Source organism: Vescimonas sanitatis (genome assembly GCF_049060325.1).
Classification (GTDB): Bacteria; Bacillota; Clostridia; order Oscillospirales; family Oscillospiraceae; genus Vescimonas; species Vescimonas sanitatis.
Genome location: NZ_JBMGPW010000011.1, coordinates 1 through 55,700 on the forward strand (window position 1 = coordinate 1; position 55,700 = coordinate 55,700).

The following is a 55,700-nucleotide window of genomic DNA, read 5'->3' on the forward strand; positions in this document are numbered from 1 at the left end:
GAACAGTCATTATCTTAGCACATGTCTGCCATCTTGTCAACTACTATTTTACCTTTTTTAGACATTTTTCATTGACTCGCTTTACACGCGCTCTGCCCTCCCGGACAGCTTTGTTAGACTACCATACACTGTGCCTTTTGTCAACGCCTTTTTTCCACTTCTATAATAATCGTTCTCTCATAAGCGGAATTTATCTCTCCGTTACCCACAAGCCACTTGACATCCTCCACCCGTCGTGCTACAATCGTTCCACAATCCAAGGGGCGCTGGCGCAAGCTGGCTGAGATGTGACGTAACGCCGTCCGGTCCCTCGAACCTGATCCGGGTAATGCCGGCGTAGGAATGCGATCATATCGATTTTCAGATTTCCGCATTGCGACGCCTGCATGGCTCGCCATGCGGGAATTTTATTTTCGGAGGTACACATTATTATGAAAAGTCACATGAGAGTCCGCGCCCTGTGCGAAGGCGCTGTACTGGTGGCCGTGGCGCAGATCCTCAGCTACCTGAAGCTGTGGGAGATGCCCTGGGGCGGCAGCGTCGTCCTGTCCATGATCCCCCTGGTGCTGTATGCCGTTCGCTGGGGCCTCGGCGCCGGTCTGCTGGGCGGCTTCGCCTTCGGCGTTCTGCAGTTCATGTTTGACGGCGGCTTCGCCATTGGCTGGCAGTCCATCGTCGGCGACTACCTGGTGGCCTTCACCGTCCTGGGTCTGGCCGGTCTGGTGGCCCGCCGCAAGAGCGGCGTGTTCACCGGCACTCTGATCGCCGGCTTTTCCCGCTTCCTGGTGCACTATGTGGTGGGCGCCACCGTTTGGGCGGAATACATGCCCGAGACCTTCTTCGGCATGACTATGCACAGCCCCTGGTTCTACTCCCTGCTGTACAATCTGGCGTACATGCTCCCCAACATCGCTATCACCCTTTTGGTCTTTGCCGTGGCGTACAAGCCCCTGAAGAAGTACTTCACCGCATCCGACCTGCTTCCTTCTCCCGCTGCGGCCCAGCCGGTCAAGGATCCCACCTCTCCCAAATGGGATCCTGAGCGCTGAGCGCTCCCCTCTCCCACGGCTGACGCAGCAAGCCCCACCCGAATGGGTGGGGCTTTTTCATATTGGACAGCAGTACCGCCTGCAAACGCACCAGGCGGGTGCTCTTTACCGACCTGCAGCGAATACCGTGTTACTCTTTCTTATCCAAATCGTGCAGCCGTATCGTCGAATAACACTTTCGAAGCTGATTGCTGATTTGCGGCGGCGTATTTGCCACCAGCCTTTCATAAGTCTTTTTGCAATACTGCACACGCATAAAACTCCTTGACGGCTTCATCCGATTGATCCGGTGATAATACATTGCAGGAATTGGGGTTTTACTGAAATACATCCAAAACTGCTTCCTGCCGTCCAATAAGCCATAGTCAACGCCAATATGGTGCATATCACTGTAGTAAAAGGTCCTGTGCGTAAACAATGCCCAAAATACTATCCGATCTTCACATATTTCAGCAACAGCGGCCCACTGGTAACGCGTACAAAAAAGCGTCACCAGCAGCGCAAGATAGATAACCGCAACGAGAAGTGTCACTTGCAGCGCACCTGGAACTCGCAGGAATGCTCCGATGGATTCTTGATGGGAAATCAGCATAATCGCGTATGCTGCCGGGATACTGATCATCAACAATACCGATAGCATAAAGGTATGCGGGGCTGCAACAAGCCTTTCTTTCTTCATCACGCACCTCGATCCAACTCTCATTCCTCAGTATAGAAAAAAGCCTTACTTCCGACACCATGCAATGGTTCAAAAGTAAGGCTCCATGGCAGCGGGAGAAGGATTCGAACCCTCACATACGGAGTCAGAGTCCGCTGTGCTACCTTTACACAATCCCGCTGTGTTCCGACGAACAAAAACTATTATACAGGTTTTCCCTTGTTTGTCAACAGTTTTTTCGCGCACTCCTCCCATTTATTTTCACATCTATTTTCCCAACCACTGCCGCAGGCGTTCCCACAGCTCCACAGCGCGGAATTTCAACACATATCCGCTGTCCGCTTCTGTGATAAGCTGCACATCGTCGCCGTCCAGCCCGGCGCGCAGCGCCGTATCCTCCAACTCTGTGCAGGAGGCCATGCACAGCGGTGGGTACACCACACACCACCAGTTCCGGCCGGCACCCTCGCCGATGATGACGCGCAGCGCCATGTACTCTCCCGCCGGCAGGGCGAAGCCGTCGTACTCCTTCCGTGGAAACTCCGCCATCTCCAGCGCCGCATGCACCGGGTACGCTCCGCCGCAGGCATCATAAGCCGTCCTCTCCAGCTCCGGCAGTGCCGCGTTTAGATCCTCCATCGCCTCCTCCCTGTTCGATGCCTGACGCAGGATTGCCTCGGCGCGTGTCAACACCGCATCCCGCGCCAGCAGCTTCATAGTCTGGTCGTCTTCGCTGTCCGAATTGGCAATAACGTGCAGGCGGATCATCTTTTCCTGCAAGCCGTCCTGCCGGTGCAGCGATGCCGCGCCCACCAACAGCGTTACCGCCAACGCTAACAGCACCGCGATTTCGATAGGTCTCCATTTATTTATATATGTATGCATAAAAAGCACCGTCCTTTGTAGATTTGCCTACATTTTGGACGGTGCTTCGTGTTTTTATACCGGTCGAGCCACAAATACCCACGGCCATGTTTTTTTCAGCGCCACCGCTGCCGCAGCAGCCGCGCTCTGATCGTCGAACAGGCCAAACACTGCGCTGCCGCTGCCGCTGAGCAGCGTACCCAGCGCGCCCTGCTCCCGAAGCGCGTCCTTGATGGTCCTCAGGCTGCTGTCCTTCGGCACCACCCGCTCAAAGCTGTTGTGCAGCTCCACCGCCACCGCATGGACATTGTTCGCCGCCACCGCGTCCTGCATATAGCGGCTGTTCCGCACCAGCACCGAACCCGGCTCATCCAGCCGTCGATACATCTCTGCCGTGGAATAGCCCTCATCGGGCTTCACCACCACGAACCAACCCGCGGCTAGCTGCGGCAGCGGCGAAACGACCTCTCCCCTGCCCGTAGCCAACTGCGTACCGCCCCGGATAAAAAACGGCACATCGCTGCCCAGCCTTGCCGCCAGCGTTTCCAGCCTGCCGTCGCTTATATCCGGCGCGTACAGTGTCCGCAGCGCCCGCAGCACCGCCGCCGCGTCGCTGCTGCCGCCGCCCAGTCCCGCCTGCACGGGAATGTGTTTCTCCAACGTGATCGTCACGCCGTCGCTTTTCGTCCCCGTTTCGGCAAAAAACGCTCGCGCTGCCTTCATGCACAGATTGTCGTCGACATTCTCCGTCACCGGCACACTGCAAAGCAGTGTGTCGCGCCCTGTACCGCGCTCCACTGTTACGGTGTCCCACAGACTGATGCGCTGCATAACAGACATTACAGCATGATAGCCATCCGGACGTCGGCTGCCCACCTGAAGCGTCAGGTTCACCTTGGCATATGCTTTTTCCATACACTTCATAGCGGTTCCTCACAAAAAATAGTGCTGCGGCATTGCCGCAGCACTATTATAGCACACTGTACGCGACCGCGCCAGCCTTACTTAACGATCTTGCGGGCCTCGATGTAGTAGCGCTTATCCTGAGCATGACCCATAGAGAAGGTCTTACGGGGCAGCACGCCGTCGGCCATGACGGTCTTGAACAGCTGCTCCTTGCCCATGGCGGGCAGTAGGAATCCCATATTGCCGGGCTTACTGCCCAGCTCACGGGTCACGTCGTCACCGTGGATATAGTCCACCTCGCCGCCGTTGTCCTTCAGGTACTGGTCAATAACGCCCTGTAGCGTACCCACCGCCAACTGCACCTTGGGGTCGGGCACAGTGATGAAGTGGCTCTCGCCGTTCCACACGAACTCGATGGTGTGGCCGTCGCCCTTGCCCTCATAGGCGTTGGGATAGGCGGCGCGGAAGGCGTCCATGAACTTCTGGTGATCCACGCCGAACAGCACCCGGTGGATGGGCTCGAACTGCAGGGCATCGTCGTGGTTATTGACCACCTCCACCAGTGCGTAGCGGGCGGGAAGCGCCAGATACTCCTCGGGGGTCTTGCCCTTCTTCTGCTCCTCATAGCAGGCCTTGGCAGTAGCCAGAGAATGGTTGCCGTCGCCCACGGCGAACAGCAGGGGCGCCACGCCGGAGACGTTGTACTTTTTCTGCATGGCTTCATCGGTGGTCAGGCCCTCCAGAGCATTGGCCACAGCATCGATCTGCTTATCGGACAGCTTAAAGCCGCGGATGTGGCCGCCGTCCTGCATCAGGTCGAAATCATACACCTTCTCCATCCCCTCGGCAGCGGCAGTCAGGGGCTCAATAACGGTCTTGTCAGGATCGTCGATCAGCAGCATGACGTGGGGCAGCTCGATGGGCGCGTTGCGGCGCACCTTGGCGCGGGGCGGGATGCGATCCAGCACGGTGCCCTCGGTGGCGCGGATCAGGGCGCCGGAGCCGGGGGTGAAATCGTAAGCGTCCAGATCCACCATACCGATCAGGCCGTGGCGGATCTTGCCGTCGGACTGCTGGCGCTCAATATAAATCAAGGAGTCAGTCAGCGTCTCAAACACACCGTCCGCCAGATACTTCTTCATGGCGTTATTGATATTCTCAATGTACTCGTCCACGTTGGGTGCCTTCAGATTGGCTTCCGGCAGGATCAGGCGCAGGGTGGAGGGCGCATCGCCCACTTTTTCCTCCACTGCCTGCCAGTACTCCGGCTCAGAGGTGAACTGGTCGCAGGCGACGACCGCCCACTTGTTCATGTCCTGGCCCTTGGGCAGCAGGATATCCGCAGGATAAAAACCCAGCTTGTCAAACTTCTTGTTCATGGTCTCCTCCTTTTGTATATGTACATGGTCGTGTACAGATTGTTCTATACTAATAATACCAAATTAACGCTGCTTTTGCAATCGCTTTTCCAAATTTATTCAGGCAAACTGAAAATTTTTTTGTGTATATACGATGTTGCCAGGGAAATGCTATACAAAGCAGTAGTCTTTTCAGAATGGAGGTCTTTGTTATATGAAGGTTCTGGATCGCGTGGCGCTGGCGCTGGTCATCATCGGCGCGCTGAACTGGGGCGCCGTGGGGCTGTTCCGCTTCGACTGCGTGGCAGCCATTTTCGGCGGCCAGTCCGTGGCCATCAGCCGTGTTATCTACGCACTGGTGGGACTTGCCGGCCTGTGGTGCATCACCATTCTGTTCCGCGATGCACCCGCCGAAGCGTGAGAATAACGAAAAGACCGCCGAAAGGCGGTCTTTTTCAGAGTTTTCGACTCATTTCATTTTCTCTTCCGCGCTTGCGCTCCCTCTTTCTGCGCCGCGCTTCATAGCCATCGCTGGCTGCGGCAAACACCCTCTCATACGGCTCCGGCAGCCACTCACTCATATAGCGGCAAAGCTTCTCACCGGCCGGGAATTTAATAAATCCCTTTTTGTTGCGCAGCAGATAGCTCTTGTTCCGGCACGCCTGCGGATAAGACTTTGTGGAAAAATACGCCATATCTACAGGCGTAACCGCTTTTCGCGCCGAACCCGGCCAGCGGTAGTCGATGCCGGTATATCGAATATCCGTCTTTCTCAGCCGCACTGTCCGCATAAAGGGACACTTCCAAACGATCTCGTCCTCCGTGACCACAAGGCACCCAAAGCATCTGTACCAGAACTGACGAAGCAGTGCGTAGTACAACGACACCTCTACCAGCAGGAGAAAAGGTATCTCCCACCATGCCAGCATCATTCCGGCCATTCTGTCCCGCACAAAGAGATACGGGAGCCACACCATAACAGCCAGTACCGCCAACATGAGAAAACGCCCCTCGGTCAGTAGGATGATGTGCTCGTGAAACACTTTTCGCTTTACAATATCCGCTTTTTCCGCCTGGCGTTTCATGGTGCCGCCTTTCCATCAACCTGATAAAGCCTTTTTGCTGACAGTCAAAGCATACCGCCGTTATAGCGGCGCTGGACGCGCCAAAGAATGGCGAATGACGCCGCAAGACCGACGAACAGCACCACCAGCGAAGCGGTGACCGCGCCGGGAAGTGTCCACAGAAGAGAGACAATCCCACTAAGTACCAGTGTTCCCGCAAGGGCGAAAAGTCCGGTGGAAAAGGCCCGGCCATAGGCTGCCATATCCTCCGATCTGACTCTCTCCCTGTGATATTCATGGATCAACCCCGTTTTTCCGTGGTAGATCAGGAGTCCGAGCAGTAGAAAAAGGGCTGCGATGGCCCACATAAGAACAGCATAGGCTATCATAGACGTATCCTCCACAATTTGTTGCATAACTTCTACATATTTTGTGCTCTATTTTACCAATAAATGTTTTACTAATTCCTCGTTCGGGTCAGCTAAAACGGTCTGATAATTGGTATAAACTACCATTCCGGGCTTGGCGGCGGCGGGCTTCTTTACGAACTTTACCTGGGTGAAGTCAACGGGTACTTTTGTGCTGCTTTGCGCCTGGGAAAAATAGGCGGCCAGAGAGGCGGCCTCCGCGATGCTCTGTGCATCGGGTCGTCCGCCACCGGTGGACAGTATGACATGGGAGCCGTGGATCTTCTGGGTGTGGAACCACAGGTCCCACTTCTCCGCCGTCCTGGTGGTCAGGCGGTCGTTCTGCCGGTTGCTGCGGCCCACAAAAATCGGCAATCCGGCGGAGGAACGGAACTCCCGGGGCTTGCTGGGGCGCTGGAAGGGCTGCTTTTTCCCACCCTTGGCGCGAAGATAGCCGCCGTCGGTCAGTTCGGCGCGGATGTCATTGAAATCCTGCTCGGACTCGGCCTGCGCCAGCTCCTGCAGAACACTCTCCAGGTACTCCAGTTCAGCACCGGCTCTGGTCAGCTGCTCCGTGAGGTATTTTTCCGCGGTCTTGGCTTTTGTATATTTTTTGAAGTATTTAGCGGCATTTTCCTGGGGTGAAAGGCGGACATCCAACGGAATATCTATGTCTTTGCACGCCGGATCATAGTAGTTCTGCGCCGTGAGGCGGCTCATGCCGCGCTCCATCCGATACAGATTTGCCGTGATCAATTCGCCGTAAATGCGCCACTTATCCCGATCTTTGCTGTCCAAAAGCTCCTTTTCCTGCATGGTGATCTTGCGGCGCAGACGAGCGGCGGCGTTATTGGCCGTTTTCAGCAGGTCCTGCCCCTTCTGCTTGACACGGTCCGCCTGCTCGCGCTTGGCGTAGAAGTTATCCAACAGGGCGGAAAAGCTGCCGTACTCCTCTGCCGCTGCCGCGCTGCCGTACTGACAAACAGGCAGATAGGTGAAGTCCATAGGCGCGCCGGAGCGTTTCAGCATAACGGGTGTAAAGTTGTTAGCATTCACAGTGTCGCGCCATACGGAGAACGCGGCCCAAAGTGTCTCGGCTGTCCGCGGCGCAGGGGCATCCACGGCACCGCAGGCACGAAACGCGATCTCACGGGCCACCAGCGGTGAGATACCGTTGAAGGTGTCCACCAGCCACTTGTCCGCAGGCATATCCTCTCCTGCCACGGCGGCAAGACGGGAAAACACCCACCTCTCTACTGTAAAGGGTTCAACCTTGTCTGGTGCTGCGGGCAAACGATAAAACAGGCCCGGAAGCACCTGACGGTCCGGGTTCATCTCGAAGTCGATGCGGCGCAGGCAGTCCAGGATACGGCCGTCCTTATCGGCTAAAATGAGGTTGGCGCGGCGGGGAAACGCCTCTAAAATGAGGGAAAAACGGGTGCGGTCGCCCAACTCGTCGGCGGCGGAAATGTGTATGTTTACCACACGTTCCAGCGGTATTTGTTCAATTTTTTCAATAATTCCGCCTGACAGATACTTTCGCAAAAGCATACAGAACATGGGGGGCTGGGCGGGATTGTCCCGAAGCTGCTCCGTCAGGTGCAGGCGGGGTTGTCCGCCACCGGCGGACAGCAGCAGGCGGCGGCTGCCGCGGAGCAGCAGCACCACCTGGTCGCGAGCAGGCTGCTGTATTTTCTCGATACGGCTGCCGGCGACAAGGGGCGAAAGCTCCGCCACCACAGCTTGCAGGCATACGGCATCCAGGGGCATATCAGGTCTCCTCCATCATGGCGCGGAACAGCTCCTCCGCGCGGTTTTTATCACCTTTTAAGTATAAATAGCCCATTAAACACTCCAAACCGGTGGCGGAATGGTACTGGGCCGGGGTGGCGCTGCGGGACATGGTGTGGACGTTGGCGTTGCGGCCGCGCTTGTAGACCGCCTGCTCCTCGTCCGTGAGCAGCGGGAGCACCTTCTGCATTTTTTCCGCCTGGGCGGGGGCGCAGACCAGGGCGATGGTGGCGCGGTGCAGATCCTTGCCTGTCGCTGTACCGTGGACACAAAGCCAGGTGCGGACCAGCGTTTCATAGACCGCATCACCCATATGGGCCAGGGCGATGGCGCTCATTTTACGCAGCTCATCAGAGGATAGTTTTGGGGCAAAATAGTTCAAAATGTTCCACTTCCTTTACCCCCTCAGTATGACACATTTGGTTTGTTTTGGCAAGAAAAAGTGTCGACAAGCGGGCACGTATATGATACAATTTAGGCAGCGATGCTTTACGTTTATGTTCCCTTTTTTGTACTTTGTTGATACCTTATCACATTTTCTGCGCGAGGCGCACGCCAAGCTGCGTCAACAGGTGCATTTCAGGAGGTTTTTTATGCCGCATACGGAAAAACGCTATAAGAAGGGCGAGATCATCTGCCGGCCCAAGGAGATGGTGATGAGTATGTACAACATCCTCTACGGCAGCGTGGGGGTGTACTTCGACTATGGGACGCCGGAGCAGGTGGAGGTAGTGACCTTGCGGGAGGGCGACTTCTTCAACGTCATCAGCTTTTTGGAGTCGCGGCCCCGGAACACCACGGCGGTGGCGCTGGAGAACACCATCGTCAGCGAGATCACCTATGACAACTTCAGCGCGTACTTCCGGGAGAAGCCGGCGAAGATCATGAGCCTTTTGCAGCACATGAGCGCGCGGATGCGGCAGATGCAGAAGGCCTATGTGGACACCTGCCACGCGCTGGAGGTGTACGGCGACAAGGCAAAGCTGGCGGCGGAGCACGGCGAGTGGACCGACAGCCACAACCGGACGTACAACCTGCTGAAGGCCATGTTCCCGTCCGTATACCACGAAGAAGAGAAATAGATACGCATCCCCCGGCTTTTGGCCGGGGGATATTTTTTACCGTTATCCTATTTGCAGATACGGGTTGTGGAAACTGGAAAATCCGGTATACTGAGAGAGAGAGAGGATACGAGGCGCGCGCTTCGGCGCGCACGGGAGAGAAAGGAGCAAACGGATGAAGAGACGATTTCTGGCGCTGGTACTGGCAGGCTGTCTGGCTGCGGTGCTGAGCACCGCAGCGTGGGCGATGTCGCCCACGGGCTTTTATCTTAATGTGGAACTGCCAAGCGGCAAGACGATCGCGCTTGATGTGGAGTCTGGGGACAGCATCGACAACGTAAAAGAAGAATTGGAGATGAAAACCAAAATCGCTGCTGGGGAGCAGCATCTCTATTACGGCGGAAAATTGTTAGTAGATGGCCGCACATTAGCAAACTACAACATTCAAAAGGGCAGCACGCTGCTGCTGACGACAAAAATCAAGGGTACACCCGCCGGAGAAAAGCTGACAGAAGAAAATATGTCGGGCAGCACAATAGGTGCGCCGGTCACGATCAGCGAAAAGACGCTGAATAGCGGCACGTACTATCTGTGCAACAATGTGAAGCTGACGCAGGCGCTGGTCATTCAGGGGGATGTGACGCTGGACCTGAACGGATTTGTGCTGCAACATGAAAACAGAGACGCAAACGACAGCGTTATCCAGATGGACAGCGGCACGCTGACGCTGGTGGACAGTAACCCCGACGCCATACACAAATTCGTCAAGGAGGCCACCGGCCTTTGGACGCTGAACGAAAACGCGGGCACCGAGATCGTTAAGGGCGGGGTCATCACCGGCGGGATCGGCCGCGAACATTCTTTCAGTAGTGTGTATGGCAGCATTAGTGAGAACGGCGGCGGCGGTGTGTTTATCAATCAGGACGCCAGCTTCGTGATGGAGGGCGGCAACATCGTGGGCTGCTCTGCGGTTGGCGAACACAACACCGCGGGAGGCGTACTCGTGGCACGAAGCGCCAGCTTTGTGATGAAGGCCGGAAAAATCGCAGGCTGCACCGCAGCGCGGGGCGGCGGCGTGTACGTGGCTGACCGTGACGGAGACTATGCGCTTGGCAGCTTTACCATGAACGGCGGCACCATCGAGTGGTGCGTGGCTTACGGCAGCGCTGCATATGATGACGGAGGCGGCGTAAACAACTTGGGCAGCTTTACCATGAACGGCGGCACCATCCGTAACTGCACCGCCGCTTATGGATATGGCGGCGGCATATCCAGCCTTCGCAACATCACCATATGCGGGGACGCGTTCGTGAGAGACTGTACGGCCAGTCAGGATAAATCCTCCGCAATGTACTTAAATCCAAGCAATCCTGCTGACCGTGCTGTGATCGAGGGCGGGACCTTCCGCGGCAACATTTATGCCTCACCCTATTGCACTGGGATGGTCGCCGTCACCGGCGGGACATTTGATCCCGGACAGCCAAACGGCATAACGCTGCACACCGTAACGTTCAACAGTAACGGCGGAAGCGACGTACCGGGACAGATACGGGCCAACGCGGCGGCCACCAAGCCCGCCGATCCGACCCGCAGTGGGTATGTCTTCGCGGGCTGGTACACAAACGAGGCGTGCACCGCGGCCTACGACTTTACCCAGCCCGTGACGAACAGCGTCACCCTGTACGCCAAGTGGGAGGCGGCGCCCCGGTACTACTACAACAGCGGCACCACCGAGACCGGTAAGACCGACGAGAACAAGAAGGGCTCCCCCAAGACCTTCGACCCGGGCGTGGGCATCTACGCCGTGAGCGTGGCACTGTCGCTGACGGGAACGGCATGGATCGGCCGGAAACGGCATTGAGCAAAAAAAGAAAGCCCTTGCGGGCTTTCTTTTTTTGCGTATTCTCAGATGTGCATACAGACGTCCCAGGCACCCCAGATGACGTTGCGGAGGTTGCCCCACTTCTCGCAGGTGCCGACACGGTAGACCTTGTGGTCATCGGCGGCGATGGGCGCGGGCACGAAGCCGATGCCGTTGACCACACTGTCGCACTCGATGCGGATCTCGGTGCCGTCCTGCTGCTTGACCATGACGAAGCCGTCGCCGATCTCGGTGATGGTGGCGTTCAGGTAGACGGGGACCTTCTTGAACGCCAGCATCTCGCGGAGGAAGGAGGCGTTGGCCAAGCAGGTGCCGGGGGTGGCGATCAGGTCGTCGGCGTACTCCACGATGATGGGGTGCTTACCCTGGAGGACCATCTCATAGGCGGCCTCGCAGGAGGACTGGCCGCCGCCGAAGAAGACGATGCGGTCGCCGGCGTCCACCTGGTTCAACAGCAGCTGGGTGAAGTTGATGGTCTTGTTGAAGCCCTTGACCGGCAGGGTCTTGGGGTGGGAGCCGGTGCAGACGATGATCTCGTCGAACTCGCGGCGCAGGGTGGCGGGGGCGTTGATCTCCATGTTGAAGCGAACCTCGATGTCGTTCTTCTTCAGCTCACGCTCGTACCAGCGCAGCAGGGCCTTGTCGGCCTCCTTGAAGCTCATGGCGGAGGCGGTGATGTACAGGCCGCCCAGCTCGCTGGTCTTTTCGAAGATGACGGGGGTGTGGCCGCGCTGCTTGAGCACCAGGGCACACTCCATGCCGCCGATACCGCCGCCGATAATGGCGACCTTCTTGGGCTTGCGGGTGGGAACGATCTTGTACTTGTTGTGCTGCATGGTGCTGGGGGTCAGGGCGCAGCGGGCCAGGTGCAGAGAGTCGTCCATGGGCTGCATATTGGGCGTGCTCTTGGACTTGTTGAAGCTAAAGCAGGCGTTGTGACAGTTGATGCAGGGCTTGATGTCCTCTACGCGGTCCTCCAGGATCTTGTTGACCCACTCGGGGTCCACCAGGTTCTGGCGGGCGATGCCCACGGCGTCCAGACGTCCGGCGGCGATCTCCTCGGCGGCCTTGGCGGGGTCCATCTTACCGGCGCAGACCACGGGCTTGGAGGTGAAGTTCTTGATGTGTTCCACCTCGGAGAGGTTGCAGTTCTCGGGCATATAGACCGGGGGATGGGCCCAGTACCAGGCATCGTAGGTGCCGTTGTCGCAGTCGAACATATCGTAGCCGGCATCCTCCAGGTACTTGATGGCCTTCTCGGACTCGGCCATATCGCGGCCGAACTCCACGAACTCCTCGCCGGGAACGGCGCCCTGGCCGAAGCCCTTGGTCTTGGACACCACGGAGTAACGCAGGGCCACGGGGAAGTCCTTGCCGCAGACGGCCTTGATGGCCTGGACGATCTCCACAGCGAAGCGGTAGCGGTTTTCGAAGGAGCCGCCGTACTCGTCGGTACGGTAGTTCATGTTGGCAATGGTGAACTGGTCCAGCAGATAGCCCTCATGCACCGCGTGGATCTCAACACCGTCAACGCCGGCATCCTGCAGGAGCTTGGCGGTCTTGGCAAAGGCGTCCACCATCTCGTGGATCTCCTCCACGGTCAGAGGGCGGGACTTGCACTCGGGATACCAGCGGTTGGGGGTGGCGGAGGCGGAGGCGGTGATGTAGTCCACGTTCAGGAAGGGCTTGCCCACGGCGCCGAAGGCCTTGTTCTGGAGCATCTTGACCATGATCTCGTTGATAGCCATGGAACGGCCCATACCGGCGGACAGCTGGACAAACAGCTTGGAGCCGGTCTTGTGGAACTCCGGCAGCCACTCGGCCAGATCCTTGAACATCTTTTTGTTCTGGTACAGCCAGCGGCCGCCCATGGTGTCGCGGACACACTGCATACCCGGCAGCACCAGGCCCACGTTGTTCTGGGCGCGGTTCAGGATGTGGTAGGCCGCTTCCTTGTCGAAGTGACAGGGCTCCAGCCAGCCGAACAGGGACGTACCGCCCATAGAGGGCTGCACGATACGGTTCTTGATCTCCACGTTGCCGATCTTCCAGGGGGTAAACAGAGCGCTGTATTTCTCGTTCATTCGGTGTTCCTCCTCATATTTTCAGCATACTGCCGGATTTCGCTTCCTTATTATAGCGGATTTTTGGGCGAAGTACAACAGCGAAATTGGAATAAGTGTCGTTTTTCTGGCAAATCCGGGAAAATAACCGGGAAAAAGCGGCAGGGACCTCCCTGCCGCTTTCGGTTTATTCGGTTTCAGGGGCACCGCCCTGCTCCCGGGCGTATTCCTCCAGGGCCTGGGCCAGGACCTTCTTGTCGTGGCGGCTGTGGACCTGGGTCAGGTCGAACCGCGCCCACATATCCGGGCGGCGGGCCATGGTGCGCTTGTAGCTCTCCTTCGTGCGCCAGTCAGCCACATTGCCGTGATGGCCGCTGAGCAGGACCTCGGGCACCCTGCGGCCGTGCCATTCCTCCGGGCGGGAGTACTGGGGATACTCCAAAAGGCCGTTCCAGTGGCTCTCGTCGGTGTAGCAGCTCTCCTCCGGCAGGACGCCGGGGACCATGCGGCACAGGCAGTCCGCCAGAGCCATGGCGGGTATCTCACCGCCGGTGAGGACAAAGTCGCCTGTGGATATCTCCTCGTCCACGCACTCGTCCAGGAAGCGCTGATCCACGCCCTCGTAGTGGCCGCAGACCAGGATAAGATGGTCATACTGTGCCTTCAGTTCACGGGCCACCTGCTGGGTCAGCACCCGGCCGCAGGGGGACATATAGATGGTGTGGACCCTCTCCCCCGCTTCATCGCAGATATGCTGCCAGCAGCGGTACAGAGGATCTGCCTGCATGACCGCGCCGCGGCCGCCGCCGTAGGGATAGTCATCCACCTGCATCTGCTTGTTGGTGGTGTAGTCCCGTATCTGGTGGGTCTGTATGGTGACAAAGCCCCGTTCCCGGGCACGACCGATGATGGACGAACCCATCATCGCTTCCACCGCGTCGGGGAACAGGGTCATGATGTCAATTCTCATCGGTGGCCAGTCCTTTCATCATGTGTACGCGAATGATTCCGGCATCTGGGTCCGCGGAAGCGATAAAGACCTCCGGCACGGCGGGGATCAGGTACTCGTGGGCACCGCCACGGACCTGGTAGACCTTGTGGGCGGGATAGTGGAGCACCTTGTCCAGCTTGCCCAGTTCTTCGCCGGTGGCATCGTCCAGAACGGTACAGCCCTCCAGCTCGGCATCGAAGTACTGGCCCTTGGGCAGCTTGGCGTCGGTGCGGCGGATGGAGACCGTTTTGCCCTTCAGCGCCAGGGCATCGTCCATAGTGGCGACGCCGGGCAAGGCCAGCAGGACGGTGGATTTATGGACCCGGGCGGAGATGACCTTCACGGGCTGACCGCCGATATAGAGGGTCTTGAACGAGGCGATGAACTCCGGGTCGAAGCCGGCGGGGTTCACCTTGACCTCGCCGCGGATACCGTGGGCGTTGACAACAGCGCCGACGGGAATGAAATCGGGACGCATGGGGGTCCTCCTCCCTGGCAGAACATATCTTTCAGCTGGACAGCGTGAAATGCAGCTGGAAGCGCAGCATATAGTACAGCGCCGCTGCGCCCACGGAGAAGATCAGTCCCAGCAGCGCGCGGGTACGGCCCCGACGCTGGAAGCGCACGGCAGCCACCACGACGCAGACCGCGTCAGACACAAAGGGCAGCCACAGCAGAATGGTCATGGGCCAGAAGGCCAGCCAGGGATTATAGTTGGCCGCAGTGATGGCGCCCACCAACAGCGAGGCCAGGTCGTAGATAAAGAACGGAACGATCAGGTTGATGATGCCGTGGATCAGGGAACGGGTATCGCCACGCATAGCCGGCCCTCCTTTCGACAGAATAACGTATTTGAGTCAGTATACCATATTATGCATATCCGCGCAATGGGATATTTCATACTGTGCCGTGCTTTAACGGCCAGAGATGGTGCTTCTGACAACTTCGCAGCATACCGGCACTATATTTAGTGTGTTTGCGCGGTGTACAAATCACTATATCTTGTGTAACTTTGACAAAGTGCACAAAAATAGGGTGTACTTTTTGGCAGGTTATTTTCCTATATTTTGTTTTTTGCTCTTGAAACAGCACAAGATGTAGTGTATTATATCAACACACGCATCGCTGCGGGTGCAGGCTTAGAGCTGTGTGCCGCCGGGACGGCAGGGAGAGATAGATGAGATAGGAGGACGTACCATGAAGATCATCAAGAGAAACGGCGCCGAGGTGGGCTTTGACATCACCAAGATCATTATCGCCATCACCAAGGCCAACGAGTCCGTGGAGGAAGTAGATCGGATGACGCCGGTGCAGATCCAGCGCATCGCAGAGTCCGTGGACCTGCAGTGTCAGAAGATGAACCGCGCACCTACCGTGGAGGAGATACAGGATATGGTGGAGCACTATATCATGGCCCACGGCGCTTTCGAGGTGGCCAAGCACTATATCACCTACCGCTACACCCGTTCTCTGGTGCGTAAGTCCAATACCACCGACGACAAGATCCTCAGCCTCATCGAGTGCAACAACGAAGAGGCCAAGCAGGAGAACTCCAACAAGAACCCGGTGGTGAACTCCACCCAGCGGGACTATATGGCCGGCGAAGTCAGCCGGGACATCACCAACCGCATTCTGCTGCCCAAGGACATCGTGGAGGCCCACAATGAGGGCATCATCCACTTCCATGACACGGATTATTACGCCCAGCATATGCACAACTGCGACCTGGTCAACCTGGAGGATATGCTGCAGAACGGCACCGTCATCACCGGAACGCTGATCGAGAAGCCCCACAGCTTCGCCACCGCCTGCAACATCGCCACCCAGATCGTGGCGCAGGTAGCCAGCAACCAGTACGGCGGACAGTCCATCTCTCTGACTCATCTGGCACCCTTCGTGCAGATCAGCCGGGAAAAGATCCGCGCCAGCGTGCGGGACGAGTTCGACGCCGTGGGCGTGGCTGTCACCGAGGACAAGATCAACTCCATCGCGGAAAAGCGGCTGCGGGAGGAGATCCGCCGCGGCGTGCAGACCATACAGTATCAGGTGGTCACGCTGCTGACCACCAACGGACAGGCCCCCTTCGTGACGGTGTTCATGTATCTGGGCGAGGCCAAGAACCAGCAGGAAAAGGACGATCTGGCCCTGATCATTGAGGAGACGCTGCTGCAGCGGTACCAGGGCGTGAAGAATGAAAAGGGCGTGTGGGTCACGCCTGCGTTCCCCAAGCTCATCTATGTGCTGGAGGAGGACAACATCCGCGAGGGCAGCAAATACTGGGAGCTGACAAAGCTGGCCGCCAAGTGCACCGCCAAGCGGATGGTCCCGGACTATATCAGCGAGAAGAAGATGCTGGAGCTGAAGGTGGACAAGAACGGCAACGGCCACTGCTATCCCTGTATGGGCTGCCGCAGCTTCCTGACCCCCTATGTGGACGAGAATGGGAACCCCAAGTACTACGGGCGGTTCAATCAGGGCGTCGTGACCGTAAACCTGCCGGACATCGCCCTGAGCTCCGGCGGGAATATCGAGAAATTCTGGCGCATCTTCGACGAGCGCATGGAGCTGTGTCACCGGGCGCTGCTGTGCCGCCACGAGCGCCTGAAGGGTACGCTGTCCGACGCGGCGCCCATCCTGTGGCAGTACGGCGCCTGCGCGCGGCTGAAGAAGGGCGAGCCCATCGACAAGCTGCTGTACGGCGGGTACTCCACCATCTCCCTGGGCTACGCGGGACTGTATGAGTGCGTGAAGTACATGACCGGCAAGAGCCACACCGACCCCAGCGCCACGCCCTTCGCACTGGAGATCATGCACAAGCTGAACGCCGCCTGCAAGACCTGGAAGGCGCAGCACAACATCGATTTCTCCCTGTACGGCACACCGCTGGAGTCCACCACCTATAAGTTCGCCAAGTGTCTGCAGAAGCGCTTTGGCGTCATCGAGGGCATCACGGACAAGGGGTATATCACCAACAGCTATCACGTACACGTCACCGAGCCGATCGACGCGTTCAAGAAGCTGGAGTTTGAGGCACAGTTCCAGCACCTGTCCCCCGGCGGAGCCATCAGCTACGTGGAGGTGCCGGATATGCAGAACAATCTGGACGCGGTGCTGGAGGTGATGAAGTTCATCTACGATCACATCATCTACGCAGAGCTGAACACCAAGAGCGACTACTGCCAGGTGTGCGGCTGGGACGGCGAGATCGAGGTGGTCGAGGAGGACGGCAAGCTGATCTGGAAATGCCCCCAGTGCGGCAACACGGATCAGGACAAGATGAACGTGGCCCGGCGGACCTGCGGCTACATCGGCACACAGTTCTGGAATCAGGGGCGGACCCAGGAGATCAAGGACCGCGTACTGCACCTGTAATTCTCTTCAAACGCGGGGCGGGCTTATGCCCGCCCCTGTTTTTCACCTTGCTTTTTCCCCCTTTATTTTTCAGCTCTATTTTAATATTATTTTAACCTTTGTGGTCTATACTCAGGGTCAGGAGGTCGTTCCATGCATTACGGAGAATTGAAGAAATGTGATATTGCCAACGGTATCGGCGTGCGGGTGACGCTGTTCGTATCCGGCTGCACCAACCGCTGCCCGGACTGCTTTCAGCCCCAGACGTGGGATTTTGACTACGGAAAGGAATTCACGGAGGACACCAAGGCGGAGATATTCGCGGAGCTGGACAAGCCCTTTGTAAACGGACTGACGGTGCTGGGCGGCGAGCCCTTCGAGCCGCGGAACCAGCGGGAGCTGCTGCCGCTGCTGCGGGAGGTCAAGGCGAAGTATCCGGGCAAGACCATATGGTGCTTTACCGGGTTCCGGCTGGACGATGAGCTGCTGGCAGACGGCAGCTATCCCCGGTGCGAGGCAACGGATGAGATGCTCGCGTGCATCGACGTGCTGGTGGACGGACGGTTTATGAAGGAACTGAAGGATATCTCGCTGCAGTTCCGGGGCAGCCGGAACCAGCGGGTCATCGATATGAACCGAACAAGGGAGACGGGCACCGTCACCCTCTGGGATAAGCTAAGACGATAAGAGCGAGACGCAGGAGGTACGGTATGAAAAAGTATTGGGTGCCGGGGCTGGCGGCTCTGCTGTGCGCCATGGCGGTGCTGGCCGGGTGCGGTCAGACCCAGAACAGCGGGCAGGACGGCGCGACGGATGCGGGCTACAACGCCGGGAACGGTGACGTGGTGCAGCTGAACGGTTTTCGCGCCATCGACATTGAATGGGTCAGCGGACAGGTGAATGTGGAGCTGTACGACGGTGAGGGCATACAGCTGTCGGAGACGATGATGGACGGCAGCGATGCGGCACTGAAGATGGAATGGCAGGTAAACGAGGACAAGGGCACGCTGGACATACGCTCCCAGCCCCAGCTGATGAGCGCAACGGAGGAGAAGCGTCTGGTGGTGAGGCTGCCCCGAAGCCTTGTGCTGCACGAGCTGGACATCAAGACGGTCAGTGCCGGGGTATCGGTGGATCTGACGGACGAGGACACGCTGACGCTTCAGGAGCTTGACGTCACCAGCGTCAGCGGTGAGATCAGTGTCTATGCGGCCAACGCCGGGGAGATATCCCTGTCCACCACCAGCGGAAGCATCAGCGGAAGCGTCCGCACCCAAAAGCTGGAGGCGGACAGCGGCAGCGGCAGCATTGACCTGGCGCTGGACATCATGCCGACAGAACTGGAAGCAGAAACCAGCAGCGGGAGCATCGTCATGCAGCTGTGCGATCTCAGCACGCTGCCCTCTCCCCTGCCGGTAGAATTTAAGACCACCAGCGGCAAGCTCAGCAGCGACGTGACCTTCACTACGGTGGAGGACGCCGCGTGGGAATTCCAGACGGTCAGTGGAAACGTGGAGCTGCTGACGGTACGGTAAAAGCGCGCGAAAAATGACCGCCCTTACGGGCGGTCATTTTTTGCACTTGTCAGCGGACCAGCTCGCCCACGGTGGGGCCATTGGCAGCCTGGGACTCGTCGGTGTCGATGTGCATAGTGGTAGCACCGCCCACATTGACGCGGACAACTACATCGTCGAAGATCAGCTTGCGGCCTTCGCCGCCGCAGGCGACCTTGATGATCTCGCCGTTCTTGATGCCCATGGCGGCGGCATCCTCCTCGGTGACGTGCAGATGGCGCTTCGCCACGATGACGCCCTCGGACAGCTCCACCTCACCGGCGGGCCCGATCAGCTTACAGGCGCCGGAGCCCTTCACGTCGCCGCTTTCGCGGATGGGGGCGTCGATGCCCAGGGTGCGGGCGTCCGTGGCGGAAACCTCCACCTGGTCCGCCTTACGGGTGGGGCCCAGGATGGACACATTGGCCATCTCCTTCTTGGGGCCGACGATGGTCAGGCGCTCGTTGCAGGCGTACTGGCCGGGATAGGACAGGGGCTTGCGGATGGTCAGCTGATAGCCTGCGCCGAACAGCTTTTCCACAGTCTCCTGGGTCAGGTGGATGTGACGTGCGGACGTCTCGATCATAAAGCTCATAGTGATACTCTCCTTTGTGTGGTTTTTGCGTTTATTTCTTTTTGAGTGGGTACAGATCTTTTTCGGAGATGCGTTCCAGCGTCTCCACTTCGCCGACGCAGAAGTAGTTTTTGCTCTCAGCCACCAGGGTACCGGTCAGGCGGACACAGTCGCCCCGGCGCATAAGCTTCGCCTCGTCCAGCAGCTCTGCGCTGCCCGAAAGACGGACGGTAAGGCCGAAGCCGGTGTCGATCTCCCCGGCGCTGTTCAGATACCACCAGGGGAAGCGCAGCTCCACCGCGCGGCCGGCATAGCGGCCCTGGGCGCCGCGGAGATACTCGGTCTTCACCTGCTCAAAGGTGCGGGGGACGAGTTCTCCGTCCGGCATGGGGAAATAGAGCGTGCCGTACAAGCGGCCGAAGCGCTTGATGCGCTGACCGTGACGACTGACCATCAGGAACAGGACCACGACGGCCAGCAGGGCACCGTACATACCGTGGCCCTCGATCAGGCTCCAGGCAAAGACGGCGACGGCAATGAGGAGCAGCACACGGTTCATGTCATCCTGTCCGCCCCAGATATCTTTCAGTCGGTTCATAAGCGCCCTCCTTTTCTCAACAGCACTCATCTTACCACACCGCGGCGGCGTATGCAAGGGAAATTGCCATGCGCGGTACAATTTCCTCTTGTATTCGGCAAAAAATCTGCTATAATCAAAACAACGATTTTTTGCGGTGCTATCACCGAAACTAATAGGAGGCGGTTTTTATGTCCGTAAAGCTGGAGCTGTACCGGGTTTTTAAGGAGGTCGCCGAGGTGGGCAACATCACGGCCGCGGCACAGGCACTGTATATCTCCCAGTCGGCGGTGAGCCAGTCCATCAAGCAGCTGGAGCGCGACCTGCAGACCCGTCTGTTCGCGCGGAACAGCCGTGGCGTGACGCTGACCGCCGAGGGGCAGATGCTGTATGAGTACGTCCGCAGCGCCATGGGCCTGCTGGAGACGGGCGAGGAAAAGCTGAGCCAGACCCGGGAATTGCAGATGGGACAGCTGACCATCGGCGCCAGCGACACCGTGACCAGCCAGTTCCTGCTGCCGTATCTGGACACGTTCCACAAGCGGCACCCGGCCATCCACATCCAGATCGTGTCCGGACGAAGCCACAAGGTGCTGGGGCTGCTGCGCTCCGGCAAGGTGGACATCGCCTTCGCCAGCACGCCGGCGGACGATGCCGGACTACGGATATATCCCTGCTTCGATACCCACGCCATCTTTGTGGCGGGGGCGGAGTATCCCTGCGACTTCCGGCACGTATACACGCTGGAGGAGATCGCGGCGTTCCCGCTGATCCTGCTGGAGCGCAAGGCCTCCAGCCGTTTGTATCTGGAACGGTTCTTTTTGCAGAATGGGCTGAAGCTGAACCCGGAGATCGAGCTGGGCGCCCGGAGCCTGCTGGTGGACCTGGCGGCCATCGGCTTCGGTGTGGCCGGCGTGACGGAGGAGTTCGTCCGGAAGGAGCTGGACAGCGGACGGTTGAAAAAGCTGAAGACCTCCTTTGAGATACCGGCCCGCAGCGTGGATATGTGCCTGCTGAGCGATGTGCCCCAGTCCGCTGCCGCGGAGCGGTTCACGGACTTTGTCAAGGACAGCTTATCCAAGCTATGAGCAGGGCTTTTCGCTCCGGTAAAACCCACAAAAAACAGCAAAACACGCCTAAATAGTTCTCCGTTTTTCCCTGTCGCTTTTCCCTGCGAAATCAGGTATAGTAGGTGTACTATATCTCACGAGAGGAAGTGGTGGTCATGCAGCAGCTGAAGGAGCGTATCCTGCGGGAGGGCCGCGTCCTGCCCGGTAACATCATCAAGGTGGACGGTTTTTTGAACCATCGCGTCGACACGGCGCTGATGCGGGATCTGGCGGACGAGTTTGCCAAGTATTTTGACGTAAAAAATATCACGATGGTGCTTACGGCAGAGGCCAGCGGTATTGCGCTGGCGACGATCTGCGCCGAACGGTATGGTGTACCCATGGTCTTTGCCAAGAAGGCCAAGAGCGACAACATCGAGGGCGGTCTGTACCAGAGTGATATTTTTTCTTACACCTACAAGAAAAAGGTCACACTGCTGGTGAGCCAGGACTGGATCACCAAGGACGACAAGGTTCTCATCATTGACGACTTCATGGCCAAGGGCTACGCCATGCGCGGCCTGATCGACATCGTGAACAAGGCCGGCGCGCAGCTGGCGGGCATCGGCGTGGCGGTGGAGAAGGGCTTTCAGGACGGCGGCGACAGCCTGCGCCGGGAGGGCTATCCCATCAAATCCCTGGCCGTTATCGACAGCGCCGAGAACGGCGTGATCCGCTTCCGGGAGGACGACTGACATGAAAAAGGTGCTGGTTCTGGATTTCGGCGGGCAGTATAACCTGCTGGTGGCACGGCGTGTCCGTGAGTGCGGCGTATACTGCGAGATCAAGTCCTATCGGCTGAGCATGGCAGATATCCGCGCCTTTGGGCCAGATGCGCTGATCCTCACCGGCGGCCCCGCCACCGTGTTCGAGCCCAACGCCCCCATGGTGGACAGAGCGCTGTTTGAAATGGGCATCCCCGTGCTGGGCATCTGCTACGGGCAGCAGCTGATGATGCAGCTGCTGGGCGGTCAGTGCCGCAAGGCGGAGACGCGGGAGTATGGCAAGATACAGCTGACCCACACGGCCTCCCCTCTGTTTGCCGGTGTGCCGGAGACGTCCGTGTGCTGGATGAGCCACGGCGTGGAGGTGGAGCGTATCGCCCCGGGCTTTAAGGTCATCGCGACCACCGACGGCTGCGGCTTCGCCGCTGTGGAAAACTCGGATCGGAAGCTGTATGGCGTGCAGTTCCACCCGGAGGTGCAGCACACGGAGTACGGTATGCAGGTGCTGGAAAACTTCCTGTACAAGGTATGCGGCTTCAGCGCCGAGTGGACCATGGCGTCCTATCTGGACGAGGCCGTAGCGGAATGCCGGCGGCAGATCGGCAGCGGTCGGGTACTGCTGGCGCTGTCCGGCGGCGTGGACAGTTCGGTGGCGGCAGCGCTTTTGCAGCGGGCGGTTGGCGATCAGCTGACGTGCATTTTCGTGGACCACGGACTGCTGCGAAAAGACGAGGGCGACCAGGTGGAGCAGGTGATGAAGCATCAGTTCCATGTGGATGTGCGCCGCGTCAACGCGGGACCGCGCTTCCTGAGCAAGCTGGCTGGCGTTACCGAGCCGGAGCACAAGCGGAAGATCATCGGCGAGGAATTCATCCGGGTCTTTGAGGAAGAAGCCAAGAAAATCGGCGCGGTGGACTTCTTGGCTCAGGGTACCATCTATCCCGATGTGGTGGAGTCCGGCCTGGGCGGAGAGAGCGTGGTCATCAAGAGCCACCATAACGTGGGCGGCCTGCCGGACTGCGTGGATTTCAAGGAGATCGTGGAGCCGCTGCGGCGGCTGTTCAAGGATGAGGTGCGGAAGCTGGGCACCGAGCTGGGACTGCCGGACGAGCTGGTGTGGCGACAGCCCTTCCCTGGTCCCGGTCTGGCCATCCGCGTTATCGGCGATATCACCGAGGAAAAGCTGACCATTCTGCGGGAGGCGGACGCCATCTTCCGGGAGGAGATGAAGCTGGCCGGTCTGGACCGCACCACCAGCCAGTTCTTCGCAGTGCTGACCGATCTGCGGAGCGTGGGCGTCATGGGCGACGAGCGCACCTACGACTACACGCTGGCACTGCGGGCCGTGCAGAGCCAGGACTTTATGACAGCCACCTGGTCCCGCCTGCCCTATGAGCTGCTGGACAAGGTCTCCGGCCGGATCGTGGGTGAGGTGAAGCACATCAACAGAATTTGCTATGACATCACCTCCAAGCCGCCGGCAACGGTGGAGTGGGAATGATACGACCCCAAAGGTGGCCAAAAACTACAAATACGCCAAAACCTCCGGCTTCGCCGGAGGTTTTGGTTGTACCACGACAAAAGTTGTGGTATGCTGATGAAAAACAGCGGAGGAACACACCTATGCGTCTGATCTCATGGAATGTGAACGGGCTGCGGGCCTGTCTGAATAAAGGTTTCCTGGCCTTCTGCGCCCTTGCGGACGCGGATGTCATCTGTCTGCAGGAGACGAAGATGCGGCCGGAGCAGGCGCAGTTTGAGCTGGAGGGCTATCACCGATTCTGGAACAGCGCCGACAAGGCCGGATATTCCGGCACGGCTGTTTTCACCCGACGGGAGCCGCTGGCGGTGACATACGACTTTGGCGAGGATATCCACCGGCATGAGGGACGGGTCATCACGGCGGAGTACGAGGATTTCTTTCTGGTGTGCTGCTACACACCCAATTCCAAGGACCAGCTGGCACGGCTGGACTACCGGATGGCGTGGGAGGACGACCTGCGGGAATACCTCTTGGAACTGGACGCCAAAAAGCCGGTGGTGTACTGCGGGGACCTGAACGTGGCCCATCAGGAGATCGACCTGAAAAATCCCCAGTCTAATCGGATGAACCCAGGCTTCTCCGACGAGGAACGGGACAAAATGACGCAGCTGCTGAGCAGCGGGTTCGTGGACACGTTCCGGGCGCTGTATCCAAAGCGGACCGGGGCGTACTCCTGGTGGAGCTACCGCTTTCACGCACGGGAGAACAACGCGGGGTGGCGTATTGACTACTTTATCGTGTCAGCACGGCTGATGCCCCGGGTGAAGAATGCGGATATCTGGCCGGAAATCACCGGCAGCGACCACTGTCCGGTGGTGTTGGAGCTGACGGAGTAGGGCATTATCTGTAGCGAGCAAAAAAGACCGCCTTTCGGCGGTCTTTTTCGTATAACGACATTTTTTAACCCTCGCTGCTGGTGTCGGCAGGATTTTTAACGGGGATCAGTTCGCCCATGAGGACGTAGCGGGCATTATCAAAATCGTAGTCGCAGGTGCTCAGGGTCAGGATGCTGCCCGTGGGCACACCGGAGCCGGACTTGAAGGTGGACTCGTTGATACACTGCTGGAGATAGCTGTCGCTGAGAGAGGTGGCATACACATCGGCGTCATGATCCACAATACAACCGGCAAACAGGTTGACCTTGTAGGTCTGGTTGGGGGTGTACAGATAGAAGTAGGGATGCGCCTCGTAATAGCTCTGGCTCTTGTAGTTCATCAGGGACGCGAACATCATGCCGGTCTTCATATTGTGGCCGTAGATGAGGTTGTTCTGAGAGGTGAAGTCAGAGTTACAGCGGATATCCAGGAAGACGGTGCCGTTCTTGTTGTCCTTGCCGTCGATATCGCGGTACAGATAGTACTCGCCGCCCTCGTCCGCGGACTGCACGATGGGCAGCTGCAGCGTCGTATTGGCGCTATACACATAGCCCACCACGTCGGGGTACTTGGCCTGCATGGCGGTGAAGTCCACCTTGATGCTCTCTTCATCCTTCTTGACAGGCTTCTTCGTCTCCTGGCTGTCACCGTCGGTGCTGTCGCCGTCGGTATCGGTATCGCCGGCGGTATCGTCCGGACTGATGAAGTCCTGATTGATATTGTCGTTGATCCTCTCGGTGTCCTTCTGTTCCTTCAGATACGAAATGATCTTGACGGACGAGAACACCAGCACGCCCACCAGGATCACCAAAACGGCGTAATACAGGGCTTTTCCGTTCTTTCTGCCGCCGCGGCTCCTTCTGCTGCGGTGACGACTGCCGGTACGCTCGGCCGGCTGCTCTTGCTGCACACGGGATCTTCTCTTGGGTGCATCGTTCATGGGTACACGCCTCCTTATCGTTGGGTATTGTAACAGGTTTTTTCGTTCAGTGCAAGGGATATAGACAAGATGTAATGAAATTGTAACAGTTTCTCTTTACTTCTGAGAAACCAGGGATTACAATAGAAATGTTGGCTGCCGTATAGACGGCGGAGCCGCCGGCTCCGTTCCATCAAAAAGATAAAGGAGAACCACAATGATCTATTTCAACAGTGATTATCTGGAGGGCGCGCACCCCTCTATCATGGTCAGGCTGGCCGAGACGAACATGGTACAGACCGTGGGCTACGGCGAGGACGAATACTGTGAGGCGGCGCGTGAGAAGATCAAGACCGCCTGCCAGGCCCCGGAGGCCGACGTGCATTTTCTGGTGGGCGGCACCCAGACCAACACCACCGTCATCGCCGCCATCCTGCGGCCCTGGCAGGGCGTGATTTCCGCCGTCAGCGGTCACATCAACTGCCATGAGGCCGGTGCCATCGAGTCCACGGGCCATAAGGTCATCACCCTGCCCACCACCAACGGCAAGATCACTGCGCAGCAGGTGCAGGACTATGTGGAGTGGCACAGAAACGATGAGTCCACGGAGCACATCGTCCAGCCCGGTATGGTGTACATCTCCCACCCCACTGAGGGCGGCACGCTGTATACCAAGGCGGAGCTGACGGCGCTGTATGACACCTGCCGCCGGTACGGCCTGCCGCTGTTCATTGACGGCGCACGGCTGGGCTATGGCCTGATGGCAGAGGAGAGCGACATGACGCTGCCAGAGATCGCGCGGCTGTGCGATGTGTTCTACATCGGTGGCACCAAGGTGGGCGCCCTGTTCGGCGAAGCCGTTGTCATCATGAACGAAAATCTGAAAAAGGATTTCCGCTTTATTATGAAGCAGCGGGGCGGCCGCATGGCCAAGGGCCGGCTGCTGGGCGTTCAGTTCGACACGCTGTTCACCGACGACCTGTATTTCAAGATCTCCCGCCACGCCATTGAGATGGCTCATCAGATCCGGGACATTTTCGTCTCCGCGGGCTATCCCCTGCTGTTCGACTCCCCCACCAACCAGCAGTATCCCATCATGTCGGATGACGAGCTGGCCATTCTGGGCAAAAGCTTCGGCTATGAGTACTGGGAGCGTGTGGACGAGACGCACTCCGGCGTGCGCTTCTGCGCTAGCTGGGCCACAAAGCAGGAGCACGTGGACGCCCTGCGGGCGGCTGTGAACGCGCTGAAGAAGTAAGCGTTCCTCTGCTGTGAGATAAGCATAGCGCAGGTAGCTGAAATGCACCTTAAAGTTACTTAAAAAAATTCCCCGACGATGTCGGGGAATTTTTTTAGCAAAGCAAAGGCACCCTCGCAGGGTGCCTTTGTCGATAGCGTACTTACGCCTTGGGGCCGGCAGCCACGACCTCGTCGCTCATGTGGGTGTACTTCTTGAAGTTCTCCACAAAGCTGGAGGCCAGCTTCTTGCAGCTCGCCTGATAGGCCGCCTTGTCCTCCCAGGTGTTCTCGGGGATCAGCAGCTCACTGGGCACGCCCTCGATACTGGTAGGCACCTGCACGCCGAAGGTAGGATCGGTGACGAACACACTCTTCTCGATCTCACCGGTGAGGGCGGCGGTGACCATAGCGCGGGTGTAGCTGAGCTTCATGCGCTTGCCGGTACCGTTCCAGCCGGTGTTGACCAGATAAACCTTCGCGCCGGCCTTCTCCACCTTGTCGGCCAGCATGGCGGCATAGACAGAGGGATCCAGGGGCAGGAAGGGCTCGCCGAAGCAGGTGGAGAAGGTAGGCACAGGCTCGGTGACGCCGATCTCCGTGCCGGCTACCTTGGAGGTGAAGCCGGAGACGAAGTAGTACATGGCCTGGTTCTTATCCAGCTTGCTGATGGGGGGCAACACACCGTAGGCATCGGCGGTCAGGAAGATGACCGTCTTGGGAACGCTAGGGCTCATGCCGGACAGCTCGGCGTTGGGGATATACTCCACGGGATAGCCCACGCGGGAGTTGACGGCCAGGGAGTCGTCGTCGAAGTCGAACTCGCGGGTGTCGGGATCCATGACCACGTTCTCTACCAGCGCGCCGAACTTGATGGCATTGTAGATCTCCGGCTCACCCTCGGGGCTCAGGTTGATGCACTTGGCGTAGCAGCCGCCCTCGAAGTTGAAGACGGAGTCGTCCGCCCAACCGTGCTCGTCATCGCCGATGAGCATACGGTTGGGATCGGCGGACAGCGTGGTCTTGCCGGTGCCGGACAGGCCGAAGAACACGGCGCTGTCGCCGTTCTTGCCGATGTTGGCGGAGCAGTGCATGGGGAACACGCCCTGCTTGGGCAGCACATAGTTCATCACGGAGAAGACGGACTTCTTGATCTCGCCGGCGTACTGGGTGCCGCAGATCACCACCTCGTGGGCCTCGTAGTCCACCAGAATGGCGGCCTCGCTGCGGGTGCCGTCGATCTCGGGGATGCACTTGAAGCCGGGGGCGGCGATGATGGTATAGTCCTCCTTAAAATCCTTCAGCTGCTCGGCCGTGGGGCGGCGCAGGAGCTGGTGGATAAAGAGATTCTGGCTGGCCAGCTCGTTGACGATGCGGAAGGCCTTGGTGTACTTGGGATCGGCGCCGGCAAAGCCGTCAAAGATAAAGATCTCCTTGCCCTGCAGATAGGCGATGACCTTGGCGCGGATGGCATCGAACTTGGCCTTCTCGATAGGACGGTTCACCTTGCCCCAGGCGATGTCGTCATGGACGGCAGGGGTGTCCACGATAAACTTGTCATTGGCACTGCGGCCGGTGTATTTCCCGGTCTTGACCACCAGGGCGCCGGTGTTGGACAGCGTACCCTCGCCGCGGCAAAGCGCGTGCTCGGTCAGCTGTGCGGGGGTCAGATTACGATAGACCGCCTTGGCGTTGATGATACCCAGCTTTTCCAGTCCGTAAGTTTCCATTTGCAAAACCTCCTGTTTGAAATGTCACCGCGTCCGCCGCCGGCGGCGCGTTGCTTGCTTGTTCACTTTGGATTATACCATACGTTTAGGACAGTTAACAGTCCTTTTTCGCATTTTTCCTGAAAATCTTTCTTTATCTCTGAAAAATTTTTATCATTTCATTCGGTGAGCGCACAGTGGCAAAAAGTGTTCCGCCGCCGGATCCCGATCGCATACTTTTCTCTTTACGCAAGGATAACACCGTATTATGATAATGTCAATTTGCGAAAACCACGATTTTCTAAGAGGAGCGCCGCACTATGGCACACAAAATACCATATATCAAATACCTCTCGGCTCTGCTGCTGTCCGGCCTGAACGGCGTGGTGATACTCAACGGCGTTAGCGGCGGTACACGGAGCGCCGTGTTTTTCTCCGTGCTGCTGCTGGGCGAAACGCTGACGCCGCCCGCTGGCTGGACGCGGCCATGGTGCTGAGCAGTGCCATGCTGGGGGAATTCGTACATCCGCGAAAGTAACGGAAACGATCTCCCCGCCTCCCCCGTGCAAAGCGCAAAACCTCCGGCTGAGCCGGAGGTTCTGCTTTATTTGGCGCATATCTCGCTGATGGCTGCCAGGAGCTCCGTTTTGCCAGTGCCCTTCTCAGCGGAAAAGGGGATCAGCAGCGCCTCCTCCGGCAGGGTCAGTGTCTGGCGGATCAGGGCCAGATTTGGCTCGATCTCGCTCTTTTTCAGCTTGTCCAGCTTGTTGGCTACAACGATGACCGGGCAGCCGGTGCCCTTGAACCAGTCGCACATGGTCACGTCATCGGCGGTGGGCTTGTGCCGCGCATCCACGATCAGCACGCCCAGGGTAATGAGCCCCTCCTCGGCGAAGTAACGCTCCATCAGGCGGCCCCAGCGGTCGCGCTCCTCCTTGGAGACCTTGGCATAGCCGTAGCCGGGCAGGTCGGTGAAGTATAGCCTGCCGTCGATGTCAAAATAGTTGATCTGGCTGGTCTTGCCGGGGGTAGCGCCCACCCGGGCGAAATTCTTGCGGCCCAGCAGCCGGTTAATGACGGAGGACTTGCCCACATTGCTGCGCCCCGCGAAGGTGACCTGGGGCTTTCCGTCGCGGATAAATGTCTCCGCCCTTACGGCCGAGAGCACGAACTCCGCCTTATTAAAGTTGATCGCCATGACGCACCTCCTGCATAGCCGGACTACCCATCACCGCCAGATGCTCCACCGCCGCCTCTTTTTTCGGCAGGGTCAGTGCATGGGCAAACACGGCGTCCACCGTCTCGGCAGTGATAAAGCGCAACGCCTCCCGTACGGCAGGATCGATGTCCGCCAAATCCTTCTCGTTTTCCCGGGGAATGATGACGGTCCGGATGCCGCTGCGCTTGGCGGCCATGGTCTTCTCCCGCAGACCGCCGATGGGCAGCACGCGGCCCCGCAGCGTCACCTCGCCGGTCATAGCCACATCGTGGCGCACGGCGCGGCCTGTCAGGGCCGACAGCATAGCCGTGGCGATAGCGATTCCGGCGGAGGGGCCGTCCTTGGGCACCGCACCCTCCGGAAAGTGGACATGAATATCCTTGGTCTTATAGAAATCCGGGGCAATGCCCAGCTCGGCGGCACGGCTCCTCAGGCAGGTATAGGCCGCCTTTACGGACTCCTGCATCACCTGGCCCAGATTGCCGGTAAGCTCCAGCTTGCCGGTGCCGTCCATCACACCTGCCTCCACCTCCAGCAGCTCGCCGCCAACCTCGGTCCACGCCAGGCCGTTGACCACACCGATCTGGTCGATCTTGCTGCGGGTATCCTCGGCATAGGGCGGCGTATCCAGGAATTCACGCAGGTTCTTAGCTGTAATGTCTATGCGCTTTACGCCTGTTTCCACCAAACGCATGGCGGCGCGGCGGCACAGCTTGCCCAGCTGGCGCTCCAGCGTGCGGACGCCGGACTCCTTGGTATAGTCGGTAATGATGGCCCGCAGGGCTTCATCGTCCAGGCGCAGCTGGCCGCGGCGGATGCCGTTCTCCTTCAGTTGCTTGGGCAGCAGATGCTCCCGGGCGATGTGCAGCTTTTCTTCGTCGGTGTAGCTGCCCAGCTCGATGACCTCCATGCGGTCGAGCAGCGGACGGGGTATGGTGGATGTGGTGTTGGCGGTGGTGATGAACATCACGCGGCTCAGGTCCACAGGCAGCTCGATGAAGTGGTCGCGGAAAGCCCCGTTCTGCTCACTATCCAGTACCTCCAGCAGGGCCGAGGCCGGGTCGCCCCGCATATCGCTGGCCAGCTTGTCGATCTCATCCAGCACCAGCAGAGGGTTCATGGTACCGGCGCGGGTCAGGGCCTCGATAATGCGGCCGGGCATAGCGCCGATATACGTCTTGCGGTGGCCGCGGATATCCGCCTCGTCCCGCACGCCGCCCAGACTCAGCCGGGCGCACTTGCGGTTCATGGCCTTGGCCACGGACAGAGCCACGGAGGTCTTGCCCACACCGGGAGGCCCCACCAGGCAGAGTATCCTGCCCTTGGCGTCCGGGTTCAGCTGCCGCACGGCGATAAACTCCAAAATGCGCTGCTTCACCTTATCCAGGCCATAGTGGTCCTTGTCCAGTATCTTTCGGGCCTGCGCCACATCCGCCCTCTCCCGGGTGAATTTGTGCCAGGGCAGCTCCAGACACACATCCAGATAGTTGCGTATCACCGAGGCCTCGGCGCTGCCGAAGGGCTGCTTGCCCAGGCGCTCCACCTCTTTTGTCAGCTTGGTATGTATCTCCTCCGGCAGGTCCGCCGCCTGTATCCTGGCGGCGTACTCCTCCAACTCCTCGTCGCCGTCATCCCCCAGCTCGTGCTGCAATACCTTCACCTGCTCCCGCAGGATCATGTCCTTCTGCACCTGGGCCACGCGGCGGCGCACCTTCTGCTCCATCTCGCTCTCCAGCGAGATGACGTCCACCTCATGGGTCAGGATATCGTTGACGATACGCAGACGCTTATCCGGGTGCAGCTCCTCCAGCACCCGCTGACGGTCCTGGTGCCGCAGGGTGATATTCTGGGCGATCAGGTCTGCCAGACGGCCGGTATCACTGCAATCCAGCACCGCGGCGGCGAAGTCTTCGCCGATGCCGTTGGCCAGCTCGCGGTATTCACCGAAGAGCACATAGGTCCGGCGTATCAGCGCCTCGCTGCGGGCCGTATGGCGGGCCGCCGTCTCGGGCAGCAGCTCGGCCTGGGCCTGCAAAAACGGTTTTTTCTGCCACAGCCGGTGCAGCCGCGCCCGGCTCTCACCCTCCGCGATGACACGCACCGTAGTGTCCGAGGTCTTGATGATCTGCAAAATATGACACACCGTGCCGATGGTGTACAGATCCTCCTCTCCCGGCTCCGCCGTGGACAGGTCCTTCTGCGTCACCGCCAGCAGCCGGCGGTCATTCTCCATGGCGTTGTCCAGAGCGAAGATGGAGATATCGCGCTCCGCGTCAAAGGACACCGTCTGCCCGGGGAAAGCCGTCAAGCCGCGCAGTGCCAGCACCGGAATGTTCCGGGTGATCGTTTCCATAGTTGCCTCCTTTCTCCCGCCGGACGGCGGGCGTTGGGAAAAGGGTAGTATCCGAACTGCCGGAAAAGCCTTGGCTTTTCCGGCAGTCTGAGTCTCTGTTAAGACGCCGGGGCGGTGGAGGTCTTCTCCGCCGTGCCGGTCTTGAATTTAGCGCGCTGCGCCACCTTTTCCGGGTCGTGCAGCACCGTGGGCTCGGCATTCCCATCCACACACGCCTTTGTGATGGTCACATCGGTGATGGTGGGGTCGGAGGGCACATCGTACATGACCTTGGTCAGCAGTCCCTCCATCACCGCCCGCAGACCACGTGCGCCGATGTTCCGTGCCAGCGCGGTGTCCGCCACCGCCTCCAGCGCGTCCTGATCGAAATGCAGCTCCACACCATCGTAGCTGAGCAGCTTCTGGTACTGCTTCACCAGCGCGTTCTTCGGCTCGGTGAGGATACGCACCAGATCCTCCCGGGTCAGGCCCTGCAGGGCGGTGATGACCGGCATACGGCCTACCAACTCGGGGATGATACCGAACTTCAGCAGATCATGGGGCTGGACCTGCTGGAACAGTTCGCCGGTATGGCGCTCTTTCTTGCTCTGCACCGCATTCTCAAACCCCATGCTGCGCTTGCCCACCCGATCCTCAATGATCTTCTCCAGACCGTCGAAGGCGCCGCCGCAGATAAACAGGATGTTGCTGGTATCCAGCTGGATAAACTCCTGATGGGGGTGCTTGCGCCCGCCCTGGGGCGGCACATTGGCAACAGTGCCCTCCAATATCTTCAGCAGCGCCTGCTGCACGCCCTCGCCGGACACATCGCGGGTGATGGACGTATTCTCGCTCTTGCGAGCGATCTTGTCGATCTCATCCACGTAGATGATGCCCCGCTCGGCCAGCTCTACGTCGAAATCCGCCGCCTGCAAAAGGCGCAGCAGTATATTCTCCACGTCGTCACCCACATAGCCGGCCTCGGTCAGTGTGGTGGCATCGGCAATGGCAAAGGGGACCTTCAGCACCCGCGCCAGCGTCTGGGCAAACAGCGTCTTGCCGGAGCCGGTAGGACCGATCATCAGGATATTGCTTTTCTGCAGCTCCACATCCTCGTCGCCGCCGAAATAAATGCGCTTGTAGTGGTTGTACACCGACACGGACAGCGCCACCTTGGCTGCCTCCTGCCCGATAACATACTGGTCCAGCACGTCGTGTATCTCCTTGGGCGTAGGCAACTCGTCCATGCTGTCTATACCGTCAGCGCCCGCGGTGTAGCCGTCGTTCAGGATATCCATACACAGCTGGACGCACTCGTCGCAAATTCGGACACCGGGACCCTGAATCATGCGATGGACCTGACTCTCCGGCTTGCCGCAGAACGAGCAGCGCAGGGCCTTCTTATCTTCTGCCATTCGTTTTTACCTCTTATATATGACCTTATCCACCAGACCGTATTCCCGGGCCTCCTCCGCGATCATCCAGTTGTCGCGCTCGGAATCCGTCTTGATCTGCTCCGGCGTCTTGCCGGTATTCTCCGCCATGATCTTGTTCAGGCGCTGCTTGATCTTCAGGAAATGCTCCACATCGATCTCCATATCCGTGACCTTGCCCTGGGTACCGGCGGAGGGCTGGTGGATCATGATCTCCGCGTTGGGCAGCGCGATGCGCTTTCCCTTGGCACCGCTGGACAGCAGGAACGCACCCATGCTGGCGGCCATGCCGATGCAGATGGTGGACACGTCGCACTTAATGTACTGCATGGTGTCATAAATGGCCATACCGGCGGTCACGCTGCCGCCGGGGCTGTTGATATACATCTGAATATCCTTGTCGGGGTCCTGCGCCTCGAGATAGAGAAGCTGCGCCACGACGAGGCTGGCGGTGGTATCATTCACCTCTTCGCCCAGGAATACGATACGGTCGTTGAGCAAGCGGGAGAAAATGTCATAGGAACGCTCACCGCGGTTGGTCTGCTCCACAACGTAAGGGACTAAGCTCATAAAAAATACCTCCTGTATGATAGATGCCTGATTATACCCACCCGACTGTGTTTTTCATAAGAGCCCGCGGCGGCGGGGGAAATGTTTTCACCCCGCCGCGCCGGCTTTTCTCTCTTGTATACAGCGAATTACTCCGCGTCCTTCTTGGCGGTCTTCTTAGCCGCAGGCTTCTTGGCGGGGGCCTTCTCGGCCTTCTCCTCACCCTCGGCCTTCTTCGTCGTCTTCTTGGCGGCAGGCTTCTTGGCAGGCTTCTCCACGATCTCGCCCTCGGCCTCCAGCTCGGCCTTCTCCTCAGCGGGGGCCACAGCCTTGGCGCTGTCCGCCACGACCTTGATGACCTTCTCACGGATGACCTGCTCCTTCACTTCCTCGGGGCGCAGATACTTCTTCACGGTATCCAGATCCATACCGTATTTGTCGGCCACGTTCTTCATCTCAGCCTCCACCTCGTCGTCGGTGGCATCCAACTTCTCGGCATCGATGATCGCCTTGACGGCCAGATCCATCTTCACCTGCTGCTCGGCAGGGCCGTAGGCCTGCTTGATAAAGTCGGCCTCGGTGGTGTTGGTCATCTTCAGATACTGATCGAAGGGAATACCCTGGGAGGCCAGCTGCTGCTTGAAGCCCTCGGTCATCTGAGCAGCCTGCAGCTCCACCATCTCGGTGGGGATCTCGGCCTCGACGCCCTCGGCCACCTTGGCCATCAGCACGTCCTCGAAAGCGCGCTGGGCAGCCTCGGTGCGCTCGGCGGTCATCTTCTTCTTGATATCGGCCTTCAGGTCCTTCAGCGTGTCGAACTCGGACACATCCTTGGCGAACTCGTCGTCAATGGCGGGGACCTCCTTGACCTTGACCTCGTTGATCTTCACATGGAAGATCACGGGCTTGCCGGCCAGCTCAGGGGTGTAGTTCTCGGGGAAGGTGATGTCGATATCCTTCTCCTCGCCGGCCTTCATGCCGATCAGCTGGTCCTCGAAACCGGGGACAAAGCTGCCGGAGCCGATCTCCAGATCAAAGTTCTCACCCTTGCCGCCATCGAATGCCTTGCCATTATCAAAGCCCTCAAAATCGATATCCGCGGTGTCGCCCTTCTTCACGGCGCGGTCCACGGAGACCAGACGGCTGTTGCGGTCCGCCATCTCCTTCAGCCGAGCGTTCACATCGGCAGCAGCCACCTTGACCTCCGCCTTAGGCGCCTCCAGGCCCTTGTACTGGCCCAGCTTCACCTCAGGGTATATGGCCACGGTGCACTTGAACACCACACCGTCCTTGGTGCAGCTCTCCAGCTCCACCTCGGGATAGCCGACGACGTTCAGTTCCTGCTCCTTCACGGCGGCCTCATAGGCGTCGGGGAGAATGATATTCACGGCTTCCTCATAAAAGACCTCGGCGCCGTACATCTTCTCGATGATCTTACGGGGGGCCTTACCCACGCGGAAGCCGGGTACGTTGATCTTACCGCGCATCTTCAGATACGCTTTGTTGACGGCGGCCTCGAATTCCTCGGCGCTCGTCTCGATGGTCAGTGCGACCCTGCTCTTTTCCAGTTTCTCGCAGCTTTTCACAGTCATTTGTTATTTCCTCCGTTCCGCATGGACAGGTTGTCGTGCCGATGTCCATACAATATAGTATCATAGCAGAAAGCTACGAAAATTTCCACTATTTTTTTTAGTTTTTTCCCTGTTTTTTCAGATTTCTGTATGCCGCAGCAATTAGTGATCAATCGCAAATCTTGACAGGGGTAAAATCCAGGTAGTCAGCGGCCACCAGATGGAATTCCGTGTTGTAATGGCGGCCCTCCAGCGCACGCTTCTGGGCGGCGCCGTGGAGGTGGCCGAAATAGCACTCCTTAACGCCGTAGCGCTGCAGCAGGCGCAGTATCTCCGGACATTCATAGCCCTGATACAAAGGCGGGTAATGCAGAAAACATATCTTTTTACAACTTTCTCCCGCCATTTTCAGGGATGTTTCCAGCCTTCCGACCTCCCGCGCCAACATTTTTTCGTTGTGTGTGCCCTGGTTGTCCAGCTCGTAAAACCAGCCGCGGGTGCCGCATAGCGATATATCGTTATAATGCAGGCAGTTGTTGTGCAGTATCTCCAGGGAGCGCAGCCCGTGCTCGTCAAAAAAGCGCTGCATTTTGGCAGCGGTGTTCCACCAGTAATCGTGGTTGCCCTTCATCAGTACCTTGCGGCCCGGGAGGTTGTGGATGAACGTTAAATCGTTCAGTGACTCCTCCAGGCTCATACCCCAGCTGAGATCGCCGCAGAGCACGGTGGTGTCATTTTCCGTCACCGCCGAGAAACCTCGTTGTATCTTCTCCACATAATTCTGCCAGCGGTCGCCGAAGATATCCATAGGCTTGTCGCTGCCCAGGGACAGGTGCAGATCGCCGATGGTATAGAGTGCCACAGGTCCCCTCCTCTCTTTATTTTCAGTATATGTAATGTGATATCACTTCACAATATCCTTCGCCAGTTGTTCCAGAAAATATCCTCCAGCAGCGACTGGGGATACCCCCTCTCCTCCAACGCCTGATAGAGCTTAGCCACGTCCTGCACGCCGGTCATGCCGGCAGCCAGGGCCTCGCAGCCATCCAGGTCGCCGCCGATGGCAACTGTCGACTCGCCGCTAAGTGAGAGAAAATGCTCGATGTGGGCAATGAGATCGTCCATGTGGCCGCCGCCTACGAAATCGAGGTAGAGATTGATGCCGACCACGCCGCCGGTATCGCGGACGGCGCGGAACATATCATCGGTAAGATTTCGTCTGTGCGGGCACAGACCGGGGGTGCGGGCGTTGGAATGAGAGGCCACGACGGGGCCTTTCGCTGCCTGTATCACGTCCCAGAAACCGGCATCAGATATGTGAGAAACATCTGCAAATATTCCGTATTCATACATTTTTGCAACGAATTCACGACCATAAACAGACAATCCGCGGTCAGGCTCATCGGCGCAAGAGCCTGAGAGGACATTGGCGTTGTTCCAGACCGGATTGATCAGTCGGACGCCCCAGGAGGCCACGGTTTCCAGGTGATCCAGGGCACAGTCCAGCAGGTCGGCCCCCTCGACGCTCAAGAGCGCGGCGGTCCGGTGCCGGGCAGCTGCGGCGTCCACCTCCGCGCCGGTTTTGCAGCGTGAGACCAGATCGGAATTTTCCTGTATTTGGGAAAGGAACCAATCGTGCATTTCACGAAGTTTCGTCCATGCGGTATTTGGGGGCAGCGCGCGTACATCGTCGTACAGGGCAAAAAATTGAGCGCGTTTCCGGTAGTGTTGACCACGGAGCAGGTCCACGTGGCCCCTGTTTTCCCGCAGGGCGGCGCAGGCGGAAAAGTAGGCGCGGCACTCGTCCTCCGTAGCGCCGTAGTCCGGCACCGCCTCTCTTTTCATGCAGCGCCATATCGTATCACAATGTCCGTCAAAATACGGTATATTCTGTATTTCCGTCACAAAAATATTCCTTTCTTACAGCAGCGAAGGCAGGCTGTACCCCCCTGTTTTTTTCGGTTTTCTTTCCAATTTCTGTCACTGAAAGGCATCCTCTACATACACGATACGGACGCTTTTTTCATCCCCGGGCGCGGCGGCGTAGACCTCGGCCACATCAAAGCGGGCGGGGCAATCCAGGCCGTTGTCGCAGAGGTAAAAGAGCGCGGTTTTTCGGATACGGGCCTGTTTGCCGGCGGTGACGTATTCCCGGGGCAGGCCCATCTGCGTATTGGTGCGGGTCTTGACCTCCACGAAGCAGAGGACGCTCTTATCCCAGGCGATCAGGTCGATCTCGCCGAAGCGGCAGCGGTAGCTGTGTGCCGCCAGCTTATACCCTTTTTCCCGGAGATAGTCGGCCACCAGAGCCTCGCCCCAAACACCTTCTGAACGGCTCATCGTTAACCTCCCCTTTTCGACGCGGTCTGCACAGGAAAAAATCCCGCTATTTTCTGTGCAGATACCTGTATTTTGTTTAAACGTTTCTGATACCTTGTCTCTACTTTTTTATACCGGATCTGTATCTGCTCGGTATCCGGGCTGTACCTTATGTGAGTATTCTGTAGATGCTCTGTGCCATGCCGTGAAAAACGCTTTATGTCCGCCCACCGGCGGACCATTTTTTCAGGAAGGACATACGATGTTCCGCGCATGGGCCGAACTTATCCAGCATTTCGTAATGCAGCTTTGTACCGTAGCCCTTGTGCCTTGCAAACTGATACTCCGGGTACTGCTTATCCAGCACGTCGATGACATAGCGGTCACGGCTGACCTTGGCCAGGATGGAGGCGGCGGCGATGGAGGCGGCGTGCGCGTCACCGCCCACGATACAGCGGTGGGGCGTGGTGACGGCAGCGAACTTACCGTGGTCACGGTTGCCGTCGATGAGGGCGAAGTCCGGCCGTGGTGCCAGACCATCGATGGCCAGCTGCATGGCCTTCATGCGGGCGGAGAGGATATCCGTCTCGTCGATCTCCCCAGCGGAGACGGAGGCCACGGACCAGGTCAGGGCCTGCTGCTGTATCCTCAGGAAAAGGGCCTCCCGCTTCTTTTCCGTCAGCTTTTTGGAGTCGTTCAGGCCGGGAAGCTCGAACTTCTCCGGGAGAATAACGGCGGCGGCGTAAACAGGTCCCATCAGCGGACCGGCACCGGCCTCATCCACCCCGCAGACAAGGGCATAGCCAGCGTCATGGGCCTGCTGTTCGTAGCTCAGATCTTCCATATCAGCAATACTCCACTATTATCTTCCTGCACGCGCGGCAGACGGAGGCGGAGAGCTTCGTTTCGCTGAAGGCAGACCCCGTCGAATAGTGCCAGCCGTCCAGCACGATGCCGTTCTGACCGGTGATGTATTTCTTCGTCAGGATCAGGGCATCGGCATCGCCGTCCGGCGGCAGAAAGTACAGACCGCGGCTGCCGCAGGCCAGGAGCTTACCCTGCTCCATCTCTTTTCCGCAAACGGGACAATTCATGGCGTTACCTCCTCCGTGGGTGCCGTCTCCAACGTGAAGCGGCCCAGCTTGCCGGCACGGAACTCGTCCAGCAGGATGCGGGCCATGCGCTCGGTGTCCACCTGGGCGCCGCGCATGAGAAACCCGCGCTTACGCCCGGCCTTCTCCAGCAGCTCGTAGCCGGTGTCGCCGGGCTCCACCTCTATTTTATAGCGTTCGGTGAGGGTATCGGCGTAGTGGGCGGCCAAATAGTCCATGAGATAGCAGGCCAGCTCCTCGATATCCAGCACATCGTCCTTCACCGCTCCTGTAAAGGCTAAACGCTTGCCAACCTCCGGGTCGTCGAACTTCGGCCAGAGGATGCCGGGGGTGTCCAGCAGTTCCAGCGTGGGGTCCACGGGCACCCACTGCTTGGAACGGGTGACGCCAGGACGGTCCTCGGCCCGGGCGGTCTTGCGGTGGGCCACCTTATTGATAAAGGTGGACTTGCCCACATTGGGGACACCCAGGACCATGACACGGACCACCTTGCCTACCTGGCCTCTGGCCGCGGCGGCGGCCAGCTTATCCCGCAGCAGCTCGCGGACGGCGGCGGAAAATTTCTCGGTACCCACGCCGTTTTTGGCGTTTGCCTCCAGCACGGCATAGCCTTGGGCGCGGAAATACTGGGTCCAGCGGCGGGTCTCGGCCGGGTCGGCCTGGTCGGCACGGTTGAGGACGATGAGCCGGGGCTTGCCGGCGGTCAGCTCGTCCACGTCCGGGTTGCGGGAGGACAGGGGGATGCGGGCGTCCACGATCTCGCAGACGGCGTCCATATTTTTGATCTCGGCGGAGATCATGCGCTTGGTCTTGGTCATGTGGCCGGGGAACCAGCTCAGATTGTCGATTTGCATGGGACACCTCCTGAAAAATCTTACAAAACCAGTCGGATATTCCGCCACCTCATCCGCCCCGTCGCGGGGCACCTTCCCCTCAAGGGGAAGGCAATTTGGTACCTGCGGCGGCGATGGTACCAACCTCTCAAGGAGAAGGCCGGCGGCTAACGCCGCACACCTCATCCGGCGCTGCGCGCCACCTTCCCCTCAAGGGGAAGGCATTTTGGTGCGGCGGTCATCTATATGGCGCAGAATATCCGCGCAAACCTCATCGTAGCGGCAGGTCACATCCGTATTCGCATAGCGCAGCACACGCAGACCTAATGCCGACAATGCTTCATCACGTGCCCTGTCCGCCTCTATGCCCGCGGTGTCGTAGTGCTGCGAGCCATCCAGCTCGATAACCAGCCGCGCTGCCGCACAGTAAAAATCCACGATGTACTGCCCTATCACTTTCTGACGGTTCACCGTAATGGGAAGGCCGCGCAGAAAGCCATACCAAAGGAGCCTCTCCTCCCGCGTCATCTCTCTGCGAAGTACCTGCGCGTTTGGCGTAAGATGTCTGTTATTTCGTGTGTTCATCGTCTCACCCCTTGCAGTATAGCACAGGGTGGAGAAAAAGAAAAGCACCCACTTTTGGTGGATGCTCTCTTTTGGATCGATGCTTACAGCTTCTCGCGGACCTTGGCTGCCTTGCCGACGCGGTCGCGCAGGTAGTACAGCTTGGCGCGGCGGACATAGCCGTGGCGCACGGTCTCGATCTTCTCGATAGAGGGAGAGTGGACAGGGAAAACCTTTTCCACGCCGACGCCGTAGGACAGGCGGCGGACGGTGATGGTCTCTTCGATGCCGCCGTGCTTCTTGGCGATGACGGTGCCCTCGAAGACCTGAACACGCTCACGGGCGCCTTCCTTGACCTTCACGTGGACGCGAACGGTGTCGCCCACCAGGATCTGGGGGACTTCCTTCAGCTGCTTCTCGTTCAGTGCTTTGATGAGATCCATGGATATTTCCTCCTAAATTATAGGTGTTCATGCCGCCATTTGGCGATATCCGCGCACATTTGGGATATCGGCGACAGAGGACCGCCCTTTTCACGCCATGATAGAATAGCATAGATGGCAGAGAAATGCAAGGGTTTTTTACTATATCAGCGAAAAATGTTGCCGGAGGCGTCCAGCAGCTCGCGGCGGCGGATACGGGTGAAGTCCGGGGTCAGCGCCGGCAGGTGGGCCGCGATGGCCTTCTCCAGCAGCTGAGGGTTCAGGCCGGGGTTCTGGGCCTGGACCACCACGGTGCCGGTAACGGCATGAGCGCCGGACAGGAAGTGCACTTCCTGTATCATGGGAGCGATATCGACGTCGGCCAGGTCCTTGCGCTTGGTGCGCTTCTGGATGACCAGCTCTGGGCGGGTGAACAGGGCCGTCAGGGCCTCGGCAGCGCCGGCGGGGACGCCGTCGTCGTACTCAAAGGTGACATCCGCCCGGAGATACGCCAGGTCGCGGACGGGGCGGGACGCCGGATAGCAGTCCAGCACGCGAAGGCCGGAGGGCATACCGGTGTTGAGCTTTTCCGCGATGCCGCTGCCGTCGGTGTCCTGGGTGACCTCGAAGTCCAGGAGCTCGCAGTCGCTGGACTGGCCCACGGGCAGGGGCAGGACGATGGAGATGATGGGATGGGGGTGGTAGCCCTGGGAGTGCTTGATGTCCAGCTCGGTGCGGGGAAAGGCGCGCTGGAAGGTGCGGAGCAGGTCCAGGTGGGAAATGTAGGAGGCCTGGGCCTCCTTGATGAACAGGAGACGGAGCTTAGACATCGCACTTCCCTCCTACAAGTTTGTTGGCGCCGCAGCCGTTGCAGCGGGTGCGGCAGTCGGGGGTGGTCAGGGACGCATAGGCCTGATGGCGCTCACGCTTCAGATAGTCCTGCGTCACGCCGGAGGAGATCATGCTCCACGGCAGCAGCTCGTCCTCGGACCGGGTGCGGTTGGCGTAGAAATGGGGGTCAAGGCCGCATTCGTCGAAGGCCTCCAGCCAGCGATCCAGGGAGAAATACTCCTCCCAGGCGTCAAGGTGAGCGCCTTTACGCCACGCTGTTTCCAACACTTTTCCCAGACGGCGGTCGCCCCGGGCCAGGACGGCCTCCAGGAAGCTGGTGTCGGAGTCGTGCCAGTTGTAGGTGACAGTCTTGGTCTTGATGGCGTCACGGAGCAGGGTCACACGGCGCTCGTACTCGGCCTTGGATATCTGCGGCTCCCACTGGAAGGCGGTATGGGGCTTGGGTACGAACCAGCTGGTGGAGACGGTGATGCGGACGCCCCGCTGCTTGTTCTGGGCGCTCTCGCGCCAGGCGTGCATGACACGGGCGGCCACGTCGGCAATGCCCAGGACGTCCTCGTCGGTCTCGGTGGGCAGGCCCAGCATGAAGTAGAGCTTCACGGCGCTGTAGCCGCCGGCGAAGGCCGTGCGGCAGCTTTGCAGCAGGTCCTCCAGTGTGACGTTCTTGTTGATGACGTCCCGCAGCCGCTGGGTGCCGGCCTCCGGCGCGAAGGTCAGGCCGGTCTTGCGGCCCTTGGCCAGCCGCTGCATCAGGTCCATGGAGAAGTTGTCGGCGCGGAGGCTGGGCAGGGACAGGCTGACATGGCGGGCATCGCAGAAGGGCTCCAGCTCGTCGCACAGGTCCGTCAGCGGCGGGTAGTCGCTGGTGGACAGGCTGGAGAGCGTGACCTCCTGATAGCCGGTGTCATCGCAGGAGCGGACGCAGTAGTCGGCGCAGAGGTCGCGGCTGCGATTACGGACCGGGCGGTAGACATAGCCCGCCTGACAGAAGCGGCAGCCGCGGATGCAGCCCCGGAACAGCTCCAGGGTGACGCGGTCCTGGACGATCTCGGTGGAGGGGACGATGGTATTTACCGGGAAATAGGACTTGTCCATGTCGTGGACGATGCGTTTTGTCACCACGGCAGGTGCGCCGTCGCGGGGCGTGATGGACGCCACGGTGCCGTCGTCGTGATAGGTCACATCGTAAAGGGACGGGACATAGATACCGTCCAGTCGGGCGGCGGCGCGGAGAAAATCGGCCTTGCTCCAGCCCTCGCGGCGGGCGCGGCGGTGGAGCTCCACCAGCTCCACGGTGACGTCCTCGCCCTCGCCCAGGCTGACCAGATCGATGAAGTCGGTCAGGGGCTCGGCGTTGTACATGGCGGTGCCGCCGGCGATGACCAGCGGGGTCAGGCCGGTGCGGTCCGCGGCGTGGAGGGGGATGTGGGCCAGGTCCAGCATATTGAGGATGGCGGGAAAGGCCATCTCGTAGCCAACGGAGAAGGCCACAATGTCATAGTCGGTGATGGGGTCGCCGGATTCCAGGGCAAAAAGGGGCATTTCCGCCTGACGCAGCTCGGCCTCCATGTCGCCCCAGGGAGCGAACACGCGCTCGCACCAGACGCCGGGGATATTGTTCATTACGCCGTAGAGGATACGCATACCCAGGTTGGACATACCGATCTCGTAGGTATCCGGGAAGCAGAAGGCGATGCGGGTGTCTACCGCCGCCTTGTCCTTGAGGATGGCGTTATATTCGCCGCCCACGTAGCGGGCGGGCTTTTGCACCCGGGGCAGGATGCGTTCCAGTCGTTTATCCATGGTGTAGTCCTCTCCCCTCCCCTGCCCGACGGAGCGTGGGCGGGGAGCTATTTCTTGTAACAGTTTATTTTATCCGGTTTTGCGCCGTTTGGCAAGACCCCTTTTACGGCCAGCCAGAGGACGCCGGGCAGCAGGAACAGCCCCGCGCCGGTGGTCAGCGTCAGGTACAGGCACAGGACCAGCAGGGCGGCGGAGACAACGGCGCCCACCGCATAGGCCACGCGGTCGGCGGTGTAGGGCTCGGTGCAGAGCGCCGTCAGCAGCCAGAGGAGGCGGCCGCCGTCCATAGGGCGGACGGGCAGCAAATTCAGCGCGCCCAGGATCAGGTGGGCGCCGGCGAAGGGCGCCAGCGCCTCACCGCCCACGGAGGACAGCAGCGCCCAGAGCAGGAGGTTGCAGCCGGGGCCGGCAGCCACGGCCAGCAGCTCGCCGCCGTAGGACAGGCGGTGGAGGTCCGGCACGTACAGCTCCGCGCCGGTGGCGGAGAGGGTCAGGCGGCGGGGCGGCTTGTGGAACGCATGGAGGGTCAGGACGTGGGCCAGCTCGTGGCACAGGGCGGCGGATAGGAGCGCGGCAGGCAGGGTCAACCCTCGGGAGAGCAGCAGAAACGCCGCCAGCAGCACCAGCGCAGAGGGCGAGACGGTGAGGGCGGCGGATGGCTTACGCAAATGTAACATAATAAATGGGGTTCAGATAGGTGTCGCCGTGGTGAAGTTCAAAATGCAGGTGAAAGCCGGTGGCACGGCCGGTATCCCCCATCTCGGCGATGGGGTCGCCGGCCCTCACCTGCTGGCCGTCGGAGGCGGTGATCTTACGGCAGTGGGCATAAAGAGTGGAAAAACCGCCCTCGTGGGTAACGGTAACGTAGCTGCCCAAGTCGGTGCTGCTGCCAATAGCCGTCACCGTTCCATCGGCAAAGGCGCGGATGACCGCGCCCTCCTCCCCCGCGATGTCCAGGCCGTAGTGAAATCGACCGTCGCCCTCCAGGGGGTCGCTGCGGCAGCCGAACAGTGAGGTGATCTGACCCGCCGAGACCGGGTCAACGTAGTCGAAGTCCAGGACCCGCTGGAGCATCTCCACATTGTCCGGCAGTGTCTCCGACCGGGAGACAGCAGGGGCGGCGGGTATCTCCGACGTGCCGAAAACGGCGGTGTAAGCATCGTTGAGGGCGTCGGAGACGGTGGACCCGTCCGCAAAGGCCCGGCCGGCAGCGGAGAACACCTCTACGAAGTCGGTATCGGCACCCAGCAGATCCAGCAGTGTGGCGCGGCAGCGATCCAGCGCCGCCGGAAAGAGAAATTTCATGGCGATGACCGCCAACAGCAGCGCGGCGGAGATCACCAACTGGACCATACGGCGACGGGCGCCGGGAACGGGCGCCGCAGCGGACTTCGTCCGGTCCGGGCGGGGCGCGGGGCGAGACGGGGCTTTGCGGGGCGGGACACTGCGGCGGGACGGGGCTATGCGTTTACCGGCGTAGGACACGGGGCGCTGGGACATGGCGGAACACCTCCTTCTTTTCCAGAGCACTATATGCAATAGACGAAGGCGTTAGACATACAAGTGAAAGTTGGGAAATTATACTTGACAGCCGCGCCGTCAGGAAATATAATAGGAGGGCTGACGGGGTGTAGCGCAGCTGGTAGCGCGCTTGGTTCGGGACCAAGAGGCCGGGGGTTCAAGTCCCCCCACTCCGACCAAAAAGGGAGGCCAAAAAAGATATTGGGGATAAAAACCCAGTGTTTTCAAGGCTTCCGAGGCCCGTAGATCAGTAGATCTACGGGCCTTATTTTATCGATATTTGACCTCGCACGATTCACTCAGACGGGAGTAAAACCCGCAGGTATTAAATGATATAGAGGACAGAAAAAGAGCGGCGATATTTTCTGTTGGAAAATATACGCTGCTCTTTCTTTTTGCCGGGGCCTCAAAAGAGGTCCCGGCTTTTTCATTTTCAGGGGAGGAATGAGTTTGGAAAATAAATATTTTACAGAGTTGGCACACCGCCTGCAGGCAGCCGGGATCACCACAGGACATCCGGAGAGGAACCAGCTGACAGTGTTGCTGAACGACCAGCCGGTCCTCTTTGTTTCATCAGAGAGCGATGTGTTCCTCCTCCCTGCCGGAAGCAATCCTCCGGAGGCCAGTGAACTATACCACAAAGTTGCCCAGACTGCAGAAGAAGTGTATGCCTATGTTGAGGCGATTCAGACCGCTCCCCTCCTTCATGCCAGCGGTCTGAGTGAGAAATTCCATCTGCTGGCGGATTTTGGCGGTGCGGTGCTGGCTGGGCGTGAATTGGGAAATGGCTGGGGTTATCAGTTTGTCACCTGGATCTGGGATCATGACAGGACCGGGGTGAGTCACGGACACTATTATGAGGAGGATTTCCAAGGAGCCAAACAGGACTTCGCCGTCCGCTCCGGGCTGATCTCCAAGGCCCAGCTTTTTTTGCCGGAGGAGTTAACGCAGCTCTATCGGGCCACAGACTATCTGCTGGATGAAGGACCTGAGCCGGAGGATGGCCAGCTCAAGGCCCTGCAGACTTCAAGAACAAAGATCGAATACACTGTCCCGGATCTGGTAGAGCGTTTGGAACAAAGCCAGGGACAGGAGCCACAAATGAATCTGTAAACGCACCGGAAGAATGGGGCCTGCATCTGCCGATGGGCAGAAAAGCAGGCCCCGTTCTTTATGCAGAAAGGAACAGCAATGACAAAATATTTTTCAAAAGACACTCCGTTGGCCAGTTTGGAGCGGATGATGATGAGTGTTCCCGGCTTTCAGAAACGGGGTGGCGGGATGATGGTTCTGTGCAGATTCCATTACAAAAAAGAGGATGTGGACTGCGCCTACTGCCAGAGCTATATGCGGCATACCTGTCAGGCGTCTGTTTGCCCATACATTCCGGAGCGGTTGGAAGCAGGGACTGTTAGCTACCAGGAACTTGCGGAGGGATGCCTCCACATGGCAGGCCACCAAAAGCTATGGAACCGGCTCAGCTCTCTTCCCAAAGGAAAGTCGCTTCCTCTCGTGTTGGAACCGGCCCATCGGCGCAGGCTGTCTGAGTGGCTGGAGGCTGGCATAGCCACCAGCTGCCCCCACGAGCTGGCGGCTGCCTATCTGCTCTCTTCCCGCGCCGGGCTCTGGCGGAGAGTGCTTCCCCATATATCTCACGGCAGGATCGATTTCTCCTCCATTTCCCTGCGGGGGATCGACCCGCGGGACTATCCTGTGTACAGGGCGGCCAAGGGCCTCTACTGCGGGACGCTGCTCATTACTTCCTCAGAATTGGCGGACGAGGAACAGGTCAGCAGCGAAGCCTTCGGTGATATTCTCAACGCTATGCTAATCGCGCGGTATGGAAAATCGATCATGGCTGCGGAGGTGAGAAAATGAGCTATGTGATCCAAGCGGTGCTAAGCAACGCCCAGCATCCGGAATATGGCCAGGTCACGATACCCTTCCCCATCCCCAATCAGAACTATGACTGCACGATAGAGCTGCTGGAACCCCTGGAGATCGGCGATACGCTCCGGCAGGATTGTCAGGTGGATGAGTTGGACAGCTTCTATACCGTCCTGAACGCTCTGATCGGCACACAGGTCACCCTTGATGAACTGGACTATCTGGCCAAGCGGCTGGACAGCTTTGATGACGGAGAGGCCGCCCAGTTCCAGGGGATGGCCCACAAGCTGGGGCTCTCGAAAATAAAGGACCTCATCAATCTGACCTTCTGCTGCCAGAAGGCCACTGTGATCACCGATTTTTCCGACCTTGAAAAAATCGGGCGGGAACATTACATGAATTTGAATGGCGGCTGTGCCAGAACAGAAGATCTGGAGGCGCTGGATGGGACCGAAACTGCCTATTTGCTCATTGACAGCGGAGCCGGGACAGTCACTCCCTATGGTGTGGCCTATGACAACAGCATGAAGTTGGAGCCGCTCTACAATGGGCGGCAGTTTCCGGAATATCTTTATGACAACAGCAGCATGGGATTGAAAATTGTACCAGCAGAAAACCAAGCCCCGGAACTGCTTTGGCTCCCCGCGTCAGAGCAGCAGATTCGCCGCACCCTGCTGCGGGCAGGCTGGCAGGATCCTGACCATGCGGACTACACGATAGATGTATTCCTGCTTCAGAAGGAGGCCGGCAGGATACTGAATGAAAAGCGAGACAGCCTGCATTCACTCAATGCCATGTGCGGTGCCATTGCAAAACTGGAGCAGAAAGACAGGGATAAGCTGGAAGCTGTGATCGTATTTGCAGAACCTGAGAATGCCGGTGCGATCCGTCGTCTGGCTGAAAATCTGGAGCAGTTCGACTTTATTCCCGGCATCCACACTCCAGAAGAATATGGAAGATACATGATCCGAGAGTCCGGCCGGTTTGAATATGATGATATTCTGGAGGCCTTCTACGATTACGAGGGCTATGGGCAGCACCGCATCCAACAGGAAAATGGCCGCTTCAGTGGCTATGGTTATGTGTCCTATCCCGGAACAATGGCGCTGGAGGATCTGATGGCAGAAGACCCAGCCGAAGCATATCAAGCGGAACAGGGCCTTCAGATGGGTGGGCTGGAATGAAACAACAGAAAAAGAACTGGCCTGCTGAAAGCAATATGACTGCCCTAAAAACACTGTCGCACACACTCCTGCATCTTGATATCCAACCTACAAAAATGTCACCGCTGGTGGTCAAGCACCCCTTTACAGACAGCGGCCTGGCTGGGATATATGCCGAGGATGGCAGCCTTTCGGTGGGAAATCTGCTGGACAGCCCTGATGCACTCCGCACTTGGAGGGAGAATTTCAGTCGGCGGATCAATGAAGCAGAAACGGCCATGAACCTCTTTTGTATGATTACGAAACCCTATCAATTCGGCTATCTGAGACTGGCGGCGGCACATCTGTCCGAGCAGGATATGGCCTCATTTCTCTCCTATGCATGGATCAGTACGGAAAGCCCCAACAATGACCCAAATCTCAGCCAAAGAGAACTGCTGTCCATGTTCCGATCCCTTGACCCGCAGAAGCTGATGGATCAGGAGGAATACACACAGTTCCAGAACTTGGACGATGTGGTGACGGTTTATCGCGGTGTGACATCGTATAACGCCAACAACATCAAGGCCCTGTCATGGACTCTGAACCGTGAAGTAGCTGAGTGGTTTGTCCACCGTTATGGCGAGGACGGCATAGTCTATGAAGCACAGATCAACAAAGAGCACACCTATGCCCTTTTTCTGGGCAGAAATGAGGAGGAAGTCATCGTTGACCCCAAGCGCCTCATCAATCTTGTCCCATCCCCATCACAAGAGCCAGTTCAGGGCCCAGATTTATCTATGTAGTGGAAGTCAAAAACATTTTTCAATTTCAGATAGCTATTGCTGTCAGAGTGTGGTAGTGTTCGTGTCGAATACCGATTGACCGGGAATGAGGAGGCGCAAATATTGAAATTGAAGATGACTTTAGATGAACTGATCAACACTATGGAACCGCAAGTCCGGAAGGATAAAGCCCTAATCTCCAAATGCATCGACGGCCTCACAGAATACGCCGCTGAGCTGCGGCAGAAAGCAGGAGATCCGGGCAAGGCGCAGACCCCGGACCTCCGCCGCTTGGTGAGCGAACTGGAGGGTTGTTGGGGCCTGGATACCGAGGTCGTAGACTATGTGGCAGCCTTTGACCGGAAGATACAGGAAGCGGATCAGGCAACCCACCCATGGGCCCCCACACAGGAGCAGAGGGGCGCTGTGATGAAAGGGATATGTCTCCATTCCGTGGATATAATTTCCAGTCTTGGGGCCGATGATGCCAGAGGCCGGGTGGCAGGATGTGAAAGGCTGATACAGGAAATCGCCGGATTCTGGGATTTTGACTCCCTGGTACCGGATGACTTATGCGCCCAAATAGAAGCCTCCCTCAAAGAGCAGGAGGTATGGGAAAACACGGTGGAGATGGGAGGGATACAATGAGCATCAATGTCTGGACCGATCCCATGCAGCACGCCGAATTGTTTGGAAAGCCTGTGCTCTTTACCAACTGGCTGATCCTGCGGGATTTGGTTCCCAAGGGCTGGCACTGCTATGATCTGCAGGGCACACAGAATAATCCGAATGGCCATGCTGCGCTGGTTGACAGGGAAAATATCTTCCACACAGGAACCATCCTCTCTCCCCAGCCCCTGAAGCGTGAAGGCACTGTCTCCCGCCGGGTCAATGGCAGCTTTCATCTGCTGGGTGAGGAAATGACGCTGGAGCAGTTCTGTGAGAAACATGATCTGGAATATCCCCAGGACACGCGAGAGTTCATACTGCGCCCCGCCTCTCCGGATGAGGCGGGGTTATTCTATTCCATGGATGCGGAGGAGGACAGGGTCCTGGGGACAGTGGGCCACCTGCGGATAGACTTCGGCCATGGTGGAAAGGAGTTCTGGCATACCTGGTGGCCTCATAACGACGACCAGTTCAACACACCGGAATTCAAGGATATTCTGCAGCGGTTTGTAGACAGCCTGCGGCAGGATGGCCCCTTAAAGGATCTGAAAGCCATGAGTACCTACTGTTGGCAGCACGGCGGCCCTATCACAGAAGATAAGCGCAGCTATGGCTATCTCGTAGAAGTGGGAAATTACCGTCTCTGCCTCCGCTGCACCCCTGTTATGGGCGACTATCAAGGGTACTGTTTATGTGCTTGAGCACATAAGAGATAATATGTGACGAGTTTGTCACGAGGGCGGTGGTGGGCGAAATGACTTGAAATAAGGGATTTTTTCATAAAAACACCTCACATAATATTTTGCGCTTGTCTGTCTGCGCACACCTTGGGATAATGAAAATAGTCGCTGATACAGTAAAATTTTCAAAGGAGTGATGCAGTATGAAGCAAGCTTGCTCATTAGAATCAATGGTTGATGCCGTACTGTCTGAAATGAAAAGACGGGGCAATGCAAAAAATACCATCGAACGGCATGAAAGGGCATACTCACAATTTTACGAGTATGCCCTAACACAAGGCGAAAACAGCTATTCAAAAGTTCTGGCGAGATCTTTTTTAGAGGAAAAGGAAAAACTATCAGCCTACCGAGGACCTCGTTTCATGGAGCAGTATAGGATTGCGCTGAATAAACTGGACGATATTGCCAAAGGTCAAGATATCCGTTTGAGGCATTTGGAAAACGGCTATCACTTGAAATCGTCTTGCTTTGACTGGGTAATTCCGTTCTTTGAGGAACGGCTTAAACGGCGGCTAAAGAACACATATGATGTTAGGACTCGGCTGCGTATATTGTCACTGTTTCTCTCATTTATTGAGACACAAAACGCGAAAAAGTTGGAGGATATCAGTATTAATCATATAGCTGCTGCGTTTGAAGCGTCCACAGACCAGAACCACTTTCGCAGTACAATCCGCGAGTTCCTTAGCTTTGCTGCGGAAAATGGGTGGATGCCCACTAATCTGAGTTGTTTTGTTCCAAAAATTCGACGTCATAGAGGCGTACCTACCGTTTACAGTACAGATGATATTGAAACCTGTTTGGCATCTATCGACCGTACTACGCAGAGTGGCAAACGTACATATGCAGTATTACTTATTTGCGCCAGGCTGGGACTGAGGAACACTGATGCCTGCGAATTGAAGTTCTCTGATATAGATTGGGTCAAGAAGACAATCTCCATTGTCCAGATGAAGACTGGCATCCCACTCGTACTGCCGCTCTTACCAGAAATTGAAGACGCAATAAATCGGTACATTGCAGCCCGCCCTCAAAGTGACCTTTCTTTTATCTTTTTGCGTCATAAAGCTCCGTATTATCCTCTGCGCAACTCGACGCTGGATTACGAGTTGCGGAAACTCTTAGAGGAGAATGGGATCAATACAGATGGGAAAAAGAAAGGCGCACATACCTTGCGCTCCAGCCTTGCCAGTTCACTTTTAAAAGAAGGCATTCACTATCCTGTTATTCAGAAAGCACTGGGGCATAGCAGCCCTAACGCAACTAAGTACTATACCAAAATCGATATCTCCCGTTTGAGAGATTGCGCATTGGAAGTGCCTCCACCTTCTGGAAACTTTGAACGGCTTATAAAGGAGTCTGGACATGCGTAAGAAAAAAACTTTTGAATATACCAGCTACTTTGCAGCAGAGTTTAATGGTTTTCTGCAATATAGAATTTCTGGCGGCAGCAACGGTCTTGAGGAACGACGCGTATTAAAAAGTCTGGATGACTATTTGATACAAAGTGGAATGGTGAAAAAGAAACTGGATGGAATTATCGTAGATGCATGGATTAATTCTTTGAATGTTGGTGGAAACACAAAAGCGCATTATGTCAGTGTTTACCGGCAATTTGCACACTACCTCACCGGATTGGGTTATAAAGCGTATATCCCACCACCTTTACAAATAAAACGCAACTATACTCCGTATGTTTTCACATCCGAGGAAATGAAACGATTATTTGAGGCATGCGACAATATTCCCGCGAGACGCAGTTTGACAAAAGCAGAAGTTTGGCTCCCGGTTATGGTTAGGATGCTTTATGGTTGCGGTTTGAGGGTTGGCGAAGCAGTTTCTCTCCAAAATAAAGATATTGACTGGACAGAGGGAACTCTTTTAATCAGGGCTGCCAAAGGAAACAAAGACCGGTTGGTTCCCATGAGTAACTCGCTGATTGATGTTTGCCGTACATATCATAGTATTGCGCATCCATTTCCTAATTCCGAGGATTTCTTTTTTTATAATCACAAAAAACAACCTCTTTCAACTCTTACCCCCTATATTTGGTTAAGGAGGGCTCTTGAAATTGCCGGTATTGACCGTCATCCGTACCCTAAACAGTTGAGGGGTGTCTGTGTCCACTGTCTTCGGCATACATTTGCGGTACACACATTACAGTTACAGAGCAAACGAGGAATAGATCGTTTCTATTCCGTACCAATTCTTTCAACTTATATGGGGCATACAGATATTTATGGAACGGAATTGTATCTTCGCCTCACGCCCGAATGTTACGAACACATAGTGGATTGTGCGGAAAAAGATACGGGTGACATATTCCCGGAGGTACTACCATGAAAACAACGTCATTTTCTCAACGCCTTGGGACGTATTTTGATGAGTATCTTCCTAATGTTCGCAACTATAGCCCTAACACGATTGCCTCGTACCAAGATACTTTCCGCCTTCTGCTGGAGTATATGGCGGAACAGCAGCACATAAAACCATACTTGCTGGACTACAAACACTTTTCCGACAAGGTGATCTTATCCTTCTTGAATTGGTTGGAAACCCACCGTAACTGCAGTCCCTCAACCCGAAACCAAAGGCTTTCGGCTATTTCCGCTTTTTTCAAATATGCTTCTCAGCGCAGTATCTCCGCATTAAAGATTTGCTCCAATATAGCAAGTATTCCTCCGAAAAAGACTCCTCGCCATATTTTTTCATACTTTTCCGTGGAGGAATTGAGAGTCCTGCTGCAAATGCCAGACCCCAGAAAACCTCTGGAACGACGGGACATCGTACTGCTGAGTCTTTTATACGACAGTGGAGCCAGGGCACAGGAGTTATGCGGCATACGAGTTGGAGACATTCGATTTAGCAATCCCGCAAGTGTGCTTTTGCACGGTAAAGGCGGCAAAAGCCGTGTTGTACCTCTTATGAACCGGCCCACAAGGATTCTTCAGCAGTTCATTGCTGAGCGCAAATTCGGAACTGCAGAAAAAGATGCTCCTTTATTTTTAAATCAGCGCGGCGAACCAATTACCCCAGCCTGTATCCGAAACGTTATTTGCAAATACATTTCCAGAGCAAAGAACATACGCCCGGATTTATTCAATGAATCTTCGTATTCACCGCACAGTTTTAGACATAGCAAAGCAGTTCATTTGCTGGAGGCTGGCACAGAATTAGTTTACATTCGCGACTTTTTAGGACATGTCTCTGTCCAAACGACAGAAATATACGCCACAGTAAGTCAATCCATGCTGAATAGTGTCCTCCGCAACAGAAGTATACCCAAGGTGTTGAATGTGGATTTGAATGAAATCTCCCACGATGCGATCCCGGATTATTTGAGAAAGAAAAAATAAATATTATGTGAGGTGTTTTTATGAAAAAATCCCTTATTTCAAGTCATTCCGCCTACCACCGCCCTCGTGACAAACTCGTCACATATTACCTGTACTGCTACGATTTGCACCAGCAGGAACTGGCCCAGCATAGGCGGATCATTGGCAAGGCAACCTTCACCAACGGAGATCAAAAAGAATTCACCAGTGCGCGGGAGTATCTGCAGATGATTTGGGAGGAACTGCCGGATCGAAATATCACTGGCTTCCGGTTTGAAACATTGACGGATGATCCGGAGGTCAAAAAGGCGGTGGATGATATTCTGCTGGATTTTGGCGGTGAGGGCAATCCTCGCCGCACCTGTAACTATGGACTGGCAGAGGAGGGCAAGCGCCAGCTTCAAGCCGCTGCCGAACCAGGCGTCCCACATCAGTATGAGTGGTTTGTCATCACTGAAATCAATACCCCAAAGGAGCAGCACTGCCAGGAGCTGACACTTGAGGATGCCATTCAGACCTACGAGGACAGCCCCCAACCGGAAAAGCGGCTGGGTGTCACTAAGAATGGTATCGCTACAGTGGATCTTGTATGCACCTGCGAGGGTGAGCAGCGGTTCTTCGAGGACTACAAGAAGCTGGCCAGTTTTCGAGAGGATCCAGTCATTGCCACTGCTGTGGAAAGAATCCATGAGAAACTGGGGCAGGATGCGCCCTGCCAGGAAATGCAGATGGGAGGTATGTAAATTGTCCATTCCGAAAGAATGGCTGGCTTTTCTGCGGGAGCAGTACCCTGCAGGGAGCCGAATCAAGCTCAGAGAGATGAAAGATCCCTATCACCCGGTGCCGCCCGGTACCACGGGTACGCTGGAAAGCATCGATGATATCGGGCAATTTCATGTGAAGTGGGACAATGGCAGTGGTCTGGCTCTGGTCATGGGAGAGGACAGCTTCACTGTCCTGCCGCCTGAACCCACCATCATGAAGCTGTATATGCCCCTCACCGCAGACTTCTATGAGCGGAACGAATGGGGTGACATCGAGGACTACAGCACAGAATTGGAGGGCGGCAGTCTCCGTAATTACGAAGGCCAGATCCTCAAGGCCCTCATCGGCAACCGGATGCCGGAGGAAGCGGAAAGCGGCATCATGCACTGGTATGATGTAGACGATGAGGTCAACAGAAAGGTGCGCTCCGTGGTATTCACGGTAGAGGAGCATGACCGGAAACTCTGGGGTGTGGCAGAATGCCGTGTGATTGGGGAACTTTCCACCCATGAACTGGATGCTCTCAAGGAGTACATCGCCGGTCAGGCTTCGGATGGCTGGGGTGAAGGCTTTGAGCAGCATGAGATTTCTGTGGACGGCGGAGAGCTCTATGTTCATCTGTGGAACAGCGATCACTGGAGCATCCAGACAGAGCAGGAACTGTTTGCCCCCAAAATCGCAGAAGGACTTCCCGAGTTGTGCTTCTCGACCCTTGCCTCCACTGGCCAGCTCATCTGCGTCAAGCGGGGCGAGAACGGCTACTACCCTTCGGACTGGGACACCGGTGATAAGGAGCGGAATGTGGAGCTGGCAGATGAGCTGAATGAGAACCTGGGCGTCAGCCCCGTCCAGCGTCAGGCCATGGAGGTGGGCAGTATGTGCGGTTGGGATGTCCCTGGCGCAGATCCCAAAGCCGATGAGCAAGAGCCGATGGGCATGAGGCTCAGTTAGGAGGTGTCGAATTGGATTATCAGAAAAAAGCGTTTGAGGTTGAGATCAGCAACGGCGGACCCAGAGGATATGAAACTGCTATCACACTGAAGCTTCCTGCAACCTGGGCAGAGTTTCATGATGCGCTCCAAAAGGCACGGATCCCCGATGGCCGGAATTGCGGCATTGAGCTGACCCGAAGCTGGTGGGCCGGCCTCTCCTCCGACCTCATCGGCGGCGCCAAAAATCTCTATGAACTGAACCTCTTCGCAAGGCGGCTGACCATGCTGACCAGTGTGGAACTGCTTTCCATGGATGGCCTGCTGAAAATGGAACAGGCCCAGGGCACAAAATCCATTCCGCTTCCCAGGCTTATCAACCTTACATTCAATGCAGACTGCCATATCGTCCCCGATGTTTTCAATGATGAAAGCTTGGGGGCGTTTCTGTATGAAAACGAGATGCTCACGAAAGAGGTCGAGTGCCTGCTGGACACCACCGAACCGGGCAGCGGCTATCGTGGGCGTCTTCTGGAGGTCTTTGGGGAAGAACATCGCCAGGCCATCGGCGGTGTATTTACCAGCTGCGGCTATATGGAACCAAGCGGAGAGGCGTTTGAGGAAGTGTATCGGCCTGGTCAGATGGCTTACTT

58 protein-coding genes, 2 tRNA genes and 1 riboswitch (1 of these 61 running past the window's edge) are annotated in these 55,700 nt (G+C 57.5%); of the genes, 26 read left to right on the top strand and 34 right to left on the bottom strand.

The window, feature by feature from the left end:
- Window positions 1–249 precede the first annotated feature (249 nt).
- A riboswitch (TPP riboswitch) is annotated at window positions 250–360 on the top strand.
- 71 nt (window positions 361–431) lie between these two features.
- Window positions 432–1,049 (top strand): energy-coupled thiamine transporter ThiT, encoded by a 618-nt coding sequence (locus tag ACOMDU_RS12420; protein ID WP_418541360.1) that lies wholly within the window; start codon window positions 432–434, stop codon window positions 1,047–1,049.
- A 130-nt stretch (window positions 1,050–1,179) separates the two neighbouring features.
- On the opposite strand, the gene ACOMDU_RS12425 is transcribed toward ACOMDU_RS12420, so the two are convergent.
- The 5 genes from ACOMDU_RS12425 to ACOMDU_RS12445 form a co-directional block, all read right to left on the bottom strand.
- Entirely contained in the window at window positions 1,180–1,728 is a 549-nt protein-coding gene (locus tag ACOMDU_RS12425) for a hypothetical protein (protein ID WP_421130535.1), read from the bottom strand.
- Between the two features lie 86 nt (window positions 1,729–1,814).
- Window positions 1,815–1,888, bottom strand: a tRNA-Gln gene (locus ACOMDU_RS12430).
- Window positions 1,889–1,974: 86 nt separating this feature from the next.
- Window positions 1,975–2,592 (bottom strand): stage II sporulation protein R, encoded by a 618-nt coding sequence (locus ACOMDU_RS12435; protein WP_421130536.1) that lies wholly within the window; start codon window positions 2,590–2,592, stop codon window positions 1,975–1,977.
- A gap of 54 nt (window positions 2,593–2,646) precedes the next feature.
- Window positions 2,647–3,495 (bottom strand): 4-(cytidine 5'-diphospho)-2-C-methyl-D-erythritol kinase, encoded by an 849-nt coding sequence (ispE, locus tag ACOMDU_RS12440; RefSeq protein WP_421130537.1) that lies wholly within the window; start codon window positions 3,493–3,495, stop codon window positions 2,647–2,649.
- 77 nt (window positions 3,496–3,572) lie between these two features.
- On the bottom strand, window positions 3,573–4,856 hold the full coding sequence (locus tag ACOMDU_RS12445; protein ID WP_421130538.1) for a DUF1015 domain-containing protein: 1,284 nt from the start codon (window positions 4,854–4,856) through the stop codon (window positions 3,573–3,575).
- 193 nt (window positions 4,857–5,049) lie between these two features.
- Here ACOMDU_RS12445 and ACOMDU_RS12450 point away from each other — a divergent pair, with 193 nt between their 5' ends.
- The gene (locus ACOMDU_RS12450) at window positions 5,050–5,256 is read left to right on the top strand and encodes a DUF378 domain-containing protein (protein WP_421130539.1); all 207 of its coding nucleotides are present in this window, start codon (window positions 5,050–5,052) and stop codon (window positions 5,254–5,256) included.
- Between the two features lie 34 nt (window positions 5,257–5,290).
- On the opposite strand, the gene ACOMDU_RS12455 is transcribed toward ACOMDU_RS12450, so the two are convergent.
- From ACOMDU_RS12455 to ACOMDU_RS12470, 4 genes are read right to left on the bottom strand one after another with little or no spacing between them, the layout of a single operon-like run.
- Window positions 5,291–5,920, bottom strand: coding sequence for a hypothetical protein (locus ACOMDU_RS12455; protein ID WP_421130540.1), 630 nt, complete (start codon window positions 5,918–5,920; stop codon window positions 5,291–5,293).
- A 44-nt stretch (window positions 5,921–5,964) separates the two neighbouring features.
- The gene (locus tag ACOMDU_RS12460; protein ID WP_022135988.1) at window positions 5,965–6,288 is read right to left on the bottom strand and encodes a hypothetical protein; all 324 of its coding nucleotides are present in this window, start codon (window positions 6,286–6,288) and stop codon (window positions 5,965–5,967) included.
- 48 nt (window positions 6,289–6,336) lie between these two features.
- On the bottom strand, window positions 6,337–8,076 hold the full coding sequence (locus ACOMDU_RS12465) for an Rqc2 family fibronectin-binding protein (RefSeq protein WP_421130541.1): 1,740 nt from the start codon (window positions 8,074–8,076) through the stop codon (window positions 6,337–6,339).
- 1 nt (window position 8,077) lies between these two features.
- Window positions 8,078–8,479: a Mini-ribonuclease 3 gene (locus ACOMDU_RS12470; protein WP_421130542.1), complete on the bottom strand. Its 402-nt coding sequence runs from the start codon at window positions 8,477–8,479 to the stop codon at window positions 8,078–8,080.
- Window positions 8,480–8,690: 211 nt separating this feature from the next.
- Here ACOMDU_RS12470 and ACOMDU_RS12475 point away from each other — a divergent pair, with 211 nt between their 5' ends.
- Window positions 8,691–9,179, top strand: coding sequence for a Crp/Fnr family transcriptional regulator (locus ACOMDU_RS12475; RefSeq protein WP_421130543.1), 489 nt, complete (start codon window positions 8,691–8,693; stop codon window positions 9,177–9,179).
- A gap of 154 nt (window positions 9,180–9,333) precedes the next feature.
- Complete coding sequence (locus tag ACOMDU_RS12480) at window positions 9,334–11,019, top strand: InlB B-repeat-containing protein (protein ID WP_421130544.1); 1,686 nt, start codon at window positions 9,334–9,336, stop codon at window positions 11,017–11,019.
- A gap of 44 nt (window positions 11,020–11,063) precedes the next feature.
- On the opposite strand, the gene ACOMDU_RS12485 is transcribed toward ACOMDU_RS12480, so the two are convergent.
- The 4 genes from ACOMDU_RS12485 to ACOMDU_RS12500 form a co-directional block, all read right to left on the bottom strand.
- Window positions 11,064–13,124: an oxidoreductase gene (locus ACOMDU_RS12485; RefSeq protein WP_421130545.1), complete on the bottom strand. Its 2,061-nt coding sequence runs from the start codon at window positions 13,122–13,124 to the stop codon at window positions 11,064–11,066.
- A gap of 166 nt (window positions 13,125–13,290) precedes the next feature.
- A complete protein-coding gene (trmD, locus tag ACOMDU_RS12490; protein WP_022135994.1) occupies window positions 13,291–14,073 on the bottom strand; it encodes a tRNA (guanosine(37)-N1)-methyltransferase TrmD in 783 nt (260 codons plus the stop codon).
- Complete coding sequence (gene rimM / locus ACOMDU_RS12495) at window positions 14,063–14,572, bottom strand: ribosome maturation factor RimM (protein WP_418541374.1); 510 nt, start codon at window positions 14,570–14,572, stop codon at window positions 14,063–14,065. Before rimM ends, trmD begins: the two co-directional genes overlap by 11 nt.
- A gap of 31 nt (window positions 14,573–14,603) precedes the next feature.
- Complete coding sequence (locus ACOMDU_RS12500) at window positions 14,604–14,915, bottom strand: hypothetical protein (protein WP_421130546.1); 312 nt, start codon at window positions 14,913–14,915, stop codon at window positions 14,604–14,606.
- A 376-nt stretch (window positions 14,916–15,291) separates the two neighbouring features.
- Here ACOMDU_RS12500 and nrdD point away from each other — a divergent pair, with 376 nt between their 5' ends.
- From nrdD to ACOMDU_RS12515, 3 genes are all read left to right on the top strand, one after another.
- Window positions 15,292–17,466: an anaerobic ribonucleoside-triphosphate reductase gene (gene nrdD / locus ACOMDU_RS12505; protein WP_022135997.1), complete on the top strand. Its 2,175-nt coding sequence runs from the start codon at window positions 15,292–15,294 to the stop codon at window positions 17,464–17,466.
- A gap of 132 nt (window positions 17,467–17,598) precedes the next feature.
- Entirely contained in the window at window positions 17,599–18,132 is a 534-nt protein-coding gene (gene nrdG / locus ACOMDU_RS12510; protein WP_421130547.1) for an anaerobic ribonucleoside-triphosphate reductase activating protein, read from the top strand.
- Between the two features lie 23 nt (window positions 18,133–18,155).
- A complete protein-coding gene (locus ACOMDU_RS12515; RefSeq protein ID WP_421130548.1) occupies window positions 18,156–18,980 on the top strand; it encodes a DUF4097 family beta strand repeat-containing protein in 825 nt (274 codons plus the stop codon).
- Window positions 18,981–19,029: 49 nt separating this feature from the next.
- Here ACOMDU_RS12515 and pduL read toward each other — a convergent pair whose 3' ends face one another.
- Both pduL and ACOMDU_RS12525 read right to left on the bottom strand, forming a co-directional pair.
- Window positions 19,030–19,593, bottom strand: a complete 564-nt coding sequence (gene pduL, locus ACOMDU_RS12520) for a phosphate propanoyltransferase (protein ID WP_022136000.1) — start codon at window positions 19,591–19,593, stop codon at window positions 19,030–19,032.
- Window positions 19,594–19,624: 31 nt separating this feature from the next.
- Complete coding sequence (locus ACOMDU_RS12525) at window positions 19,625–20,170, bottom strand: hypothetical protein (RefSeq protein WP_421130549.1); 546 nt, start codon at window positions 20,168–20,170, stop codon at window positions 19,625–19,627.
- Between the two features lie 170 nt (window positions 20,171–20,340).
- On the opposite strand from ACOMDU_RS12525, the gene ACOMDU_RS12530 reads away from it, so the two are divergent.
- From ACOMDU_RS12530 to ACOMDU_RS12545, 4 genes are all read left to right on the top strand, one after another.
- On the top strand, window positions 20,341–21,237 hold the full coding sequence (locus ACOMDU_RS12530) for a LysR family transcriptional regulator (RefSeq protein ID WP_418541378.1): 897 nt from the start codon (window positions 20,341–20,343) through the stop codon (window positions 21,235–21,237).
- 137 nt (window positions 21,238–21,374) lie between these two features.
- On the top strand, window positions 21,375–21,953 hold the full coding sequence (locus ACOMDU_RS12535) for a xanthine phosphoribosyltransferase (RefSeq protein ID WP_022136003.1): 579 nt from the start codon (window positions 21,375–21,377) through the stop codon (window positions 21,951–21,953).
- Between the two features lies 1 nt (window position 21,954).
- Complete coding sequence (gene guaA, locus ACOMDU_RS12540; RefSeq protein ID WP_421130550.1) at window positions 21,955–23,484, top strand: glutamine-hydrolyzing GMP synthase; 1,530 nt, start codon at window positions 21,955–21,957, stop codon at window positions 23,482–23,484.
- Between the two features lie 122 nt (window positions 23,485–23,606).
- Window positions 23,607–24,362 carry an exodeoxyribonuclease III gene (locus ACOMDU_RS12545; RefSeq protein ID WP_022136005.1) on the top strand — a complete coding sequence of 252 codons (756 nt, stop codon included), beginning with the start codon at window positions 23,607–23,609 and terminating at the stop codon, window positions 24,360–24,362.
- Between the two features lie 64 nt (window positions 24,363–24,426).
- On the opposite strand, the gene ACOMDU_RS12550 is transcribed toward ACOMDU_RS12545, so the two are convergent.
- On the bottom strand, window positions 24,427–25,341 hold the full coding sequence (locus tag ACOMDU_RS12550) for a class B sortase (RefSeq protein WP_421130551.1): 915 nt from the start codon (window positions 25,339–25,341) through the stop codon (window positions 24,427–24,429).
- A 196-nt stretch (window positions 25,342–25,537) separates the two neighbouring features.
- On the opposite strand from ACOMDU_RS12550, the gene ACOMDU_RS12555 reads away from it, so the two are divergent.
- The gene (locus ACOMDU_RS12555; protein WP_421130552.1) at window positions 25,538–26,578 is read left to right on the top strand and encodes a threonine aldolase family protein; all 1,041 of its coding nucleotides are present in this window, start codon (window positions 25,538–25,540) and stop codon (window positions 26,576–26,578) included.
- Between the two features lie 142 nt (window positions 26,579–26,720).
- Here the strand turns inward: ACOMDU_RS12555 and pckA are convergent, their stop codons facing one another.
- Entirely contained in the window at window positions 26,721–28,286 is a 1,566-nt protein-coding gene (pckA, locus tag ACOMDU_RS12560; protein WP_421130553.1) for a phosphoenolpyruvate carboxykinase (ATP), read from the bottom strand.
- A gap of 299 nt (window positions 28,287–28,585) precedes the next feature.
- Here pckA and ACOMDU_RS12565 point away from each other — a divergent pair, with 299 nt between their 5' ends.
- Entirely contained in the window at window positions 28,586–28,762 is a 177-nt protein-coding gene (locus ACOMDU_RS12565) for a hypothetical protein (RefSeq protein WP_421130554.1), read from the top strand.
- Between the two features lie 107 nt (window positions 28,763–28,869).
- Here ACOMDU_RS12565 and yihA read toward each other — a convergent pair whose 3' ends face one another.
- From yihA to ACOMDU_RS12650, 17 genes are all read right to left on the bottom strand, one after another.
- Window positions 28,870–29,463: a ribosome biogenesis GTP-binding protein YihA/YsxC gene (yihA, locus tag ACOMDU_RS12570; protein WP_421130555.1), complete on the bottom strand. Its 594-nt coding sequence runs from the start codon at window positions 29,461–29,463 to the stop codon at window positions 28,870–28,872.
- On the bottom strand, window positions 29,447–31,837 hold the full coding sequence (gene lon / locus ACOMDU_RS12575) for an endopeptidase La (protein WP_421130556.1): 2,391 nt from the start codon (window positions 31,835–31,837) through the stop codon (window positions 29,447–29,449). The genes yihA and lon overlap by 17 nt, the downstream gene beginning before the upstream one ends.
- A 98-nt stretch (window positions 31,838–31,935) precedes the next feature.
- On the bottom strand, window positions 31,936–33,231 hold the full coding sequence (gene clpX, locus ACOMDU_RS12580; RefSeq protein WP_421130557.1) for an ATP-dependent Clp protease ATP-binding subunit ClpX: 1,296 nt from the start codon (window positions 33,229–33,231) through the stop codon (window positions 31,936–31,938).
- A 6-nt stretch (window positions 33,232–33,237) separates the two neighbouring features.
- Window positions 33,238–33,819 carry an ATP-dependent Clp endopeptidase proteolytic subunit ClpP gene (clpP, locus tag ACOMDU_RS12585; protein WP_022136012.1) on the bottom strand — a complete coding sequence of 194 codons (582 nt, stop codon included), beginning with the start codon at window positions 33,817–33,819 and terminating at the stop codon, window positions 33,238–33,240.
- A 128-nt stretch (window positions 33,820–33,947) separates the two neighbouring features.
- On the bottom strand, window positions 33,948–35,390 hold the full coding sequence (gene tig, locus ACOMDU_RS12590; RefSeq protein ID WP_421130558.1) for a trigger factor: 1,443 nt from the start codon (window positions 35,388–35,390) through the stop codon (window positions 33,948–33,950).
- A 148-nt stretch (window positions 35,391–35,538) separates the two neighbouring features.
- Window positions 35,539–36,231, bottom strand: coding sequence for a metallophosphoesterase (locus tag ACOMDU_RS12595; RefSeq protein WP_421130559.1), 693 nt, complete (start codon window positions 36,229–36,231; stop codon window positions 35,539–35,541).
- Between the two features lie 47 nt (window positions 36,232–36,278).
- Window positions 36,279–37,274 carry a dipeptidase gene (locus ACOMDU_RS12600; RefSeq protein ID WP_421130560.1) on the bottom strand — a complete coding sequence of 332 codons (996 nt, stop codon included), beginning with the start codon at window positions 37,272–37,274 and terminating at the stop codon, window positions 36,279–36,281.
- 75 nt (window positions 37,275–37,349) lie between these two features.
- The gene (locus ACOMDU_RS12605) at window positions 37,350–37,709 is read right to left on the bottom strand and encodes a YraN family protein (protein ID WP_022136016.1); all 360 of its coding nucleotides are present in this window, start codon (window positions 37,707–37,709) and stop codon (window positions 37,350–37,352) included.
- Between the two features lie 196 nt (window positions 37,710–37,905).
- A complete protein-coding gene (locus ACOMDU_RS12610) occupies window positions 37,906–38,532 on the bottom strand; it encodes a ribonuclease HII (protein ID WP_421130561.1) in 627 nt (208 codons plus the stop codon).
- 1 nt (window position 38,533) lies between these two features.
- Window positions 38,534–38,782 carry a PF20097 family protein gene (locus ACOMDU_RS12615; protein WP_022136018.1) on the bottom strand — a complete coding sequence of 83 codons (249 nt, stop codon included), beginning with the start codon at window positions 38,780–38,782 and terminating at the stop codon, window positions 38,534–38,536.
- A complete protein-coding gene (ylqF, locus tag ACOMDU_RS12620) occupies window positions 38,779–39,654 on the bottom strand; it encodes a ribosome biogenesis GTPase YlqF (protein WP_421130562.1) in 876 nt (291 codons plus the stop codon). Before ylqF ends, ACOMDU_RS12615 begins: the two co-directional genes overlap by 4 nt.
- A gap of 189 nt (window positions 39,655–39,843) precedes the next feature.
- A complete protein-coding gene (locus ACOMDU_RS12625) occupies window positions 39,844–40,218 on the bottom strand; it encodes an endonuclease domain-containing protein (RefSeq protein ID WP_421130563.1) in 375 nt (124 codons plus the stop codon).
- A gap of 83 nt (window positions 40,219–40,301) precedes the next feature.
- Window positions 40,302–40,640: a 50S ribosomal protein L19 gene (gene rplS / locus ACOMDU_RS12630; protein ID WP_022136020.1), complete on the bottom strand. Its 339-nt coding sequence runs from the start codon at window positions 40,638–40,640 to the stop codon at window positions 40,302–40,304.
- A gap of 146 nt (window positions 40,641–40,786) precedes the next feature.
- Window positions 40,787–41,449, bottom strand: coding sequence for a TIGR03936 family radical SAM-associated protein (locus ACOMDU_RS12635; RefSeq protein ID WP_421130564.1), 663 nt, complete (start codon window positions 41,447–41,449; stop codon window positions 40,787–40,789).
- Window positions 41,442–43,274: a TIGR03960 family B12-binding radical SAM protein gene (locus tag ACOMDU_RS12640; RefSeq protein ID WP_421130565.1), complete on the bottom strand. Its 1,833-nt coding sequence runs from the start codon at window positions 43,272–43,274 to the stop codon at window positions 41,442–41,444. Before ACOMDU_RS12640 ends, ACOMDU_RS12635 begins: the two co-directional genes overlap by 8 nt.
- Before the next feature lie 47 nt (window positions 43,275–43,321).
- On the bottom strand, window positions 43,322–43,951 hold the full coding sequence (locus ACOMDU_RS12645; protein ID WP_421130566.1) for a zinc metalloprotease: 630 nt from the start codon (window positions 43,949–43,951) through the stop codon (window positions 43,322–43,324).
- Window positions 43,935–44,774: a M23 family metallopeptidase gene (locus ACOMDU_RS12650; RefSeq protein ID WP_421130567.1), complete on the bottom strand. Its 840-nt coding sequence runs from the start codon at window positions 44,772–44,774 to the stop codon at window positions 43,935–43,937. The genes ACOMDU_RS12645 and ACOMDU_RS12650 overlap by 17 nt, the downstream gene beginning before the upstream one ends.
- 124 nt (window positions 44,775–44,898) lie before the next feature.
- Here ACOMDU_RS12650 and ACOMDU_RS12655 point away from each other — a divergent pair.
- The 13 genes from ACOMDU_RS12655 to ACOMDU_RS12715 form a co-directional block, all read left to right on the top strand.
- Window positions 44,899–44,974 (top strand) — tRNA-Pro (locus ACOMDU_RS12655).
- A gap of 265 nt (window positions 44,975–45,239) precedes the next feature.
- Window positions 45,240–45,908: a hypothetical protein gene (locus ACOMDU_RS12660; protein ID WP_134108631.1), complete on the top strand. Its 669-nt coding sequence runs from the start codon at window positions 45,240–45,242 to the stop codon at window positions 45,906–45,908.
- Between the two features lie 333 nt (window positions 45,909–46,241).
- Complete coding sequence (locus ACOMDU_RS12665) at window positions 46,242–46,673, top strand: hypothetical protein (RefSeq protein ID WP_421130568.1); 432 nt, start codon at window positions 46,242–46,244, stop codon at window positions 46,671–46,673.
- The gene (locus tag ACOMDU_RS12670; protein WP_119979843.1) at window positions 46,670–47,866 is read left to right on the top strand and encodes an antirestriction protein ArdA; all 1,197 of its coding nucleotides are present in this window, start codon (window positions 46,670–46,672) and stop codon (window positions 47,864–47,866) included. The genes ACOMDU_RS12665 and ACOMDU_RS12670 overlap by 4 nt, the downstream gene beginning before the upstream one ends.
- Window positions 47,863–48,630: a hypothetical protein gene (locus ACOMDU_RS12675; RefSeq protein WP_119979844.1), complete on the top strand. Its 768-nt coding sequence runs from the start codon at window positions 47,863–47,865 to the stop codon at window positions 48,628–48,630. The genes ACOMDU_RS12670 and ACOMDU_RS12675 overlap by 4 nt, the downstream gene beginning before the upstream one ends.
- 102 nt (window positions 48,631–48,732) lie before the next feature.
- Window positions 48,733–49,257, top strand: coding sequence for a hypothetical protein (locus tag ACOMDU_RS12680; protein WP_119979845.1), 525 nt, complete (start codon window positions 48,733–48,735; stop codon window positions 49,255–49,257).
- On the top strand, window positions 49,254–49,979 hold the full coding sequence (locus tag ACOMDU_RS12685) for an LPD28 domain-containing protein (protein WP_421130569.1): 726 nt from the start codon (window positions 49,254–49,256) through the stop codon (window positions 49,977–49,979). Before ACOMDU_RS12680 ends, ACOMDU_RS12685 begins: the two co-directional genes overlap by 4 nt.
- Before the next feature lie 182 nt (window positions 49,980–50,161).
- Window positions 50,162–51,391 (top strand): tyrosine-type recombinase/integrase, encoded by a 1,230-nt coding sequence (locus ACOMDU_RS12690; protein WP_421130570.1) that lies wholly within the window; start codon window positions 50,162–50,164, stop codon window positions 51,389–51,391.
- Complete coding sequence (locus ACOMDU_RS12695) at window positions 51,384–52,361, top strand: tyrosine-type recombinase/integrase (protein WP_421130571.1); 978 nt, start codon at window positions 51,384–51,386, stop codon at window positions 52,359–52,361. Before ACOMDU_RS12690 ends, ACOMDU_RS12695 begins: the two co-directional genes overlap by 8 nt.
- Window positions 52,358–53,374, top strand: a complete 1,017-nt coding sequence (locus ACOMDU_RS12700) for a tyrosine-type recombinase/integrase (protein ID WP_421130572.1) — start codon at window positions 52,358–52,360, stop codon at window positions 53,372–53,374. The genes ACOMDU_RS12695 and ACOMDU_RS12700 overlap by 4 nt, the downstream gene beginning before the upstream one ends.
- A 20-nt stretch (window positions 53,375–53,394) precedes the next feature.
- Window positions 53,395–54,096 (top strand): hypothetical protein, encoded by a 702-nt coding sequence (locus ACOMDU_RS12705; RefSeq protein ID WP_421130573.1) that lies wholly within the window; start codon window positions 53,395–53,397, stop codon window positions 54,094–54,096.
- Window position 54,097: 1 nt separating this feature from the next.
- Entirely contained in the window at window positions 54,098–55,069 is a 972-nt protein-coding gene (locus ACOMDU_RS12710) for a DUF4314 domain-containing protein (protein ID WP_243126142.1), read from the top strand.
- A gap of 11 nt (window positions 55,070–55,080) precedes the next feature.
- A protein-coding gene (locus ACOMDU_RS12715; RefSeq protein WP_243126144.1) for a hypothetical protein crosses the window boundary here: on the top strand, window positions 55,081–55,700 show its start. It continues 625 nt past the right edge of the window; 620 of the gene's 1,245 nt are visible here — the first part of the coding sequence; the start codon lies at window positions 55,081–55,083; its stop codon lies off the right edge, out of view.

Excerpts from the sequence above, each read along its gene's own strand:
- ACOMDU_RS12420 (WP_418541360.1), top strand. The coding sequence starts at position 432 with ATGAAAAGTCACATGAGAGTCCGCGCCCTGTGCGAAGGCGCTGTACTG.
- ACOMDU_RS12425 (WP_421130535.1), bottom strand. The coding sequence starts at position 1,728 with ATGAAGAAAGAAAGGCTTGTTGCAGCCCCGCATACCTTTATGCTATCG.
- ACOMDU_RS12435 (WP_421130536.1), bottom strand. The coding sequence starts at position 2,592 with ATGCATACATATATAAATAAATGGAGACCTATCGAAATCGCGGTGCTG.
- ispE (WP_421130537.1), bottom strand. The coding sequence starts at position 3,495 with ATGAAGTGTATGGAAAAAGCATATGCCAAGGTGAACCTGACGCTTCAG.
- ACOMDU_RS12445 (WP_421130538.1), bottom strand. The coding sequence starts at position 4,856 with ATGAACAAGAAGTTTGACAAGCTGGGTTTTTATCCTGCGGATATCCTG.
- ACOMDU_RS12450 (WP_421130539.1), top strand. The coding sequence starts at position 5,050 with ATGAAGGTTCTGGATCGCGTGGCGCTGGCGCTGGTCATCATCGGCGCG.
- ACOMDU_RS12455 (WP_421130540.1), bottom strand. The coding sequence starts at position 5,920 with ATGAAACGCCAGGCGGAAAAAGCGGATATTGTAAAGCGAAAAGTGTTT.
- ACOMDU_RS12460 (WP_022135988.1), bottom strand. The coding sequence starts at position 6,288 with ATGATAGCCTATGCTGTTCTTATGTGGGCCATCGCAGCCCTTTTTCTA.
- ACOMDU_RS12465 (WP_421130541.1), bottom strand. The coding sequence starts at position 8,076 with ATGCCCCTGGATGCCGTATGCCTGCAAGCTGTGGTGGCGGAGCTTTCG.
- ACOMDU_RS12475 (WP_421130543.1), top strand. The coding sequence starts at position 8,691 with ATGCCGCATACGGAAAAACGCTATAAGAAGGGCGAGATCATCTGCCGG.
- ACOMDU_RS12480 (WP_421130544.1), top strand. The coding sequence starts at position 9,334 with ATGAAGAGACGATTTCTGGCGCTGGTACTGGCAGGCTGTCTGGCTGCG.
- ACOMDU_RS12485 (WP_421130545.1), bottom strand. The coding sequence starts at position 13,124 with ATGAACGAGAAATACAGCGCTCTGTTTACCCCCTGGAAGATCGGCAAC.
- trmD (WP_022135994.1), bottom strand. The coding sequence starts at position 14,073 with ATGAGAATTGACATCATGACCCTGTTCCCCGACGCGGTGGAAGCGATG.
- rimM (WP_418541374.1), bottom strand. The coding sequence starts at position 14,572 with ATGCGTCCCGATTTCATTCCCGTCGGCGCTGTTGTCAACGCCCACGGT.
- ACOMDU_RS12500 (WP_421130546.1), bottom strand. The coding sequence starts at position 14,915 with ATGCGTGGCGATACCCGTTCCCTGATCCACGGCATCATCAACCTGATC.
- nrdD (WP_022135997.1), top strand. The coding sequence starts at position 15,292 with ATGAAGATCATCAAGAGAAACGGCGCCGAGGTGGGCTTTGACATCACC.
- nrdG (WP_421130547.1), top strand. The coding sequence starts at position 17,599 with ATGCATTACGGAGAATTGAAGAAATGTGATATTGCCAACGGTATCGGC.
- ACOMDU_RS12515 (WP_421130548.1), top strand. The coding sequence starts at position 18,156 with ATGAAAAAGTATTGGGTGCCGGGGCTGGCGGCTCTGCTGTGCGCCATG.
- pduL (WP_022136000.1), bottom strand. The coding sequence starts at position 19,593 with ATGAGCTTTATGATCGAGACGTCCGCACGTCACATCCACCTGACCCAG.
- ACOMDU_RS12525 (WP_421130549.1), bottom strand. The coding sequence starts at position 20,170 with ATGAACCGACTGAAAGATATCTGGGGCGGACAGGATGACATGAACCGT.
- ACOMDU_RS12530 (WP_418541378.1), top strand. The coding sequence starts at position 20,341 with ATGTCCGTAAAGCTGGAGCTGTACCGGGTTTTTAAGGAGGTCGCCGAG.
- ACOMDU_RS12535 (WP_022136003.1), top strand. The coding sequence starts at position 21,375 with ATGCAGCAGCTGAAGGAGCGTATCCTGCGGGAGGGCCGCGTCCTGCCC.
- guaA (WP_421130550.1), top strand. The coding sequence starts at position 21,955 with ATGAAAAAGGTGCTGGTTCTGGATTTCGGCGGGCAGTATAACCTGCTG.
- ACOMDU_RS12545 (WP_022136005.1), top strand. The coding sequence starts at position 23,607 with ATGCGTCTGATCTCATGGAATGTGAACGGGCTGCGGGCCTGTCTGAAT.
- ACOMDU_RS12550 (WP_421130551.1), bottom strand. The coding sequence starts at position 25,341 with ATGAACGATGCACCCAAGAGAAGATCCCGTGTGCAGCAAGAGCAGCCG.
- ACOMDU_RS12555 (WP_421130552.1), top strand. The coding sequence starts at position 25,538 with ATGATCTATTTCAACAGTGATTATCTGGAGGGCGCGCACCCCTCTATC.
- pckA (WP_421130553.1), bottom strand. The coding sequence starts at position 28,286 with ATGGAAACTTACGGACTGGAAAAGCTGGGTATCATCAACGCCAAGGCG.
- ACOMDU_RS12565 (WP_421130554.1), top strand. The coding sequence starts at position 28,586 with ATGGCACACAAAATACCATATATCAAATACCTCTCGGCTCTGCTGCTG.
- yihA (WP_421130555.1), bottom strand. The coding sequence starts at position 29,463 with ATGGCGATCAACTTTAATAAGGCGGAGTTCGTGCTCTCGGCCGTAAGG.
- lon (WP_421130556.1), bottom strand. The coding sequence starts at position 31,837 with ATGGAAACGATCACCCGGAACATTCCGGTGCTGGCACTGCGCGGCTTG.
- clpX (WP_421130557.1), bottom strand. The coding sequence starts at position 33,231 with ATGGCAGAAGATAAGAAGGCCCTGCGCTGCTCGTTCTGCGGCAAGCCG.
- clpP (WP_022136012.1), bottom strand. The coding sequence starts at position 33,819 with ATGAGCTTAGTCCCTTACGTTGTGGAGCAGACCAACCGCGGTGAGCGT.
- tig (WP_421130558.1), bottom strand. The coding sequence starts at position 35,390 with ATGACTGTGAAAAGCTGCGAGAAACTGGAAAAGAGCAGGGTCGCACTG.
- ACOMDU_RS12605 (WP_022136016.1), bottom strand. The coding sequence starts at position 37,709 with ATGAGCCGTTCAGAAGGTGTTTGGGGCGAGGCTCTGGTGGCCGACTAT.
- ACOMDU_RS12610 (WP_421130561.1), bottom strand. The coding sequence starts at position 38,532 with ATGGAAGATCTGAGCTACGAACAGCAGGCCCATGACGCTGGCTATGCC.
- ACOMDU_RS12615 (WP_022136018.1), bottom strand. The coding sequence starts at position 38,782 with ATGAATTGTCCCGTTTGCGGAAAAGAGATGGAGCAGGGTAAGCTCCTG.
- ylqF (WP_421130562.1), bottom strand. The coding sequence starts at position 39,654 with ATGCAAATCGACAATCTGAGCTGGTTCCCCGGCCACATGACCAAGACC.
- ACOMDU_RS12625 (WP_421130563.1), bottom strand. The coding sequence starts at position 40,218 with ATGAACACACGAAATAACAGACATCTTACGCCAAACGCGCAGGTACTT.
- rplS (WP_022136020.1), bottom strand. The coding sequence starts at position 40,640 with ATGGATCTCATCAAAGCACTGAACGAGAAGCAGCTGAAGGAAGTCCCC.
- ACOMDU_RS12635 (WP_421130564.1), bottom strand. The coding sequence starts at position 41,449 with ATGTCTAAGCTCCGTCTCCTGTTCATCAAGGAGGCCCAGGCCTCCTAC.
- ACOMDU_RS12640 (WP_421130565.1), bottom strand. The coding sequence starts at position 43,274 with ATGGATAAACGACTGGAACGCATCCTGCCCCGGGTGCAAAAGCCCGCC.
- ACOMDU_RS12645 (WP_421130566.1), bottom strand. The coding sequence starts at position 43,951 with ATGTTACATTTGCGTAAGCCATCCGCCGCCCTCACCGTCTCGCCCTCT.
- ACOMDU_RS12650 (WP_421130567.1), bottom strand. The coding sequence starts at position 44,774 with ATGTCCCAGCGCCCCGTGTCCTACGCCGGTAAACGCATAGCCCCGTCC.
- ACOMDU_RS12660 (WP_134108631.1), top strand. The coding sequence starts at position 45,240 with ATGAGTTTGGAAAATAAATATTTTACAGAGTTGGCACACCGCCTGCAG.
- ACOMDU_RS12665 (WP_421130568.1), top strand. The coding sequence starts at position 46,242 with ATGGCAGGCCACCAAAAGCTATGGAACCGGCTCAGCTCTCTTCCCAAA.
- ACOMDU_RS12670 (WP_119979843.1), top strand. The coding sequence starts at position 46,670 with ATGAGCTATGTGATCCAAGCGGTGCTAAGCAACGCCCAGCATCCGGAA.
- ACOMDU_RS12675 (WP_119979844.1), top strand. The coding sequence starts at position 47,863 with ATGAAACAACAGAAAAAGAACTGGCCTGCTGAAAGCAATATGACTGCC.
- ACOMDU_RS12685 (WP_421130569.1), top strand. The coding sequence starts at position 49,254 with ATGAGCATCAATGTCTGGACCGATCCCATGCAGCACGCCGAATTGTTT.
- ACOMDU_RS12690 (WP_421130570.1), top strand. The coding sequence starts at position 50,162 with ATGAAGCAAGCTTGCTCATTAGAATCAATGGTTGATGCCGTACTGTCT.
- ACOMDU_RS12695 (WP_421130571.1), top strand. The coding sequence starts at position 51,384 with ATGCGTAAGAAAAAAACTTTTGAATATACCAGCTACTTTGCAGCAGAG.
- ACOMDU_RS12700 (WP_421130572.1), top strand. The coding sequence starts at position 52,358 with ATGAAAACAACGTCATTTTCTCAACGCCTTGGGACGTATTTTGATGAG.
- ACOMDU_RS12705 (WP_421130573.1), top strand. The coding sequence starts at position 53,395 with ATGAAAAAATCCCTTATTTCAAGTCATTCCGCCTACCACCGCCCTCGT.